Here is a 57,471-nt window from a genome sequence, read left to right on the forward strand (position 1 = left end):
CGATGCCGCTGGACTACTACTTCTGGGTCATCCGCAACGAGCAGCAGGTGATCGTGGTCGACACCTGTTTCCAACCGGCCACGGCGCACCGGCGCAATCGCCAGATGTATCGCCTGCCGGAAGAGTCCCTGCGGCAACTGGACATCGATCCGGCCCGGGTCGAGCATCTGATCCTGACCCATTTGCACTGGGATCATGCCGGTAACCTCGGGCTGTTCCCGAAGGCGAGCGTGCATCTGCAGGAAGCGGAACTGCGTTTCTGCACCGGGCCGAAAATGGCTCATCGCACGGTGAACAAAACCTACGAAGTCGAGGACGTGATGTCGGCGTTGCCGCCGCTGTTCGAAGGGCGGATGCGTTTGCACAATGGTGTTGTCGAGGTCGTTGCGGGCGTGACCTTGCACCCGGTGGGCGGACATACGCCGGGCAGTCAGGTGGTGCGGGTGAACACCGAGCGCGGCTGGATCGTGCTGGCCTCGGATGCCGCGCATTTGTGGGTCAACATTCGCGAGCGCAGTCCGTTTCCGATTCTCGATGACCTGGCGCAAACCCTCGAAGCCTTCACCGAAATCGACCGCCTGGCCGGCAGCGAAGACCACGTCATCCCCGGCCACGACCCGCTGATCGCCGAGCGTTTCCCGCACTGGAATGACGACCCGCATATCATTTGCCTGCACCAGAATCCGCTCTGAAGATCACCCGAAAACCTGTGGGAGCGGGCTTGCTCGCGAAGGCGGCAGCACATTCAACATTGATGTGACAGACACACCGCCATCGCGAGCAAGCTCGCTCCCACAGGATCGCGTTCAACCTTGATGTAGCAAGCGCCCCAAGGTCTGCACGGCCTCGTCAATCCGCGGCGAGAACGGCGCGCCACAGCCAATGCGCACAAAGTGATCGAAACGCCCGGCATTGGAAAAGATATCCCCAGGGGAAATCTGGATGCCGACCTTCAACGCATCATGAAAAAACGTCATCGATGAATACCGGCGAGGCAGTTCCACCCATAACAGCGTGCCGCCCTGGGGGTTGGTCACGTGGGTGCCGAGGGGGAAGTGGCGAATGATCGCCTCGCTCATCTGTTGACGTTGTTGGGTCAGGGCTTTCCTCAACCGCCGCAGGTAGCGCTCGTAGGACGGTGTGCGCATGAATTCGCTGGCCGCCAGTTGCGACAACGCCTCGCACCCTCGTGACTGCGCGTGCTTGAGCATCTCCACACGGTCGTGCCATTTGCCGGCACTGATCCAGCCCAGGCGCATGCCCGGTGCCAGGGTTTTGTTAAGCGAGGCGCAATGGATCACGTTATCGGTGCTATCCCAATGTTTGAGCGTGGACAGCGGCTGCTCGGTGTCCACCAGGTCGCCGTAAGTGTCGTCTTCGATCAGCACGGTGTCGTGCTCGGCGCACAGTTTCACCAGCCGCGCCTTGTTGGCGTCGGGCATGATGCTGCCCAACGGGTTTTGCAGGTTGGGAATGACGATCAGCGCCTTGATCCGCTCGGGGCCTTGCAGCAGCCGTTGCAGGGCCTGCAGATTGAGCCCGGTGTGGGCCGAGGCCGGGACTTCCAGCACGTGCAGGTTCAGGCTTTCGAGAATTTGCAGCAGACCGTAGAAGGTCGGTGACTCCACGGCCACGGTGTCGCCAGGGCGGGTGACCGCACGCAAGGCCAGGTTGATCGCTTCGGTGGCGCCGTTGGTGATCACGATCCGCTCGGGGGGCAGGTGAGTCTTGCTGGCCAGAGCACGCCGGGCCAGGATATTGCGCAGTGCGCTGTTGCCGCAGGCGCCGCCCGCGGTACCGAGCAGGCAGGCGTCGTGGCGCAGCGCCTTGATCATGTTGTCTTGCAAGGTCTTGAGTGGGTAAAGCTCAGGCGCGCAGTAGGCGCTGGCGAAGTTGACCTTGATCGTCGCGCGCTGACTGGCCTTGAGCACCGCGCAGACCTGTTCATGAATGCCGACATATGCGCGGATATCCAGCGCTGGCGCCAGGGCGATCGGGGCGGGCCTGGACAGGGTGTCGGGCTTGCGAATGTAGTTGCCGGAGCGCGGCCGGGCTTCCAGCACACCGCAGTCTTCCAGCTCCCGGCACACCTGCACGGCGGTCGACAGGCTGACGGCGTGTTTTTCCATCATCAAGCGGATCGAGGGCAGGCGTTCACCGGTTTTCAGGGTGCCGCTGCGGATAGCGTCCAGGTAGTGGTTGGCCAACTGGCGATACAAGGGGGGCGTGTTCATGATGACCTCGGCAGTTGCACCACTGAGGACTGGGCTGGAAAGTGAGTTGACGCTCCCCGCAGGCGGACCCGTGGTGCTCATGGGTGAAGGGAAGTGGTGTTCTGCGTCGATACTGGAAGAGTAATCGCGGTTTTGCCCGAATCACGGGCAATAAAAAGCCCCGCTCTGATGGCGGGGCTCTTGAGTCAGTCGCTGAAGACCTTGTGGCGAGGTCGCCTTACTGCGCGGCGATGGAGTAACCATCGAACGCGGTCTGCTGCTGCAGGGCAGTAATGATGTTCTTGCGGTTGACCGCTTGCTCGGCGCCGCTGTTGTCCAGGAACGTTTCGCTTTCCAGTTCCGCTTCGTCGCCTTCGCCAACGAAGGTGAAACCGAGGAATTCCAGGGCTTCACGGTCGACGTTCAGGCGCGAGCGCGGGGTGCGCAGCGGCAAGGTGACGCTCATGCCGTCCTTGCTGATGGTGAACACTTCGACTTCTTTCTTGGCCTTGGCGGCTTTGCTCTTGCCGCCGCTCGGGTTGCTGATGGCCTGGTGGGTCTGGTTCAGCACCTTCAGGGCCAGGCCGTAGACGATTTCCTGGAACGCCGGGTCGTCCTTGAAGCTGGACAGGATGCGGCTGATCGGGAATTTGCTGCTCAAGTCTTCGAGGGCGGCGATGTCCGCGGCCTCGGCGTCCTTGAGTTGCTTGAGCTGGCCCATCAGTTCGTAGGCTTTGTCATCGTCGAAGCTGTCGTGGGCCTGACGGATGGCGGCACGCAGTTCGCGGATCTGGTCGCTTTCGCGGGTGGACTGGAAAGCGTCCAGCACCATCTCGCTGATGGTTTTTGCCTGAGGCACGTGTTGTGAAAGATTGATGGAGTTTTCGTATTCCGCTTTGGACGACAGGGTGGCTACGGTTTCAGCGGTATTGGAATCGGACATTGAAATTTCACTACTTCTATAACTTGAATTGGGGCGAGAAAGCCCGGGGGCTTTTTCAGGTCGCCTAATCTATTGGACCGGGGCGGCGTTGTCACGGATCAACGGGCGGCTGGTCATTTATTTGCCTTTCTGCGGAAGCGTTACAGGGTGTCCTGCCAGGTCTGGCGGGACGATTGCAGTTGCGTCTTGACCCAGTTGCTGAAGGCCTGGACTACCGCGCGGTCCGCCTTTTGCGGGTCGGTGGCCAGGTAGTAACCACGGTGCAGATCAATGCTGATGTCGAACGGTCGCACCAGCAAACCCTTGGAAAGGGCATCGCCACTGATCAGGGTGTCGCCAATCGCGATGCCCTGGCCGGCAATGCAGGCGGACTGTGCGCAGTGGGCATCGGAGAACAGGATGCCGCTCAACGCATTGACCCCCGAAGCGCCGGCGGCGGTCAGCCAGATGCGCCAGTCCGAGTAGTCGGTCATGTGCAGCAAGGGGTAAGTGCTGAGCTCCTGCGGGTTTTTCAGTCCGCCCAGGGCGTTGATCAGGCGTGGGCTGCACACCGGGAAGAAGCGCAAAGCCACAATCTCTTCAACATTCATTTGCGGCCAGTCGCCGATCCCGTAGGCGATGAACAGATCGACGTTGGGGTTGTTGGTGTCGTCCGGCGTGCGCGGGGAAATCAGCTGCAACTGCACTTGCGGGTACTGCCGCAAAAACGCACCGATGTGGTGGCACAGCCAATAGGTGGCGAACCCCGGCGCGCAACTGACGCACAGCCGGCCGGAGATTTCCTGGTCGTCGATCAACTGCCCGGCATCGAGCAGGTTCAGCAGAATTGCGTGCACCTCCCGCGCATAACGCTCGCCCTGGTACGTCAGGCCAATGCCACGGCCGATCCGTTCGGTCAGGGCGAAGCCGACACACTCCTCCAGCTTGCTGATCTGGTGGCTGATGGCGCTGCGAGTCAGGTTCAGCTCACGGGCCGCGACCGACACGCTGCCTGTGCGGGCAACCGCATCCAGCGCACGAAGGGCTGTCATCGAAGGAAATCGCATAAATCATCCCGTTCAAAGGTGGAAGAAAGGCCTGCAGATACCGATCACTGGTGGCTTCCCTTATGGTGAGGTAAATCGAACAGTCAGGCCAAAAAAATCGATTGTTGTATCGGTTGATTCAACAATACTAGCGCTAATTGTCATCGGCCGGTCAGGCCCACCCTCAAACAGGGTGCTGCCCGCGACCTTTCCTGCTGACGAAAACAACAACAGTTTTTTCAGGTTCCCGACTCGCCTGGCGCCCGGTGGACCTTTCAATCTCCTGAACTCGAAGGTGGCTGACATGGCTGAGTCCGACAACTTTTCCTCTACCCATTCCACGCAGGGGACTTACGCCGACCTGATCCTCGCCAACGGGCGTATCTACACTCAGGACCCGGCCAACCCGTGGGCCGAGGCCGTGGCCATCCGCGACGGCAAGTTGATCGGTGTCGCCAGCCTCGGCCAGATCGAGATGTTCAAGGGCCCGAACACCCGCGTGCATGACCTGCAAGGCGCGTTCTGCATGCCCGGCCTGCACGACATGCACACCCACCCCGACCTCGCGTTGGCACCGCGCTACAGCGACGACCTCGACGTCGGCATCGAAGACCCGACCCCGGAGCAACTGCGCGAAAGCATCCTTGCCTACGCCGACAGCCATCCCGGCGACGGCTGGATCTACGGTCAGTACTGGGTGCGCTACACCTTCCGCGAAGCGGGTTTGACCCCGGGCCGCGCCTGGCTCGACAGTGTCATGCCGGACCGTCCGGTGGCGCTGCTCGATCGCATGTGGGGCACCATGATGGTCAACTCCAGTGGCCCTGGAACTGGCCGGCATCGATGGCAACACCAGCGATCCGCGCAACGGTTACTTCGAGCGTGACGAACTGACCGGCGAACCGACTGGCCTGATGATCGACGGAGCCTACGCGATGATCCACGCCGCGATGCCGCCGACCCCGGTCAGCGTGCTGCGCCGCGCCTATCGCGATGGCGTGCATTTCCAGAGCTCACGCGGCGTCACGGCGAGCAAATACGTGCACGTTTGCGAACAGCGTTTGCAGGCCCTCAAGGAACTGGACGACAGCGGCGAACTGACGGTGCGCATCGAAGCGGCGATCAGTTGGCAGGACGACATTTTCCCGGTGCGTCGTCGCTGGGAACTGCTGGCGGGCGAGCGTCACTACTACCGCAGCGCACGCCTGAGTGCCAACGCGGTGAAGTTCCACTTCGACGGCACGGTCGAGCCGAAGTCTTCGTACCTGCTGACCCCATGGCCGCAGGAATCGAGCTGGCGCGGCAAGCTCAACCTGACCCCGGAGCACATCACCGACATGGTGGTGGACATGGATCGCAAGGGCATCCGCGTGATTGCCCATTGCACCGGTGACGGTGCGTCGGACGTGTTCCTCGATGCCGTGGCCGAGGCCCGTCGTCGCAACGGTTTCAGCGGCGTGCGCCACCAGTGCGCCCACAGCACCTTGTTGCACCCCGGTAACCTGCCGCGCTTCAAGGAACTGAACGTCATCGCCGAATTCTCCCCGGCCGCCTGGTACCCGACACCATTCGCCAGCGGTGCACGTTCCGGCTACGGCCAGGAGCGACTCAAGCGCATCTACGATTTCAAAGGCGTGCTCGCCGCAGGCGGCACCGCGGTGATGGGCACTGACTGGCCGGTGGCGTCCATCGACCCGTGGCTGGCGCTGGAAACCATGATCACCCGGCAGAACCCGTGGAACGACGACCCGGCCTGCTTCGGCGACCCGATCAGTCTCGAACAGGCACTGACCGTGATCACCAGCAACGGCGCCGTGGCCATGGGCCTGGAACACAGCACCGGTAGCCTGCAAGTGGGCAAGGCGGCGGACCTGATCGTCATCGACCGCGACCTGTTCGCCGAGCCGGCGCGCAACTACATCCACAAGACCCGGGTGCTGCTGACCTTCGTTGAAGGGCAACTGGTCTACGACCGTCATTCGACGCTGCAAGCCTTGGGCCTCAAGGCGGTGTGGCAGGGCGAACCACCGGTGCTGGAGGGCAAGGCAGAATGACTTCCCCACGCATTGCCGTGACCGTCGTCTCGGGGTTTCTCGGCGCCGGTAAAACCACGCTACTCAACCGCATGGTGCGCCGTGCCGAAGGCAGTCGGCTGGCGGTGATCGTCAACGACTTCGGTGAGCTGAACATCGATGCGGCCATCGTCTCCGAAGTCTCCGACGCGGTGTACAGCCTGCAAAACGGCTGCATCTGCTGCACCGTGCAGGAGGACCTGCTGGCGCAACTGGGCAGCCTTGCTCAATTGGAACCACGGCTGGAGCGCATCGTCATCGAGTGCAGCGGCGTGTCCGATCCGCAGCGCATCGTGCAGACCCTGGCTTATCCACAGCTGCGCAGCCAGATGCAACTGGACATGGTGATTACTGTGGTCGATGCCACCCGTCATCTGCAACTCGATGGCGAGTACGCGCGGCTGGCCCGGGCGCAAGTGGCGGCCGCCGACCTGCTGTTGCTCAACAAGATCGACCTGGTCGACGAGCCGCAGTTGCGGGCGCTGCGCGAGGTGTTGGGCCTCAGGACTCGAGTGCACGAAAGCGTGCAGGCGCAGTTGCCCGATGCGCTGTGGCTCGACACCGATCTGGAGCTTGAGCCGCGCACAGTGAAACCGCTGGCACGGGTGTCCGATGGCGATCACGGCGATATGTTCAGCAGTTGGCTTTGGCAAAGCGACCAGGCGCTCGATGCCGAGGGGTTGCGGGGCTGGTTGCAGGCGCTGCCTGGCGATGTGTTTCGGGTCAAGGGGCTGGTGAAGCTTGCGCAGGGCAACAAGGCCCACTGGCTGCAACACGTCGGCACCCGCAGTCAGTTTCTGCCGGCCACGGATGAAGCCCAGGCAAAGACCACACGCCTGGTGTGTATTGCCCGCCGTGGTTTCGACGGCTGGGAAGCCTTGGGGCAGGGGCTTGAGGCCTGCACCGTGAAGGTGAGCGCATGACTGCGGCCGGGCTGGCCTCTTCGCGAGCAGGCGCCTCGGTCAGTCAGGCCTGCCTCGGTGTATTGAGGTTCATCGAGCGCACCGCCAATGCAGTCGCCGTTTCCTCATCGATCGGCAACGAAAACCGGAACGTCGCCCCGCGCCCCGGCACGTCGATCAACTGAATCTCGCGTCCGTGCAATTGCAGGATGCGATGCACGATCCGCAGCCCCAACCCGCCATCGCGCCGTGCGCCGCCGATATTGAACGGGCGCAGGAATAACCCTTCGCGCAGTTCCGGGGCGATGCCGGGGCCGGTATCGCTGACCGTGACTTCGATGAATGAGCCTTGCGGGCGCAGGTCCAACTCGACCTCACCACCGGCCGGGGTATGGCGCAGGGCGTTGTCGAACAGGTTGGTCAGCACCCGCTCGATCAAGCCGAGGTCCGCGCAGGCCGCCGAGGCATTCGGTGCGAAGGTGGCCTTGAGTTCGACTTTGCGCGCTTCGGCGCTGAGTTCGAATTTCTGGAAGATGTCCTGGGCCAGGTCAGTCAGGGAAAAGCGTTCCAGCACCGGTTGCACGAAGCCGTGTTCCAGCCGCACCAGTTCCAGCAGCGACTGCGCCAGACCGCCGACCTTGCGGCTCTGGTCCAGGGCGATGCCCAGATAGCGACGGCGGTCGGCAGGGGACAGCGTGGCGTCCTTGAGCGACAGGGTTTCCAGATAACCGTGCAACGAGGCCAGCGGCGTGCGCAAGTCGTGGGAGATGTTAGCCACCAGTTCGCGGCGTTCCTGATCCTGGCGGGTCAACGAACGCCATTGTTCGCCCAGGCGTGCCTGCATCTGCCGGAACGAGGCATCGAGAACGGCGATTTCATCGTGGCTGGCGGCTTTTTCCACCGTGACGGGCAGGGCCGGGGTGACCGGCACGCCATCGATGTCGAACTGGCTGACGGTTTCGGTCAGGCGGCGCAACGGCCGGGTAATCAGGGCAAACGCCGTGAGACCGGCAATCAGGCACAGCAGCGCCACCAGGCCGATAGACAACAGCGCTGTGTTGAGCGCCGCGCTGGTTGCACCGCGTTCGGACAGTCGATCATGGTCTTCACCGAGCAGCACCACGTAGAGATAACCGGCCGGTTTGCCATCGACCTTCAGCGGCGCAGCGCTGAACACCTTGCGCGCATCGACGCTGCGCGGGTCGTCGCCGAGAATCGGCAGGGCATCGCCGCGCAACAGGCGCTGGATCGGTGCCAGGTCGATCCGCTCACGACGGATCCGGCCCTCGGGCGCGGCGCTGCCGACAATCTTGCCCGTGGAATCGAGCAGATACACCTCGACGCTCGGGTTGACCTGCATCAGTTTGCTGAACAGGTCACGCACGGCATTGGGCATCAGGCCCTGGGTGTCCATCAGCACCGTGTCACTGGCGATGTGCTGCGCCAGGTCCCGGGACAAGCCTTGCACCACTTCCTGCTCATGCATCTGGTTGGAGCGCACCTGCAACCACGCCGACGTGCCGCAGCACACCAGCAGCAGTACGGCGAACACCAGGGACAGGCGTTGCGTCAGGGTCAGCCTCATGGCTGCGGCTCCTCGCCTGTGGCGAATTTGTAGCCGCGGCCCCAGACCGTGAGGATGCGCACCGGTTGCGCCGGGTCGGCCTCGATCTTGGCGCGCAGGCGGTTGATGTGGGTGTTGACCGTGTGCTCGTAGCCTTCGTGGCTGTAGCCCCACACGGCATTGAGCAGGTCCATGCGCGAAAACACCTTGCCGGGCTGGCGGGCGAAGAAATATAGCAAGTCGAACTCCCGGGGCGTGAGGTCCAGGCGCCGTCCGTCGAGGGACACATCGCGGGTGATCGGGTCGATGGCCAGGCCGTCGGTGAGCAGGCTGCCGGCGTCCATCTTCAGGTTGCGCGCCATGGCATCGACCCGGCGCAGCAGCGCTTTGACCCGGGCCACCAGTTCGAGCATGGAAAAGGGCTTGGCCAGATAGTCGTCGGCACCCAGTTCCAGGCCGAGAATCCGGTGCACTTCGCTGGAACGCGCGCTGGTGATGATGATCGGCGTGTAGCGGGCCATGGCCCGGGCGCGGCGGCAGATTTCCAGGCCGTCGACACCGGGCAGCATCAGGTCGAGGACCAGTGCGTCCCAGTTGCCCTGTTGCAGCAGGCGCATGCCTTCATCGCCATCGGCACTGTGCACCACCTCGAACTGTTCATCGCGAAGATGCAGGCAGATCAGGTCGGCGATGTGCATATCGTCCTCGACCACCAGGACGCGTTTGGTCTGTTCCATACAGCTCAATCCTTCAGTGCGATGCACGCATGATGCGCAATACCCCTACTGTTCGGGCAGAAGCATTGTGCGGGTTTTTCGGGGTCTGAGTTATCACGAATTGTTTAACTTCCCGTGAGGATTTGGCGATCACCCAAAGCCTAGGCTGTGTTCCATGAAACACCCCCGGATTTTTTGGAGACGAGCATGTTTTCACGACGGCAATTTCTTTTAGTGAGCGGCGGACTGGGGGTGGCAACCCTGGCAATCGGCCTGTTGCCGAAGTTTTCCACAGGCACTGCACTGATCAGTGAGGCCAGCGCGGCCGAGGCGTTCGAAGTGACCCACAGCGACAGCGAATGGCACGCGATCCTCAGTGACGAGCAGTACGACATCCTGCGCGAAGAGGGTACCGAACGGGCCTACAGCAGCCCGCTGAACAACGAGCACGGTGATGGCACCTTCGTCTGTGCCGGTTGCGAGTTGCCGCTGTTTTCCTCGGCGACCAAATTCGACAGCCGCACCGGTTGGCCGAGTTTCTGGGCACCCCTGGACAAGGCCGTGGCGACCCGCCAGGACCGAGCGTTCGGCATGGTCCGCGAAGAGGTTCATTGCCGGCGCTGCGGCGGGCATCTGGGGCATGTCTTTGACGATGGCCCGAAACCCACTGGCCTGCGTTACTGCATGAACGGCCTGGCGATGAAATTCGTGCCCAAGACGGTGTGATTCCCTACCACTCACTTTTTGCAGGTAATCGCCATGTGGCTGCTGGTCCTCGCTTATCTCGGTGGTGTGCTGACGATTGTCAGCCCGTGCATTCTGCCGGTGTTGCCGTTTGTCTTCGCCCGCACCGGGCAACCCTTCGTCAAAAGCGGGTTACCGCTGCTGGTGGGTATGGCGCTGACCTTCGCATTGGTCGCCACGTTGGCGGCGGTGGGCGGTGGCTGGGTGGTGCAGCTCAACCAGTACGGGCGCTGGCTGGCGCTGGTGTTCGTGGCGCTGTTCGGACTGACGTTGTTGCTGCCGCAATTGGCCGAGCGCCTGACCCGACCATTGGTGGCGGCGGGCAGTCGTTTGTCGGTGGCGGCGGGCGCCGATTCGCGGCCACGTCCTGGTGCTTCGTTGTTGATCGGCGTGGCCACCGGCTTGCTGTGGGCGCCCTGTGCCGGGCCGATCCTAGGTTTGCTGTTGACCGGTGCGGCGTTGCAAGGCGCGAGCATCCAAACCACCTTTTTGCTGCTGGCGTATGCCGCCGGCGCTGCCACATCCCTCGCGCTGGCCTTGTTGCTGGGCGGCAAAGTCTTCACCGCGATGAAGCGCTCGATTGGCACGGGCGAATGGCTGCGTCGCGGTCTTGGCGCGACGATGTTGGCTGGTGTGGCGGCGATTGCCCTGGGTCTGGATACGGGGGTTCTGGCGCGGATTTCCACGGCGTCGACCGGTGGTATCGAGCAAGCGTTGGTGGAGAAGCTGAGCGGCAAGTCGCCGCGTAACAGCGCGGCGCCGAATGCGATCGCCGAGGGTGCGGTGCAAGTGGCTGGCAAAACCCCGGGCACCTTGCCGGTCGAGGGCAACCTGCCGCCACTGGACGGCGCCGTGCAATGGCTCAACTCGCCACCCCTCGATGCCCAGGCCTTGAAAGGCAAGGTCGTGCTGGTGGATTTCTGGACCTACTCCTGCATCAACTGCCTGCGCTCGCTGCCCTATGTGAAGGCCTGGGCCGAGAAGTATCGTGATCAGGGCCTGGTGGTGATCGGCGTGCATGCGCCCGAGTTTGCCTTCGAGCGCGACGTCAGCAACGTCACCAAGGCCATGAAAGACCTGGGCATCAACTACCCGGTGGCCATCGACAACGAGTTCAAGATCTGGCGCGCCTTCAACAACGAGTACTGGCCGGCGCATTACTTTGCCGACGCCCAGGGACGCATTCGTTATCACCACTTCGGCGAAGGCGCGTACGCCGAATCGGAGCGGGTCATCCAGCAATTGCTGCGCGAGGCGGGGGCGGCCAAGGTTGCGGACGGGCTGATCAGTGCCCAGGCCGAGGGTGTGCAAATGGCCCCGGACAGCGACGCCGTGCAGTCGCCGGAAACCTATGTCGGCTACCAGCGCGCGGAACATTTCGTATCGCAACCCGCGCTGGTGCCGGACAAGGTCGCGGCCTACAACCCGCCGGCGCAATTGGCCCTCAACGACTGGAGCCTGGGCGGCCAGTGGCATGTCGGCCCGGAGCGGGCCACCGCCAGCGCCCCGGCCAGTCGCATCGTCTATCGCTTCCACGCCCGTGACTTGCATTTGGTGCTCGGCCCCGGCGCCGATGGCAAGCCGGTGCGCTTCAAGGTGCTGATCGACGGCAAGGCCCCCGGCGATGACCACGGCATGGACGTGGCCCCCGATGGCAGCGGCACCGTGACGGACCAGCGCTTGTATCAACTGGTGCGCCAGAGCGGCGGCGTGACCGACCGGACCTTCAGTATCGAGTTTCTTGACCCGGGTGCGTCGGCTTACGCCTTCACCTTCGGCTGATTACTTTCCTGCGCTTGAGGAGTTCGCCCCATGAAAACACTCATTACCTGGCGCCGTGCCCTGCTGGGGCTGGCAGCTGCCGGCATCATCAGCCAATGCTCGGCTTTCTCCTTCGGTGGTGCCGAAGAGGGGGTAGTCCTTCCACCGCCGGCCTTCGACGAAACCACCCAGGCCCGCAGCGAAACCGCGGTGTTTGCCGGCGGCTGCTTCTGGGGCGTCCAAGGGGTGTTCCAGCATGTCAAAGGCGTGAAGAACGCCGTCTCCGGCTACGCGGGCGGGGCGGCAAACACCGCGCAGTACGAGCGCGTCAGCAACGGCAATACCGGCCATGCGGAGTCGGTCGAAGTGACCTTTGATCCTGCTCAGGTCAGCTACGGCACCTTGCTGCAGATCTACTTTTCAGTGGCGCACAACCCGACCGAACTCAACCGCCAGGGACCGGACAGCGGCACCCAGTATCGCTCGGCGATCTTTACCAAAAGTGCCGAGCAGCAGCGGGTCGCACAGGCCTACATCGCCCAGCTCGACGCCGCCCATGCCTTCGACAAGCCGATCGTGACCAAGCTGGAAACCTTCAACGGTTTTTACCCGGCGGAGGAGGAACATCAGGACTTCCTGACCGAACATCCGACCTATCCATACATCGTGATCAACGACTTGCCGAAGGTCGCGCAGTTGAAGCAGCTGTACCCCAGTCGTTATCAGGAACAGCCGGTGCTGGTGAAGGCAGGGATGTAAATGCATGGCCTAGTCGGCGGACGGGTGCTTGCCCCATCGCTGTACGGCGAATTCGACGAAGCGCCGCAGCTTCGGCAAACGGTGGCGATCCTGGGCGTAGACCAGGTGCATCGGCCGGCTGGGCGGGCAGTAATCGGGCATCAGGGCCAGCAGCTTTCCGTCCTTGAGGTCCTGCTCGACCAGGGCGTCGGGCATCATCACGATGCCCATGCCGGTGCGCGCTGCCTGATGCAACCCCGCCGAACTGTTGATCAGCATTGGTCCGCCGACCCCGACGCTGACTTCGCCATCGGGACCGGCCAGGCGCCATTCCTTTTGCACCGATTGCCAGTCATCCCCGGCCGGATAGGCAAAGGACAGGCAGTCGTGATGCCGCAGGTCTTCAGGCGTTTGCGGTGTGCCGCGCCGGGCCAGGTACTGCGGTGACGCGCACATGGTCAGGGTGTAGTCGATCAGCGGGCGGGCGATCAGGTTGGAGGGCTCCAGCGCGCCGAGGCGAAACGCTACATCCAGACCGTTTTCCAGCAGATCCGGGCGCCGGTTGGTCAGGACCACGTCGAGTTTCACCCGCGGGTTTTGCCGGCTGAACTCACTCAGTGCCGGCGCCAGGCGTTCGGTACCGAAGGTCAGGGGCGCGGTGATGCGCAAGATGCCGCTCGGTTCGTCCAGCGCCTGCTCGGCCAGGCGCTCGGAGTCGGCCACCAACCCCAACACTTCCAGGCAGCGCTGGTAATACGCGGTGCCGAACTCGGTCAGCCGCTGGCGCCGAGTGGTGCGGTTGAGCAGGCGTACACCCAGCCGTTGCTCCAGGGCCTTGAGGTGATTGCCGACCATGGTCGTGGACATTTCACACTGCAAGGCGGCGGCGGTCATGCTGCCGGTCTCCACCACTTTCACGTAGACAGTCATTGCCTGGAACAGGTCCATTATCAAGCTCTGCTTTTAAATGATTGAAGTTTTTCGGTGTTTATCCAGTTCTGGTGGCTAACCATACTGCAAAAACACCGACCCTTGCTGGAGCTTGATGTCATGACCGCCGCCTGCCTGATGAGCACTTACCAACCCTTGGCCTTGAGTTTCAACAAGGGCCTGGGCACTCGCCTGTGGGATCAGGGCGGTCGCGAATACCTGGATGCGGTCGCTGGTGTGGCGGTGACCAATGTCGGCCACTCCCACCCGAAAATCGTTGCCGCCATTACCGAACAGGCCGGGTTGTTGCTGCACACCTCGAACCTCTACAGCATCGACTGGCAACAACGGCTGGCGCAGAACCTGACGCGGCTGGCGGGCATGGACCGGGCGTTCTTCAACAACTCCGGGGCCGAAGCCAACGAAACCGCACTGAAAATCGCCCGGCTGCATGGTTGGCACAAGGGTATCGAGCAGCCGCTGGTGGTGGTCATGGAGAACGCGTTCCATGGTCGCACCCTTGGCACCTTGTCGGCCAGCGACGGCCCGGCGGTACGCCTGGGGTTCAACAAGCTGCCGGGGGACTTCGTCAAAGTACCGTTCGGCGACCTCGACGCGCTGGACAAGGTGCAACAGGCTTTTGGCTCGCGGATCGTGGCGGTCCTGATGGAGCCGATCCAGGGCGAAAGCGGCGTGCAACTGGCGCCACCGGGCTATCTCAAAGCCGTGCGCGAACTGTGCAACCGGCGCTCATGGCTGATGATGCTCGATGAAATCCAGACCGGCATCGGCCGCACCGGCCAGTGGTTCGCGTTCCAGCACGAAGGCATCGTCCCGGACGTCATGACCCTGGCCAAAGGCCTGGGCAATGGCGTGCCCATCGGCGCGTGCCTGGCCCGTGGCAAGGCGGCCGAACTCTTCACGCCGGGCAGCCACGGCAGCACCTTTGGCGGTAATCCGTTGGCCTGCCGGGTCGGATGCACCGTGCTGGATATCGTTGAAGAACAAGGCCTGCTGGAAAACGCCCGGCTTCAGGGGGAACGCCTGCTCGAAAGATTGCGCACAGAACTGGCGGGCAACCCGAACGTCTCGCAGATCCGCGGCCAGGGCCTGATGATCGGCATCGAACTCAAGCAACCGATCCGCGACCTGAGCCTGATCGCCGCCCGGGATCACGGCTTGCTGATCAACGTCACGCGGGGCAAGACCATCCGCCTGCTACCGCCGCTGACCATTGATGAGCGGGAGGTGGAGATGATTGTCAGAGGGGTGAGTGGGGTGGTGAAAGCGGGCTGAAGTTCGGCTCAGTAATGGTATCTGCACATCACGACGCGTATTTCGCCGTCTTCAACGGCGTAGACCAGACGATGTTCAGCCGTAATCCGGCGTGACCAGAATCCGCTCAAGTTATGCTTGAGCGGTTCGGGTTTTCCCAGACCGTCGAAAGGCTCGCGCTGGATAGCTTTGATCAACAGGTTGATACGTTTGAGTCCTGCCTTATCGTTCTGCTGGAACCAGAGATAATCGTCCCAGGCTTCAGGGGTGAACTCGATATTCATTCTTCAATCAGTTGCCTGGTTTTGGTTTTGCCCGCTCGCAGGTTACCGATTGATTTGATCAGGCGTTCAGCGTTGGCTGGGGAGCGCAGCAGATAAGCTGTCTCTTCGAGAGCGTTGTATTCGGCCAATGACATCATCACTACCGGCTCGCCTTTCTGACGGGTTACCAGTAGCGGGGCGCGATCTTCATTCACCCGGTCCATGGTTTGCGCCAAGTGTGCCCGAGCGTTGGTGTAGTTGATGGTTTCCATGTGATTGTCCTCGCTTGATGCAGAGAACGTACAGAAATGAGTACATGTTAGCAAGGCGATACCTACGAGTGGTTGTTGCGTGGAAAGTGCATCCACGCTTGTGTCGAGTATCGCCGAATGTTCCTCAGGACGTTTCCGTGACTGATGTAATCCCATCCTGAGCTACACGCCATCCATCAGGATTGTCTGACCACAGCTGCAAAAATTTACGAGTGATGAACCAGCGCCGCGATTTCCTCCCGATCCCGCAGACGGATTTTCCCACCGCAAAACTCCTCGAACAGTCGCTGATGCGCCGCAAACCCACTTGACCCCTGCCGCTGGCGATAACTGCCCGCCCACTCCAGCAAGGCGATCAGCAACAGGTCCTGCTCATCGCGCCCAGCCTCGCGTTGTCGAATGTTGGCGACGCAATCCTCGTTCCCGACGCTCAGCCATATCAGCGCAGTTGCCCGTGGCAGGAGTTCGCAGGCGATCCAGCCATACACGCCTTCGATCACCCAGCGCTCTTGTTCGGCCGCGATCCGCGCCATGGTCAATGCTTCGGCGCGGGGGCGGGGGATGCTGTGTTCGTCGGACAGCCAGTGAATCCGGTCGAGATCGGTCCAGGGCACACGCAGTTGCTCGGCCAGCCGTTGCGCCAGCCAGCTCTTGCCCGAGCCGGAGTTGCCGATGATCAGCGTTCGGGTGAGGTTCATGAGAGACACCGATCAATAGTGGGGGCGAACCTGCTCGCGAAAGCAGTGCTTCAGTCAGCATTGATGCTGGATGTGCTGCTCTCATCGCGGGCAAGCCTACAGGTGCACCAGAATCCGCCGGCCTGTGCGCCTTGAGGTCCATCGGTAACTTGCCGCGCGTCACTGCTCATCATTACTGTAAGCCATTTTATAGTGTCAGTTTTTAGACATTGCCGTGATGTGGGAGGTTGTAGTGAGGGCGATCAGGTTGGCTCAGTTGTGAGTTGGGCTTACCTTTACTGCTGGGCTCAGGAAGTCTATGTGATAGCCAGAGGAACCGTCCCCAATTGCTATATGAACGCCATTAATCCCTTCGTTTAATTGAGAGTTGATTTTGTAGTCAATGCTATTTGCGATTGTGTCGTTTACTCCAATAGCAAACTCAGTCAGCTTGAGGCCTCTAGGCCCTGCTGCAAGATCCAATAGTTTTATGTGTTCATTGTCATTTATTTTCAGTGAGGTGATTGTGTTGTCTTCAATGGTCAATAGTGCACCTTCTTCAGATATGCGATCGCTCAACCATTTTAAAGAAGTATTTAAGCCTTCTGGTAAAGCTGGGTTGGCTCTTCTAAGAACTGTAAGTATCCCGGATATTTTTAAGGTTCCGTGAAAGGAAAACGGACTCGGCTCTTGTGGGTTCATGTGAGCATAATGAACTTCAAAAAACTCCGCCACGGACTGAATGAAATCGTTTTCTATATCCTCGGTAATCAAAGCATAAGGCTGAGCGTGAGGGGCTATCGTTATTTGCGCGTCAGCATCATTTTCGGTCAAGAAAAATGAGTTGTGTGAATTGAGCATGTTCAGTACACGTCTTTGTGTGCTTAGCGCTCGTTGAAAGTCGCTTATCAATAACAGGTTCAAACTATAAAGTGCTGCTTTTAAAGTAGGCTCGAATACTTGTGTTGCACAAAAGATACTTTTTTTGTGCTTGGTGTTTTTCGCGATTTCAAATGTCTTTTTCGCTGCGAAATTAGTGAATGAAAAAATGATGCTGTTTTTGGGGAGACTGTCGATGTCAGAGATGTTGAGCGTGTTGAATCCTAATTTAGAGCACTCTTGGAGGAACTCCTCAAAGTCCGAAATTATAGAAGGCTCTTCTTGACCAAAGAGCGTTGTTATCATCGTCCTGGATAACATTGGTACCTCCTTTTTTGTCGGAGGGCGGCAAGAGTGATCTCGACGCCCATTTTCATCGATTACTCTTCAGTATGAGCCCAAGCTAACGGCGCCCAGCCAAAATTTTCCGGGCCAGAAGTTATGCGGGTGAGCTTTTCTTTAACGACGTTTTTCTTTTTCATTTTATTGTCCTTTTTCGTTTTGTTGGTTTTGTGCTCCCTGGTGGTCTTGAAGGGGGCGAAATAATTAATACAGATTTTTTTGATGTATTAAATAGGTTTCTTGAGGTTTTTTTAGAATTAATGATGCTCGCGAGGTGTCTTATAAGAAGCTCTTGGTTATTTGTGTAAGTAGTAGCTGTAGTCCTCTTCTGAAAATTTAGTTTTTCACCGAATTTGGTTGTGATGGACGATCTGAAATCGTTAGGTTGGTCTATGGGGTTCTTTTTGCGGGGAGCCTACATTCAATTGTTAATAAGGGGTTGTGTAGTGCAGGAATCAAAGAAGTATCTGACAGAGACATCCGTACACCAAGCCTTGTTACTGGCTGATCTAACAGAACCCGCTGCACCCGATCACGCCATTCGACTATTACTCAAGGAGGTCCTTCAAGGGTTAACGGATAAAGGCTGGCCACAAGCGCAAGTGCAGACGGGGCCGAGAATTGTTTCCGCTGAAGAAAACTACGGATTGCTTGGTTATGACCCATCTGAGATTACGCTTGGAAGTGCACACACTCGATGGGTTGACGAGTGGTCTCTGTTACGGACGCAAACCACTAGCCAAATTCCCTCTGCGCTTCAGCGAGCGGCCAAGCTACGACAACCAGGGCAGTCAATATTATTGGCCGCGCCTGGCATCACTTTTCGTCGCGACAGCCGGGATCGTTGGCATTGTGCGGAGCCGCATCAGATGGATATCTGGGTGCTCGGCGATCCTGAATTGTCGACGCATGAGCATTTGCTCTGCTTGGTCGGCGATATCCTCAAATCTGCCGTGCCTGATATGCCTTGGATCTTCAGTGATAGTCCGCATCACTACACTGAGGGCGGGATCGAAGTAAATCTGTTGAATGACGGCGTCCCTGTAGAGGTTCTGGAGTGCGGTCGAATTGCCAAATCATTATTGGAGCGACTGAAGATCGATCCTCTGCGTCATGGAGGACTGGCGCTGGGAATGGGGTTGGATCGCTTGACCATGCTGCGCAAAGGCATCCCGGATATTCGTTTGCTGCGTGATCAGAACGAACGCGTACAGGCCCAGATGCATGATCTGAATCCGTGGAGTGCCGTCTCTCGGTTGCCTTCGATTACTCGTGATATTTCGTTGGCGGTGACGCCGGGGCTCAGCGAGGAAGTGTTGACTGAAAGGATGTTGCAGGCCGCTGGCGATTGTTCAGATTGGATCGAGGAAATGCAGATCAAAGGGCGCTGGGCGTTCACAGAACTGCCTCTGCAGGCCATCGATCGCCTCGGATTGCTGCCGGGGCAGGAGAATGTGCTACTACGTGTTGTACTGCGTGATTGTTCGCGATCAATCACCACTGCTGAGGCGAATGCCTTGTATTCGAAAATCCAGGTGGCACTCCATGAAGGTGCGCCGGGGGCAGGTTACAGAATGGATTCCCCCAATATTTAACTGGCCACTTCGCGAGCAGGCTCACAGGATCTGGAAATAGTACACGCCAGAAATCCAGTGTGTGCGAGCCTGCTCGCCGCACTGTCGCTCCCACAGTTTTTTGTGGTGTCTTCTCTACCTCAATCATCACCGTCCGGCGCAATCATCCGGGTCTTCGGCGAGCCGTTCGAGTTGTGCTGATAGATGGTCTGCGGCTGCCCCAGGTCATTGAAATACACCTGGCCGATCCCCGCCGAGTTCCATAGCCGCTCACCGGCTTCGGCGTGCTCGGGCACGTGGGGCACGATGCGCATGCGTCGACGCTTGGTCAGCCAGTTCAACGGTGAGCGTGGCGAGTACAGCCAGCGGTTGAGGCGGTCGAACCACTCGAGCAGGGTGGCGGGGAATTCATTCTTGATGCCGCTGCTGGTGACCTGCCAGATGCGCGGCCCGGCCTTGCGGTGGCGGATCAGCACTTCGTAGACGAAGGAATAGTGCACATCGCCCGACAGCACCACGTAGTTACCCGGGGTGCGCGAGTGGCGGAAAATATTCAGGATCACCTGTGCCGCGCCGCGATGGGCCATCCAGTTTTCCGCGTCCACCAGCAGTGGATAACCGCACCAGCTGAATACCCGCTGCACGGTTTCAATCAGCTTGACGCCGAAGATCGGTGCTGGCGAAACGATGATCGCACTCGGGTGGTCCAGCAGTTCCTGTTGCAGTTCACTGAGGGCTTCCCAGTCGAGCAAACCGGAAGGCTGCTTGAGGTTCATTTCGCTGCGCCAGCGTCGGGTGCGGGTGTCGATCACCACCATGGCCGGGGTGGTCGGCAGCACGTAATGCCAGTGCTGAAACTTCAGCAGATCACCGATCAAATCATCCTGAACCGTACTGTCGAGGTGACGGTCGTGTGTGCTGGTGCTCAACGCTCCGGCCTTTTCCAGCACCGCAGTGAACGCATCCGGATTGTTGCCCCAGCCCTGGCACAACATATATGCCAGCAGCGCGTTGCCGATGATGCGCCGGGAGAACGGATGGCCGTAGGCGGTTTCCTCCCATTGCGCGCTAAGGTTCCAGTCATCGGTGATGTCGTGGTCGTCGAAAATCATCAGCGTCGGCAGATGCGCCAGTGCCCGCGCGACGCTGCCAAGGCCCGCCTTGAAGGCATCGATGTGCGTCTGTTCAAGGCTGTAGCGCTTGAGCCGCTCCGGCGTCAGCGTCGGTGCCTGGGGCGCGATCAGGGTCCAGGGCACTGGCGACCAGACCAGCACATACATGGCCATGACTTCGGCGAAGGTCACCAGGTGATTGTCGGCACTGCTGCTGGTGAAAATCGGCTTGCGCGCGCCACCGAAAAATCGCTCGCGCAGGGTTTCATTGCTTTGCAGTGCCGGCAGCAGATCAGCACGGTGGTAGTAACTGGCCGGATGCTCGTAGAGCCTGGCGCTGTCGCTGACCACGGCGCCTTCGAGGTGTTCGCCGAACAGGCCCAAACGTTCGATCAAAGCGTGAATCGCCCGCAACATCGGCCCCGCGACATCGTCGGCGTAGACCTGATCGCCCGTCATCATCAGCAGTGCCGGGCGCTCCCCGGCGGCGTGTTCCTGCGCCAGTAACTGGTCGACGCACAGCAAGCCGTCTGTCGCCGGGTGATGAGGCTTGCGGCAAGAGCCGTGCAGCAACTGGTCGACCCGAGCGCGCAGGACGAAGTTCGGGCAACGGGCATCGCCATACAGCAGGTGCGGCGCCCAGTCGGCGATGCCTTGTTCTGTGCCATTGATCAACAGGTCATAGTCGACCGACTCGTCCCGGGGCAGGGCGCCGTCGAGTTGTACATCGATCAAGTGCACAAAGGCATGGGCACCCACTGCAATCACCGTGCATTGACCGGCATCCAGGCGGATATCGCCGACGCCCTGCAAGCGCAAGGTCAGCGCCAGCGCCCGGGAACCCACCAGCCACAGCACCAGCCGCGTGGGCTCCAGGCGCCGCAACAGCGGGCCGGCCAGGACTGGGGGCAAGGCATGATCATCAGGCAGTGGCAGCGTTTCGGACATCCGGGTTCAAGACTCTTGGGGCGTGGAAGCGGGCGATGATAGCGCAGGTGGTGGCGGGACTGGCCAGACGATCCCGTTTCTGTCTGTCACCAAATGAAAAGCCATTGTCGTCTGATGAGAAGCGTCCCGACAGGCCTCGTCCTACAGTCCAATCAGCGCAATTCGATGCAACACGCCCATATTGCAGATTGGAGAATAAGAAAAATGGCCAAAGCCGTACGCTTCTACGAAACCGGTGGTCCCGAAGTTCTACGTTATGAGGACGTCGAAGTCGGCGAACCCGGTCCGGGTCAGGTTCGCCTTCGCCATGTGGCGGTTGGCCTGAACTATGCCGACACCTACTTCCGCAACGGCACCTACCCGATTCCGATGCCCAACGGCATGGGCGTCGAGGCCTCTGGCGTAGTCCAGGCCGTTGGTGAAGGGGTTACCAACGTCGAAGTCGGTGATCGCGTCACCTACACCGGTTTCCTCAACACCCTCGGCGCCTACAGCACCGAGCGCCTGATCGCGGCCGCGCCGTTGATCAAGCTGCCGGAAACCATCAGCTTCGAGACTGCTGCCGCGATGACCATGCGTGGCCTGACGTCCTCGTACCTGATGCGCCGCATCTATGACTTCAAGCCGGGCGACAGCATCCTGTTGCACGCCGCCGCTGGCGGTGTCGGCCTGATCGTTTCGCAGTGGGCCAAGTTGCTGGGCCTGAACGTGATCGGCACGGTGTCGACCGAGCAAAAGGCGGAAATCGCCCGGGCTCACGGTTGCGACCATACGATCAACTACAGCCATGAAGACGTCGCCGCTCGCGTTCGCGAACTGACCGATGGCGTGGGCGTCAACGTGGTGTTCGACAGCGTTGGCAAGAACACCTTCATGGGTTCGCTGGATTCGTTGAAACCCCGTGGCCTGATGGTTTGCGTGGGTACTGCTTCCGGACCGATCCCGGCGTTCGACCCGGTGATGCTGGCGATGAAAGGTTCGCTGTACCTGACCCGTCCGGCCCTGGCCAACTACATCAGCGACCCGGCCGAAAAAGCCGCGCTGGCCGGTGAGTTGTTTGACCACGTCGGCAGCGGCCGGATCAAGATCGAGATCAACCAGCACTACGCCTTGCAGGATGCCGTGCAGGCCCATCGCGACCTTGAATCGCGCAAGACTACCGGCTCATCGATTTTCGTCGTTTAAGGAGCGGCCAGCCATGAAAGTCGAACAATTGACCTGCTCCATCGGCGCCGAACTGATCGGCGTCAATCTGGCCGACGCGGTACACGACGACGGTCTGTTTGCCGAGATCCGCGCCCAGTTGCTCAAGCACCGCGTGGTGTTCCTGCGCGATCAGGACATCACCCGCGCCGAGCACGTAGCTTTTGCCCGGCGCTTCGGCGAGCTTGAAGATCACCCCGTCGCGGGCAGTGATCCGGAGCATCCGGGTCTGGTGCAAATCTACAAGCGTCCGGACCAGCCGGCAGACCGCTACGAAAACTCCTGGCACAGCGACGCCACCTGGCGTGATGTCCCGCCGATGGGCTGCGTATTGCGTTGCCTGGAGTGCCCGCCGGTGGGCGGTGACACCATGTGGGCCAACATGGTCGAGGCCTACGCACGTTTGCCCGAAGACGTGAAGGTCAAGATCGCCGACCTGCGTGCGCGCCACAGCATCGAAGCGAGCTTCGGCGCCGCCATGCCGATTGAAAAACGCCTGGCACTCAGGGAGCGGTTCCCGGATGCCGAGCACCCGGTGGTACGCACCCATCCGGAAACCGGCGAGAAGGTGCTGTTCGTCAACGCTTTCACCACCCACTTCAGCAACTACCACACCCCTGAGCGGGTGCGCTTTGGCCAGGATGCCAACCCCGGCGCCGGCGAGTTGCTGCGTTACCTGATCAGCCAGGCGTACATCCCTGAGTATCAGGTGCGCTGGCGCTGGAAGCCCAACAGCATCGCCATCTGGGACAACCGCAGTACCCAGCATTACGCCGTCATGGATTACCCGCCTTGCCATCGCAAGATGGATCGCGCCGGGATCATCGGCGACAAGACTTACTGATCCACGCCTCTGCATTCGCTCTCGTAAACACGCCTGCCCGGCGCGACTCCGGGTGGGCGGGACAATCATAAGAACTGGAGTAACCCATGCAATTTTTCGACGATTCCCTGCACCCCGAAAACATGGAAAAGGTAGTCATCACCGTGGCCCCGTACGGCCCGGAATGGATGCCGGAAGATTTCCCGGAAGACATCCCGCTGACCATGGACGAGCAAGTCCAGAAAGCGGTCGAATGCTATGAAGCCGGCGCCACGGTTCTGCACTTGCACGTACGTGAACTGGACGGCAAGGGCTCCAAGCGCCTGTCGAAGTTCAACGAGCTGATCGCCGGTGTGCGTGAAGCCGTGCCAGACATGATCATCCAGGTCGGCGGCTCGATTTCCTTCGCTCCGGAAAGCGATGGCGAAGCGGCCAAGTGGCTGTCTGACGACACCCGTCACATGCTGGCCGAACTGACCCCTAAGCCGGATCAGGTCACCGTGGCGATCAACACCACCCAGATGAACATCATGGAGCTGTTGTACCCGGAGTACCTGAAAGGCACTTCCCTGGACAACCCGATGATCCACGCCGCCTACAGCGAAATGACCGTACCGGCGGGACCTGCCTGGGTTGCCGAACACCTCAAGCGCCTGATGGACAACGGCATCCAGCCACACTTCCAGTTGACCGGCATGCACGCCATGGAAACCCTCGAGCGCCTGGTGCGCCGTGGCGTTTACAAAGGCCCGCTGAACCTGACCTGGATCGGCATCGGCGGCGGTTTCGATGGCCCGAACCCGTTCAACTTCTTCAACTTCATCCACCGCGCGCCGGACGGTTGCACCCTGACCTCCGAGTCGCTGCTGAAAAACGTCATGCCGTTCAACACCATGTCGATGGCCATGGGCATGCACCCGCGTGTGGGCAACGAAGACACTATCATTGACCACAAGGGTGACCGTTTCGGCTCCGTTGCCCAGATCCGGCAAACCGTGCGCATTGCCCATGAACTGGGCCGTGAAATCGCCACCGGCAAAGAAGCCCGCGAGATCTACCGCATCGGCGTGCAGTACGAAACCATCGAAGAAACCCTGTTGGCCAACGGCATGGCCCCCAACCGCAAGGCTGGGCAGAAAGGTACTCCGCAACGCGGTTGACCGTGGGTCGGGACGAGAGGCCGTGACCTCTCGTCCGCCTGACCGTTACACGCTTGATAACAAAAATAAAACAAAGCTATTGAGGAGGCTGCATGGCCTTTCACCCAATCGCCGCTGACGATGACGACTCCAGCGGAGTCGGCGTTGCGCGCCAATATGCCTGGATCGTCTTTGCCTTGACGTTCGGTCTGTTGATTTCCGATTACATGTCGCGTCAGGTGCTGAACGCGGTATTCCCGCTGCTCAAGAGTGAGTGGGCATTGAGCGACGGACAGCTGGGTCTGCTCAGCGGCATCGTTGCCCTGATGGTCGGCCTGCTGACATTTCCCCTGTCGTTGATGGCCGACCGTTTCGGCCGGGTCAAGAGCCTGGCGCTGATGGCGTTCCTGTGGAGCGTGGCGACCCTGGGTTGCGCGCTGGCCCAGGACTACCAGCAGATGTTCATCGCGCGGTTCATGGTCGGCGTCGGCGAAGCGGCCTACGGCAGCGTGGGCATCGCGGTAGTGATTTCGGTGTTCCCCAAACACATGCGGGCCACCCTGGCCAGTGCCTTCATGGCCGGTGGGATGTTCGGTTCGGTGTTGGGCATGGCTTTGGGTGGTGCGATCGCCGCCAAGCTGGGCTGGCGCTGGTCGTTCGCCGGCATGTCGCTGTTTGGCCTGTTTCTGGCGGTGCTCTATCCGCTCATCGTCAAGGAAGCGCGCATTGCGCCCAAGCGTGCAGCTCAGTTGGCGAACAAGGTGGCAGCGGTCAAGCGTCCGTTGTCTACGTTGTGGTCCAGCCGTTCGGTGGTGGCGACCTACATCGGCAGCGGCTTGCAGTTGTTCGTCGGCGGTACGGTGATGGTGTGGATTCCCAGCTACCTCAACCGCTACTACGACATGCCCACCGACAAGGCCGGTGGCATGGCGGCGATCATCGTGTTGTGCAGCGGCGCGGGGATGATCCTGTGCGGCATGCTCAGCGACCGCCTGTGTCGCAACTCGCCGGAGCGCAAGGTCAGCCTGGCCATCGGCTTTTGCCTGGGCAGTTGCCTGCTGCTGTCGGCGGCCTTTGCCTTGCACGCAGGGCCGGTGCAACTGGCGCTGATCTGTCTGGGCATGGCGATTGCCACCGGCACCACCGGCCCCGCCGGCGCGATGGTTGCCAACCTGACCCATTACTCGGTCCACGGTACGGCGTTCGCCACGCTGACCCTGGCCAATAACCTGCTGGGTCTGGCACCCGGGCCGTTCCTGACTGGCCGTGTGTCCGACCTCATCGGCCTGCATGCCGCTTTCCAATTAGTGCCACTGGTCAGCCTCGCGGCGGCAGCGGTGTTCTTCTATGCCAAGTGTCATTACCAAAAAGATATCGCCCGGCTTGAGGGTCAGAGCTTGCCTGAGCCCGTCAGTGCCGCCGGGATAGAGGTGAAGTTGTGAGTCGTCGTTTACGTATTGATGTGTTTTTCGATTTTATCTGCCCCTGGTGCCTGATCGGCAAACGCCAACTGGAGCACGCGCAGGTGCAGTTTCGCAGTCGCCACCCGGATGTGCAGATCACTACGGTGTGGCACGGTGTGCAGTTGCTGCCGCAGATGCCGGTGGAAGGTGAACCCTTCGCCGATTTCTATCGCAAGCGCCTGGGCAATGCCGACGCAATGACCATGCGCCAAAACCAGGTACAGCAGGCTGCCAGTGCAGTCGGACTGGCCATCGATCTCAGCCGTATCGAGACGATGCCCAACACCGCCGACGCCCATCGCTTGTTCGAGCGTGCCAGCGCACTGGGTAATGCCAGCCAGCGTGAAATGTTGCTCGAACGACTGTTCGCCGCTTATTTCCTGAGGCGCGAAAACCTCGGTTGCCGTGAGACCTTGCTTGCCATCGCCCGCTCCTGCGGCGTGTCCCAGGACGGCTTGCTCGATTGCCTGAAGGGCGATGCCACGCCGTTTGAAGGCTCCCCTGGCGCGACCAGTGGTGTGCCGAGCTTCAAATTCGACAACCGCCTGACGGTGATCGGCGCACAGCCTGCCCAGGCGCTGCTCGGGGCCATGACCGAAGCCCTCAAGGAACATGATCGCGAGCGGCAACCGGCATGACCCGGCGCATTCCCGTGCCAGCCGGCAAGTACCCGCAGGCCGGTGGCCGGGCGCTGTTCGAATTCGAAGACAAAAGCCTGGCGCTGTTCAACGTCGACGGGCAGTTGTTTGCCATTGACGACAGCTGCCCGCACCAGGGTTCTTCGCTATGCGCAGGGCGTCTTGAGGGCCGGGTGATTCAATGCCTCGCCCATGGTTTGCGCTTCGATTTGCACAGCGGTTACCTGCTCAATTCCAGGCAGGTCAAAGTCACCAACTACCCGGTCGAGATCATCGACGGCCAGGCGTTTATCGTCATCGCAACCGAGGAGTCCGCGCCATGAGCGCCATTGCTCTCACCCGTATCCACACTCGCACGCGCGAACTGGCACCGGGGCTTATCGTCAGTCTGATTGTCGCGGCCGCCGCGTCGTTTCTGTCCGAGCACTACGGTGCGCCGGTCATGCTGTTTGCCTTGTTGCTGGGCATGGCCCTGAATTTTCTCGCCGATGACGGCCCCTGCAAGGCCGGTGTCGAGTTCACCGCCCGCACCGTGTTGCGCATTGGCGTGGCACTGCTGGGCATGCGCATCACACTGGAGCAAATGGCGGCGTTGGGCTGGAAGCCGATAGCGCTGGTGGTGATCCTGGTGGTGGTGACCATCAGCGTGTCGGTGATCGCCGCCAAGGCCCTGGGCTTCCAGCGCCTGTTCGGCATGCTCACCGGCGGCGCGACGGCCATCTGCGGTGCCTCGGCGGCCCTGGCACTGGCAGCGGCGCTGCCGAACCATCCGCAGAAAGAGCGCGCCACACTGTTCACGGTCATCGGCGTTTCGGCGCTGTCGACGCTGGCAATGATCGTCTACCCGATGATCGCCAACTGGCTGGAGTTGTCACCGCAGGTGGCGGGGGTGTTCCTCGGCGCCACGATCCACGACGTGGCCCAGGTGGTCGGTGCCGGCTACAGCATGTCGACCGAGACCGGCGACACGGCCACGGTGGTCAAGCTGATGCGCGTTGCCATGCTGCTGCCGGTGATCGTCACCGCGGCGATGATCACCCGCATGCAAGGCGCCGATCCGACGGGCAAGCGCCCGCCGCTGTTGCCGTGGTTCGCCGTCGGCTTTCTGATTCTGGCCTGCATCAACAGCACCGGCTGGATAGCGCCTGCGGTGCAGGGATCGGTCAACGAACTGTCGCGCTGGTGCCTGGTGATTTCCATCAGTGCCCTGGGCATGAAGACCCGGCTCAAGGAGCTGGCGGCGGTCGGGATCAAACCGATTCTGCTGATGGTCGGGGAGACGGTGTTCCTGGTCGTGCTGGTACTGTTTTTGCTGCGTTGGGGCCTCTAATTGGCAGGCTGACACAAAACCTGTGGGAGCGAGCTTGCTCGCGATAGCGGTTTCACATTCAACACTCATGGCGGCTGACACACCGCCATCGCGAGCAAGCTCGCTCCCACAGGGGTGGTGTTCCAACTTCGCGCATTCTGGGCATGAAGACCCGGCTCAGGGAGCTGGCGGCGGTGGGGATCAAACCGATTCTGCTGATGGTCGGGGAGACGGTGTTCCTGGTGCTGTTGTTGCTTCGCTGGGGGCTCTGAACGTCGGTTGATACAAAACCTGTGGGAGCGAGCTTGCTCGCGATAGCGGTTTCACATTCAACACTCATGGCGGCTGACACACCGCCATCGCGAGCAAGCTCGCTCCCACAGGGGTGGTGTTCCAACTTCGCGCATTCTGGGCATGAAGACCCGGCTCAGGGAGCTGGCAGCGGTGGGGATCAAGCCGATTCTGCTGATGGTCGGGGAGACGGTGTTCCTGGTGGTGCTGGTGCTGTTGTTGCTTCGCTGGGGGCTCTGAACGTCAGGTTGATACAAAACCTGTGGGAGCGAGCTTGCTCGCGATAGCGGTTTCACATTCAACACTCATGGCGGCTGACACACCGCCATCGCGAGCAAGCTCGCTCCCACAGGGATAGTGTTCCAACTTCGCGCATTCTGGGTATGAAGACCTGGCTCAAGGAGCTGGCGGCGGTCGGGATCAAGCCGATTCTGCTGATGGTCGGGGAGACGGTGTTCCTGGTGGTGCTGGTGCTGTTGTTGCTGCGTTGGGGCCTCTAATTGGCAGGCTGACACAAAACCTGTGGGAGCGAGCTTGCTCGCGATAGCGGTTTCACATTCAACACTCATGGCGGCTGACACACCGCCATCGCGAGCAAGCTCGCTCCCACAGGGATAGTGTTCCAACTTCGCGCATTCTGGGCATGAAGACCTGGCTCAAGGAGCTGGCGGCGGTCGGGATCAAGCCGATTCTGCTGATGGTCGGGGAGACGGTGTTCCTGGTGGTGCTGGTGCTGTTGTTGCTGCGTTGGGGCCTCTAATTGGCAGGCTGACACAAAACCTGTGGGAGCGAGCTTGCTCGCGATAGCGGTTTCACATTCAACACTCATGGCGGCTGACACACCGCCATCGCGAGCAAGCTCGCTCCCACAGGGAATGGTGTTCCAACCTCGCGCTTTCGCGGCGACTGTACCAGCAGTCGCCGTTTTTTTTGCCGGGCTGTCAGGACGGTTTCGTCCCCGTCTGTTTTTGCGCGCGCCACGTCGCCGGCGGCATGCCGAACTGGCTGATGAACCAGCGGGTAAACGAACTCGCCATGGAATAGCCGAGCATGTCGGCAATGCGGCTGAGGGAGTAGTTCGGGTTGTCCAGGTAACGCAGCACCAGATCGCGACGCACATCATTGATCACGTCATTGAACGCGCAGCCGTCGTCCTTGAGGCGGCGTTGCAGGGTGCGCACGTTCATGCCCTGGCTCTGGGCCACCTGCTCGATGGTGGCGCGCCCCATGGGCAGCAGCAGGTAGATGGCCTTGCGCACCTCGAACAGCATCGAGGCGCCTTCGTGGTTCTGCAGCGAGTCGAGGTAGCCCTGGGCATAGCGGGCCATGGCCGGGTCGGCGTTGGGGTTGGTCATGTCGAGGCTGATGTCTGGGCAGACGATGCCGTTGAACTCGCTGCCGAACTCCAGGTTGCAGCCGAACAGGCGGCGGTGCAGGTGCAGGTTGTCCGGTGGCTGGTGCATGAAGTTGACGCTGTAGGGATGCCAGTGTGTGCCCAGCAGGGCCGAGCACAGCCGGAACATCACGCCAATGGCCAGCTCCGTGGCCTGGCGGCTGGGCATCGGCGATTCGGTGACCACCTCTTCGCGAATGATCACCATCTTGCCGGCCTCCTCGATGAAGATGGCCAGAGAGTCATTCATCAGGTGCCGGTAATCCACCACCACCTGCAAGGCATCGCGCAGGGTGCGCTGGTGGCTGAGCAGCAGGCTGACCACGCCGAAGTCCGAGAGCTGGCGCGACTCGGCCATGCTCAGGCCGAAGGTCTGGCAGCCGCTGGCGGTGGCCGAGTCTTCCAGCAAGCGCACGGCGGCATCGATATGGATACGGTGTTCAGGGGCTTGCAGTTGGGCCCTGCTCAGGCCGACAGCGGCCAGCACGTCGCGCGGGTTGAAACCCAGGTACTGGGTGACCTCCAGGTAGTTGGTCAAGACGGCGGCGCGAACAAGCTTGGTCATGCAAAGTCTTCCCTGGGCCGATGGCGATTGGCGTGAGCGTGGCGACTATATCCAGCGTATCAACAGTTGAACAGTTGTCATGTCGTTGATGGAATTCATGCTGGCCGGTCACCAGTCTTCTACGCTGCATGGAGCCACCGGCGCTCATCCGTTGATTACAGTGACCTTGCGCCGACCTGCGGGATTTTTCGACCGGTGGTCGCGCTGTCAAAGTGTCCGACAATTTGTCATCAAAAGAAAAGTGCATGACGTCCAATGTAAAGCGCTTCGGGTGGGCGCTCTTTAATGTCGACCCTACAAAAAGCCCCTGGCGAATACAGCCAGTCGAGTTATCGAGAAAGCGAAGGTGTTGACCGTGGACAAACTGCAAACTGCCGCCACCGTTCTGATCGTCCCAGGCCTGCGCGAGCATGTGGCCGAACATTGGCAAACACTGCTGGCCGCCAGGCTGAGCAACGTACGCAGTGTGGCGCCGCTTACGACCGACAAGCTCGATTGCATGGCCCGTGTGCGGGCGATTCAACACGAACTCGAACAAATCGACGGCCCGGTGATTCTGGTGGCCCACAGCGCAGGTGTGCTGATGGTCGCGCACTGGGCTGCGCACTACAGCCGTCCGATCAAGGGCGCCTTGCTGGCCGCGCCACCGGACCTCGATGCGGTCTGGCCGTCAAACTATCCATCGTCCGAGACCCTGCGTAACCAGGGCTGGAATCCTCTGCCACAAGATCCGCTGCCATTTCGCAGCATCGTGGCCGGCAGCACCAACGATCACCTGGCCAGTCTTGCCGCGGTCACCCGCATGGCAGAAGGCTGGGGCGCCGAATTGCTCAATCTGGGCGAAGTCGGTCATCTCAATCCGGCCGCAGGATTTGGCCACTGGCAGCAAGCTGAAGCACTCATCCTGGAGCTGGATCGCTAGTACAAGGAGCTGGACTGGCAGTACGCCAACCGGCATTTGCCCTCATTCCTTAAACGCAAGCCCGAAGAGGTTTGTGCGAGGGCGGCTGCGCTTAAAACAAAGACAAAAAGGCGGAGACAACGCAATGCACAACAATAAGAGTCACGGCTTCACCGCGCCACGCTACACCTTGCTGGCCTCGGCCATTTTCGCGGCAACCGTACCGATGGCCCATGGGGTCGAGATCGAGACGGGGAATCCGGACTGGAACGTACGCGTGGATAACACCATCAAGTACAACTACGGCGTACGCACCGAAAGCGCCGACAAGCGCATGCTGGCAACGCCGAACAACAACGACGGCGACTACAACTTCCGCAAGGCCGGTACCAACATCACCAACCGTGTCGACCTGTTGACCGAAATGGACGTGGTCTACAAGAACGCCATGGGCTTTCGCGTCAGCGCCGCCAGCTGGTACGACAAGGCCTATGACAACACCGGTTCCAACTCCAACCCGTTCGTCAACGGCAACGATGCGCGATCGGGCCTGATCGCCAACGACCCGCGACTGGCCGGGGTCACCCATGACAACGTCGGCAACGGCAGCCCGCACCTGAGCAACTATGCCCAGCGCTACTACAGCGGTCCTTCGGGCGAAATCCTCGATGCCTTCGTGTTCTACAGCACCGAAGTGGGCGAGGAATCGATGTTCAGCGCCAAGGCCGGTCAGCACAACGTGTTCTGGGGCGAGACCATTCTCAACCCGGTGCACTCGGTCAGCTACGGCCAGTCCGGCCTCGACCTGGCCAAGCTCGCCGCTTCGCCGGGTACCGAAGCCAAGGAACTGTTCGTTCCGCGTAACCAGCTGTCGATGTCGTTCACCATCAATCCCGAGCTGACCGTGGGTGCCCAGTATTTCCTCAATTGGGATGCCGCGCGTCTGCCGGAAGCGGGCACCTACTACGGTGGTTCCGACCTGGTCGGCTTCGGCGCGCAATCGTTCCTGTTGGGCAACACCAACGGCGTGGTACCGGGCAGCCCGCTCGGTTGTGGCCTGGCGCCGTGCAACGCCTTGACCAATGTGCGTCGCGGCAAGGACCTGACCCCGCATGACAGCGGCGACTGGGGCGTCATGGCCAAATGGTCGCCGGCCTGGCTGGATGGCACCCTCGGCGTTTACTACCGCGAAACCTCGGAAATCCTGCCGCAAGCCTGGCTGGACGCCCGGGGCATTACCTCGGCCAACCCGAACGGCACCCGTCCGGCAGGGCAAGTGCCTGCGGTGATCAACACCCTCAACTCGCTGGACACCGCCACCTATCAACTGGCCTATGCCGACAACATCAAGATCCTTGGCCTGAGCCTGTCCAAGGACGTGGGTGGAATCAGCGTGGGTTCGGACCTGAACGTTCGTCACAACATGCCGCTGGCCAGTATCCCGGCGATCGTCAGTACCCGCAGCCCGCTGGGCCTGGGTCAAGGGCTTGGGCTGCTGCCTGCGCGTTCGGACGCCACCGGTGTGGTCTATGACACCCCGAGCCGTGGCGACAGCATGGCCGCCACCGGTGACACCCTGCACTGGACGCTCAACGGTCTGATGACCCTGCCGAAAACACCTGTGTTCGACCAGGCAACCGTGCTGGCCGAGCTGTACTACAGCAACCTGCTCAAGCTCGATAGCGAAAACGAGGCGCTCTACAAAGGCAAGAGCAGCTATCGCGGCATCGACGCGCCGACCCGTGACAACTGGGGTCTGGCCGTCAACTTCACACCGACCTGGTACCAGGTATTCCCGGGTGTCGATCTCAACGCGCCGATGTCGGTCAACGTCGGTCTCGACGGTGTGTCGCCGGTCTCCGGTGGCGGTGCCAAGGACACCGGCAACTATGCCGTGGGCGTGGGCGCCATTGTGTACAACAAATACTTTGTCGACCTGAAGTACGTGGACTCCTTTGGCGAAACCGACAAGTGCAACAAGAGCGGTGTAAGCACCGGCCCAACCGGTGGTGACGGCTCTACCCCGAACGCCTTTAGCGGCAACGAAAACTACGCCTGCTACGCCGGTGGCTACTCGTCCTTCTCCGGAGGTGGTGCCACGACTGAGGACCGTGGCGCCGTGTACCTGACGATGAAAACTACATTCTGATTCACCACTGATTTGCTTAACGCAAGCAGGAGAATAACAAGATGAAATTTGTAAAAACCGTGTTGGCCGCTTCGCTGGCCATGGTCTTCGCCGCTCAGGCACAGGCTGCTGTTTCACCTCAGGAAGCTGCCAGGCTGGGCACCAGCCTGACCCAGGTAGGGGCTGAAAAAGCCGGGAACGCTGATGGTTCCATTCCTGCCTACAACGGTGGCTTGACCACGCCGCCGGCCAGCTTCAAGGCCGGCGACAGCATGCGCCCGGATCCGTTTGCCAGTGAAAAGCCTGTGCTGGTGATCGACGGCAAGAACGTTGATCAGTACAAGGGCCTGCTCACCGCGACCACGGTAGAACTGGCCAAGCGTTTCCCGACGTTCCGTGTCGACGTGTTCCCGACGCACCGCACCGTTTCGCTGCCCCAGGCGATTCTGGACAACGGCGTGAAGAACGCCAGCGGCGCCAAGTCCCTGGAAGGTGGCCTGGCCATCGACAACGTCCTGCCGGGCATTCCATTCCCGATTCCGCAGTCGGGTAACGAAGCGATGTGGAACTTCCTGTTGCGCTACCAAGGCGTCAGCATCAGCTCCAAGTACGACTCCTGGAACGTTGACTCCGCGGGCGTTCCCAGCCTGGCGACCACCGGGCAAGCGAACATCTCCTACCCGATCTACGAAAACCTCTCGCAGCCGATCAGCAGTGCCGACGTGTACTACCAGATGAAGCTGGCGTACACCGGCCCTGCGCGCCGGGCCGGCGAGGCGATCATGCTCAAGGATGCCGCAAACCCGTTGCAGCAACCGCGTCGCGCCTGGCAGTACTTGCCGGGGCAGCGTCGAGTGAAACTGGCGCCGAGCCTGGCTTACGACACGCCAAACCCGGGGACCGCCGGTGCGGGCACCTACGATGACGTGTTCGTGTTCAACGGTGCGCTGGATCGCTACGACTGGAAACTGGTCGGCAAGCAGGAAATGATCGTGCCGTACAACACCTACAAACTGACCTACGTGCAGGATCCGAAGTCGCTGACCACCGCCAATCACCTGTCACCTGACTTCGTACGCTGGGAAAAACACCGCGTCTGGGTCGTTGAAGGCAACCTCAAGGCCGGTGCCCGTCACATCTACGCCAAGCGCCGCTTCTACCTCGACGAAGACAGCTGGACCGCTTTGGCCTCGGATCAATATGACGCCCGTGGTCAGCTCTATCGCGGTTCCTTCGCCTTCCTGAGCCAGAGCTACGACAAGCAGGTGCCGGATTCGACGCCCTTCATGATCTACGACCTGGTCGGCGGTTCCTACAACATCAACGGTGTAGTCGGCCCTTACGGCGGCATCAAGTACATCGAGCCGCTCTCCAAGGCCCAGTGGTCTTCGGAATCCCTGGCCGGCGCCGGTATTCGCTAAGCCAACCGCAAAAAAGCGCAAGTTCGGTCCACTGCCCACAAGGCAGTGAGACCGTGCGGCGGTCGGTGCGTGCCGATCGTCACGAACGCAAGGTTTGAACGTCAGGCACACCGATGATGTGTACCCCGACGCGGTTTTCCGAAGAGGACGCAGTATGTGTTCGTATAAAAATAATATGTTGCAGCTAGCGTTTGGCGTTGTGCTCGGCCTGTCGCAGGGCATCGCCCAGGCGGCCGATTACGTCGATGTGCTGGACCTGCCCGCCAGGGTCAGTGCCTTGGCCATCAACAGCCCGTTGTCCGGTATGACTCGCGCCGGCGAGCGCGTGATTACCGTCGGCCAGCGTGGCCATATTCTGTTTTCCGATGATTCGGGAAGCCACTGGCAACAGGCCGCCGTACCGGCCAGTGCCGACCTCACTGCGGTGAATTTTCCGACCGCCACCCAAGGCTGGGCGGTGGGCAATGACGGCGTGGTGCTGCACAGCAGCGACGCCGGCGCGACCTGGCAAAAGCAACTCGACGGGCGTCAGATCGGCGCCTTGCTGGTCAAGCATTACACGGCGCTGGCCAGCGCCGAACCGGGCAATGAGCAATGGCCGCTGCTGGTCGCCGAGGGCCAGAGGCTGGCCGATCAGGGCGCGGACAAACCGCTGCTCGGCGTCTGGTTCGCCAACGACAAGACCGGCTACGTGGTCGGCGTGTTCAACCTGATCCTGCGCACCGACGACGGTGGCCTGACCTGGACCCCGTTCCAGGACCGCACCGACAACCCCCAGGGTTTCCACCTCAACGCCATCGCCTCCACCGGCGACAGCCTGTACATCGCTGGCGAGCAGGGCCTGTTGCTCAAGTGGGACGACAGCGCCCAACGCTTCAATGCCGTGCCGACGCCTTATCAAGGCAGCTTCTTCGGTGTGCTCGGCAAGCCCGGTGAAGTGCTGATCTACGGCCTGCGCGGCAACGTGTTGCGCAGCACCGACGGCGGCCAGAGCTGGACCGCACTGGACACCGGCCTGCACGTCAGCATCACCGCGGGCCTGATCGATGCCCGTGGCAATTATCGCTTGTTCACCCAGGGCGGGCAGATGCTGGTCAGCCAAGGGACGGGCGCGCAGTTGCGTCTGAAGCAGCAACCGGCACCGACCCCGGTCGCCGGCGCCACCCAGTCCGCCGCCGGCGCCTTGGTGCTGGCCGGCAGCCGTGGTGCCCGGACGCTGTCCGCCGATCCAGCCCTCGAACCCTAAGAGCGAGAACCCAGACATGGGCAATATCAAACAAGACGCCATGCCGGTGATTCGCGATCTGCGTGATTTCGACCACCGCTCCGGCAACCTCCTCGAGCGGTTGGTGTTTAACTACCGCCCGCTGTTCATGCTGCTGATGGCGCTCGCCACCGTGGTGCTGGGCTTCATGGCCGTGACTCGCCTGGAGTTGCGCCCAAGCTTCGAAAAAATGATTCCCCAGAGCCAGCCCTACATCCAGAACTTCCTGGAAAACCGCGCTTCGCTGCGCGGCACTGGGCAACTCGGTGCGGGTGGTGGTCGAGAACACCCAGGGCGATATTTTCGACCCCGAATACCTCGACGTGCTCAAGCAGGTCAACGACCAGTTGTTCCTCACCGAAGGCGTCGACCGTGCGTGGATGAAGTCGCTGTGGAGCCCGGCGGTGCGCTGGACCGAAGTCACCGAGGACGGTTTCCAGGGTGGCCCGGTGATGCCCGACACCTATTCCGGGCAGCCTGAGCAGATCGAACAGTTGCGCCAGAACATCTCCCGCGCCGGTGTGGTGGGCAGCCTGGTGGCCAGCGACTTCAAGTCGACCATGCTGATCGTGCCGCTGATGGACAAAGCTGCCGCTGGTGGTCAACGCATCAACTACCACGCGTTCTCGCAGATGCTCGAAGAGCAGTTGCGCGACAAGATCGAATACGCCGGCGACAGCGCTGCGCGTAAATCCGGCGTCGAAGGCACCGGCCATTACAAGGTGCGGGTGATCGGCTTCGCCAAACTGATGGGCGACCTGATCGACGGCCTGATCCAGGTGATGATGTTCTTCGGCCTGGCCGTGGTCACGTCGCTGATCATCATCTACGGCTACACCCGTTGCGTGCGCAGCACCCTGCTGGTGGTCGGCTGTTCGCTGATCGCGGTGGTCTGGCAACTGGGCATCGTCGCCTGGCTCGGCTACGCCATCGATCCGTACTCGGTGCTGGTGCCGTTTTTGATCTTCGCCATCGGCGTGTCCCATGCCGCGCAAAAGATGAACGGCATCATGCAGGACATCGCCCGTGGCACCCATAAACTGATCGCTGCGCGCTACACCTTCCGCCGTCTGTTCATCGCCGGTGTCACCGCGCTGTTGGCCGACGCCGTGGGCTTCGCCGTGTTGATGCTGATCGACATTCCAGTGATCCAGGATCTGGCGATCACTGCCAGCATCGGCGTCGCGGTGCTGATCTTCACCTCGCTGTTGCTGATGCCGGTGGCACTGTCCTACGTTGGTGTTGGCGCGAAAGCCGCCGAGCGCGCGTTGAAGATCGACAACCGCGCAGAGAAGCACAAAGGCTTCGGCAGACTGTGGGACGCGCTCGATCGCTTCACCACGGCCAAATGGGCCACGGGTGCCGTTCTGGTCGCGGTGTTGATGGGCATTGGCGGTTTCGTGGTCAGCCTGGACCTGAAGATCGGCGACCTGGAAAGCGGGGCGCCGGAGTTGCGCGCCGACTCGCGCTACAACCGCGACAACGCCTACATCACCCAGCATTACGCGCTGTCCAGCGACCTGTTCGCGGTGATGATCAAGACGGCGCCGGAAGGCTGCCTGAACTACAAGACTTTGGTCCTGGCCGACCGCCTGGCCTGGGAGCTGCAACAGTATCCGGGCGTGCAGGCGACGTCTTCGCTGGTCAACGCGGTGCGCCAGATCACCGCCGGCACCTACGAAGGCAACCCCAAGCTCAACAGCATCCAGCGCAACCAGGACGTGCTCAACTACGCCGCCCAGCAAGCCTCGGTCAACTCCCCGGAGCTGTTCAACACCGACTGCTCGCTGATGCCGGTGATCACCTTCCTCAAGGATCACAAGGCCGAAACCCTGGATGCCGTGGTGGCGATTGCCGACAAGTTCGCCAAGGAAAACAGCACCGAAGATCGCCAGTTCCTGCTCGCCGCCGGGACTGCCGGTATTGAAGCTGCGACCAACATCGTGGTGCGTGAAGCCAACCGCACCATGCTGCTGTACGTGTATGCGGCGGTGACGCTGTTCTGCCTGATCACCTTCCGCAGCTGGCGCGCCACGCTGGTGGCGTTGTTGCCGCTGGTGCTGACTTCGATCCTCTGCGAAGCCTTGATGGTGGCCATGGGTATCGGCGTGAAAGTCGCGACCTTGCCGGTGATCGCCCTCGGCGTGGGCATCGGCGTCGACTACGCCTTGTACTTGCTCAGCGTGCAACTGCACTTCCAGCGCCAGGGCCTGCCGCTGTCCGAGGCCTACCGCAACGCCGTGTCCTTCACCGGGCGCGTGGTCGGGCTGGTGGGCATCACCCTCGCCGCGGGCGTGGTGTGCTGGGTCTGGTCGCCGATCAAGTTCCAGGCCGACATGGGCATCCTGCTGACCTTCATGTTCCTGTGGAACATGCTCGGCGCGCTGATCCTCATTCCTGCGCTTTCGTACTTCCTGCTGCGCGAACGGGCCCCTCAGCCCGGTTCTGTCGCGGCAACCGAAACCACTGAATCCACTGAACGTCCCGGCATGCCGCATGCCGTGACCACTTCCGAGTAAGCCAAGATGTCTGATTACAAAGCTCCCCTGCGCGACATGCGCTTCGTACTCAACGAGGTTTTCCAGGTGTCCCGGCTGTGGGCACAATTGCCCGGCCTGGCCGACGTGATCGATGAAGAGACCGCCGCCGCCATCCTCGAAGAGGCCGGCAAGATCAGCGGCGAAGTGATCGCGCCACTGAACCGCGCCAGCGACGAACAGGGCTGCACCTGGAACGACGGCGCGGTCACCGCCCCGGACGGTTTTGCCCAGGCCTATCAAGCCTTCGCCGAAGGCGGATGGGTGGGTGTCGGCGGTGATCCGCAGTACGGCGGCATGGGCATGCCCAAGGCGATTTCGGCGCAGGTCGAAGAGATGGTCAACTCGGCCAGCCTGTCGTTCGGCCTGTACCCGATGCTGACCGCCGGCGCCTGCCTGTCGATCAAGGCCCACGCCAGTGAAGAACTGAAAGCGGCTTACTTGCCGAACATGTACGCCGGCACCTGGACCGGTTCGATGTGCCTGACCGAAGCCCATTCCGGTACCGACCTGGGCCTGATCCGCACCAAGGCCGAACCCCAGGCCGACGGCAGCTACAAGGTCAGCGGCAGCAAGATTTTCATCACCGGCGGCGAGCACGACCTGACCGAGAACATTATCCATCTGGTGCTGGCGCGTCTGCCCGATGCACCGGCCGGACCGAAAGGCATCTCGCTGTTCCTGGTGCCGAAAGTGCTGGTCAACGCCGACGGCTCGCTGGGTGAAAACAACGCGCTGTCCTGCGGCTCCATCGAACACAAGATGGGCATCAAGGCCTCCGCCACCTGCGTGATGAACTTCGACGGCGCCACCGGCTGGATCGTCGACGCACCGAACAAAGGCCTGGCGGCCATGTTCACCATGATGAACTACGAGCGCCTGGGCGTGGGCATCCAGGGCCTGGCGCAGGGTGAGCGTTCTTACCAGAACGCCGTCGCCTACGCCCGTGACCGTCTGCAAAGCCGCGCACCGACCGGCGCGCAGCACAAGGACAAGGCGGCCGACCCGATCATCGTGCACCCGGACGTGCGCCGCATGCTGCTGACCATGAAAGCCTTGAACGAAGGCGGCCGTGCGTTCTCCAGCTACGTGGCCCTGCAACTGGACATCGCCAAGTACAGCGACGACGCACCGACACGCCAGCGCGCGCAGGACTTGGTATCGCTGCTGACCCCGGTGGCCAAGGCCTTTCTCACCGACATGGGCCTGGAGACCACCATTCACGGCCAGCAGGTCTTCGGCGGCCACGGCTACATTCGTGAGTGGGGCCAGGAGCAACTGGTGCGCGATGTGCGCATCACCCAGATCTACGAAGGCACCAACGGCATCCAGTCGCTGGACCTGGCCGGACGCAAGATCGTCGGCAGCGGCGGGGCGCTCTACCGTTTGTTCGCTTCGGAAATCCGCAACTTCACCGCCACTGCCGGCGCGGACCTCGGCGAGTTCACCCAGCCGTTGAACGCCGCCGTCGACACCCTCGACGAGCTGACCGCGTGGCTGCTCGACCGAGCACAAAACAACCCGAATGAAATCGGCGCGGCCTCGGTCGAGTACCTGCACGTGTTTGGCTACACCGCGTACGCCTACATGTGGGCGCGCATGGCCAAGGCCGTCATGAGCGGCGATGCCGAGGACGATTTCTACACCAGCAAACTGGCCACCGCGCGTTTCTACTTCGCCCGGTTGCTGCCGCGTATCCACTCGTTGAGCGCATCGGTCAAGGCCGGCAGCGACTGCCTCTACGAGCTGCAAGCCGATCAGTTCTGATCGAAAGGACAAGGAACCTTAAACATGATGGCGACAAAAATAATTCCACCCGCCGACGGCGCCTATGCCTATCCCTTGCTGATCAAGCAACTGCTGCTGTCCGGCGTGCGCTACCAGCCGGGCCGGGAAATCGTCTACGCCGACAAGCTGCGCTACAGCTACGAGACCCTCAACAAGCGCATCCGCCGCCTGGCCAATGCGCTGACGGCGGCCGGGGTCAAGGCCGGTGACACCGTGGCCCTGCTCGACTGGGACAGCCACCGCTACCTGGAATGCTTCTTCGCCGTGCCGATGATCGGCGCGGTGCTGCACACGGTGAACATTCGCCTGTCGCCGGAGCAGGTGCTGTTCACCATGAACCACGCCGAGGATGACCTGGTGCTGGTGCATGATGATTTCCTGCCCCTGGTCGAGCAGATCCACGGTCGGCTGGAAACCGTAAAAGGTTACCTGCAGCTCACCGATGACGAGGCGCCCACCACCTCGCTGCCGGTGCTGGGCGAGTACGAGCACCTGTTGTCCCTGGCCCCGGAGCAGTACGACTTCCCCGATTTCGACGAGAACTCGGTCGCCACGCTGTTCTACACCACCGGCACCACCGGCGACCCGAAGGGCGTGTACTTCACGCATCGCCAACTGGTGCTGCACACCCTGAATGCCGTCGGCACCCTGGGCGCCTATCAGGGCCAGCCGCTGTTGCGCTCCGACGACGTGTACATGCCGATCACACCGATGTTCCACGTGCATGCGTGGGGCGTGCCGTATGTCGCGACCCTGATGGGCATCAAGCAGGTCTACCCCGGCCGCTACGAACCCAACAGCCTGGTCAAGTTGTACCGCGAAGAGAAGGTGACCTTCTCCCACTGCGTGCCGACCATTTTGCAGATGATCCTCAACTGTGAAGAAGGCAAGGCGACCCGTTTCGACGGCTGGAAAATGCTCCTGGGCGGCAGCGCGCTGACCCTGGGCGTGGCCAGCGAAGCCCATGCCAAAGGCATGGTGGTGCACGCCGGCTACGGCATGTCCGAGACCTGCCCGTTGCTGTGCCTGACCTACCTGCGCGATGAAGACCTGCAGCTGTGCGCCGAAGCGCAACTGCCGATCCGCATCAAGACCGGCACCCCGGTGCCGATGGTCGACCTGAAGATCATCGACGCCGACGGCAACGATGTGGCCCATGACGGCGAGTCGCTGGGCGAGATCGTGGTGCGCGCACCGTGGCTGACCCAGGGCTATCTGAAAGCCCCGGACCAAGGCGCGCAGCTGTGGCACAACGGCTGGCTGCACACCGGCGACATGGCCTCGATCGACAAGCTGGGCGGCGTGGAAATCAAGGATCGCATCAAGGACGTGATCAAGACCGGCGGCGAGTGGATCAGCTCCCTGGAACTGGAGAGCCTGATCAGCGAACACCCGGCTGTCATGTCGGTCGCGGTGGTGGGTATCGTCGATGAGCAGTGGGGCGAACGCCCGATGGCCATGGTCGTTTGCGAACCGGGGCAATACCTCGACCGCAAGATCCTGGAGGTGCATTTGCAAGCCTTCGTCGACGGCGGGCGCATCAACAAATGGGCGATCCCCAAGCAGTTCAAGTTTGTGACCGAAATCCCCAAGACCAGCGTCGGCAAGATCAACAAGAAGCTGATTCGGGAAACTGAAGCGAACTGAGGGATACGCCTGCCACTGTCGTTGTAGGAGCGAGCCTGCTCGCGATGGACTGGAGAGCGCTGCGTTTAACCAGGAATACATGCGTTATCGTTAACGACCATCGCGAGCAGGCTCGCTCCTACATAAATCCACCGATAGCGGGCGGTTTCTGGATAGCCCGGTCGGCGTCATCTTTGTCATAGTCCTGGCCAAAGATAACGCCCCGTCGGTCGCGGTTTTCAGCGCTTGTGCCAAGCTGAACGGGGTATTGAACCGCCACGCATTCAAATGCCGGCCAGTCAGACCCAAGGAAGCCCACGACATGAACCTCGCCCGTGCATCAAACGTCCGCAAAGAGTTCTACAAAGCCGTCTGGTTCTATTTCAAAGTGGTGTGGCCGATCTTCTCGATACTGCTGTTAGTGATCGTTGCGTTTGGCCTCATCATTGCCCAGCTGGAAGGCTGGGGGCCTTTTGACGGCATCTACTTCGCCTTCGTGACGGGCCTGACCATCGGCTATGGAGAGCTGGTGCCCAAGCTGGGTGTGTCGCGAGTGCTGGCGATCCTGCTGGGTTTCAACGGCGTGCTGATGACCGCGACATTCGCGGCGATCAGTGTCCGGGCGATTGAAGTGACGGTGACGGCGTCGCGGCAGAAGGACGTCGAATAGGGCGGTGATGGCTACGGCCGGTTTAAATGGCCGCAGCCTCCGAGGCTCAGTGCGAGTGTCGGTGATGGATGTCGGGAAAGTGCGGGTGACTGTGGACGATCGGTGAGTGTTGGTGCACATGGTTATGGGGTTGCACACCATCCCACTCAAAGGCATGTTCATGCTGATGATGCTCATCGTGGACATGCTTGTGGTCGTGGATTTGCGGTTCGTGCTGATGCTCGTGTGAGTGACTCTCGGTCAGATGAATCCAGACCCCAAGCCCCATCAGGCCGGCAGCGATCCAAAACACCCACGTCACGCCTTCACCGAAAAACAGGATCGCTATCGCGGCTCCCAGGAACGGCGCCGTGGAAAAGTACGCCCCGGTCCGCGCCGTACCAAGCCCCCGCAACGCCAGGACGAACAGCACCAGACTGACGCCATACCCCAAAAAGCCCACCAGCAGGGTTGGCCCAAGAAGCGACCACTCTGGCAAGTGCATACCCAGCGCGATCCCCAGCGCGCAATTGACGGCCCCTGCCACCAGCCCTTTGGTGCCAGCAATAAACAACGCATCCGACGCAGACACCTTACGTGTGAGGTTGTTATCAATGGCCCAACAAAAACAGGCCACCGCCACCGCGACAGGCCCCAACCAGCCATGAACCTCTGCCGAAGTGCGAGGCCACGCCAACAACACGCCCCCGGCAACAATGGCCACCATCCCCGCAACAATGCGCCGGTCAGCGTTCTCCCTGAAGACCACCCACGCCATCAGTGCGGTCAACACGGCTTCCAGGTTCAGCAACAGTGATGCGGTGGTGCCGGAGGTGAGGGTGAGTCCAAACATCAATGAAACCGGGCCCAGTACGCCACCGAACACAATGGCCCCGATGAACCACGGCCATTCAGGGGCTGTCAGGCCTGTCGGCTGCCAGCCACGATCACGGATCAGGCGGGTTAGCGTCAGCCCGACGCCGCTGCCCAGGTAGAGCAGGCCGGCGAGGAGGATGGGGGATACGTTCAAGCCTAGCCACTTGGCCAAGGGCGTGCTGGCGCCGAACAAGGCAGCAGCGCCCAAGGCGTAGAGAATGCTTTTGGTCATTGTGGTTCCGGGGCTCAGGGGAGGCAGTTGTGAACAGGATACGCTTAGTGCCGCAAATGAGCGCCTGTGGCCTGTCCACTTATGCCTGGGTATTCATTAATACCAGCCACAACACAACCCCCCTGTGGGAGCGAGCCTGCTCGCGATGGCTGCGTAACATTCAGCATTTGTGCTGGCTGATACACCGCTATCGCGAGCAGGCTCGCTCCCACAGTTTTTTGCAGCCAGCAGGCTAAGCCTCCCAACCCGCCCCAGTCACCGCCGCCTGCACCAGCGGGTGCAAATCCGCCCCCTGGTGCTCCGTCTGCCAGGCCAGCAATTCCTTGCGCATGCTCGGCGCCCAGTACATCTGCATATGATTGCGCACGCTGAGCACCGCCTGTTGCTGGTCCGGCTGGCTGGCGAAGTACTCGGCGATCTGGTTAGCCATCTTGATCAGGTTGTCCGTGCTCATCGGCGTACCTCCGCTTTCGCGCCACGGGCCTGACGACGTTCATCGAGCAAACGTTGCTGTTCCTCGCTGAACTCCTGGAAGCGCTTCTGCCATTCCGAAGGGTGATAAACCCGGCTGACTTCCACGGCGGTGACCTTGTACTCCGGACAGTTGGTAGCCCAGTCCGAGTTGTCGGTGGTGATCACGTTGGCCCCCGATTCCGGGAAGTGGAAGGTGGTGTACACCACGCCCGGGGCAACCCGTTCGGTAATCCGCGCCCGCAGCACGGTCTGCCCGGCGCGGCTGCCGATGCCGACCCAGTCACCTTCGCTGATGCCACGGCTCTCGGCGTCGGTCGGGTGGATTTCCAGGCGATCTTCGTCATGCCAGGCGACGTTTTCGGTGCGCCGGGTCTGGGCGCCGACGTTGTACTGGCTGAGGATGCGCCCGGTGGTCAGCAGCAGCGGGTAGCGGCTGTTGACCTTTTCTTCGGTCGGCACGTAGCCGGTGAGCATGAAGCGTCCCTTGCCGCGCACGAACTCTTCGATGTGCATGGTCGGCGTGCCGTCCGGTGCCTCGGCGTTGCACGGCCATTGCAGGCTGCCGTGGCGCTCAAGTTCGGCGTAGCTGACGTTGGTGAAGGTCGGCGTCAGGCTGGCGATTTCATCCATGATTTGCGATGGATGCTGGTAATTCATCGGGTAGCCCAAGGCATTGGCCAGGGCCACCGTGCCTTCCCAGTCGGCCTTGCCGCCCAGCGGGTCCATGACCTTGCGCACCCGGGAGATGCGTCGCTCGGCGTTGGTGAAGGTGCCGTCTTTTTCCAGGAACGAGCAGCCCGGCAAGAACACATGGGCGAACTTGGCGGTTTCGTTGAGGAAAATGTCCTGCACCACTATGCATTCCATGGCCGACAGAGCCGCGGTGACGTGCTGGGTATTGGGGTCGCTCTGGGCGATGTCTTCGCCCTGGCAATACAGGCCCTTGAAGCTGCCGCCCAAGGCTGCCTCGAACATGTTGGGGATGCGCAGGCCCGGGTCGGGTTGCAGGGTGACGTTCCAGGCCTGTTCGAACTGCGCCCGCACCACCTCATTGGAGATGTGCCGGTAACCGGGCAACTCATGGGGGAAAGAGCCCATGTCACAGGAGCCCTGCACGTTGTTCTGCCCCCGCAGCGGGTTCACGCCCACGCCTTCGCGGCCGATGTTGCCGGTGGCCATGGCCAGGTTGGCAATGCCCATCACCGAAGTACTGCCCTGACTGTGCTCGGTGACGCCCAGGCCATAGTAGATCGCCGCATTGCCACCGGTGGCATACAGGCGCGCAGCGGCACGGATGTCGGCAGCGGGTACACCGCAGACAGGGCCAAGGGCTTCCGGCGAGTTTTCCGCACGGCTGACGAACTCACTCCAGACCGCGAAATCACTGCCCTCGCAACGGGCGTCGATAAAGGCCTGGTTGAGCAGTCCTTCAGTGACAATCACATGAGCCAGCGCATTGAGCATGGCGACGTTGGTACCGGGGCGCAGGGCCAGGTGATACTCGGCGCGGGCATGCACCGTATCCACCAGATCAATGCGTCGTGGGTCGATGACGATCAGCCGCGCCCCTTCACGCAGGCGACGTTTGAGTTGGGAAGCGAACACCGGGTGGGCATCGCTGGGGTTGGCGCCCATCACCAGGATCACATCGGCCTGCATCACCGAGTCGAAACTCTGGGTGCCGGCGGACTCGCCCAACGTCTGCTTCAAGCCATAGCCGGTTGGCGAGTGGCAGACCCGCGCACAGGTGTCGACGTTGTTGTTGCCGAAGGCGGCGCGCACCAGTTTTTGCACCAGGTAGGTTTCTTCGTTGGTGCAGCGGCTGGAAGTGATGCCACCAATAGAGTCGCGGCCATATTTTTGCTGCAACCGACGGAACTCGCTGGCGGCGTAAGTCACCGCTTCATCCCAGCTGACTTCCTGCCACGGATCGTTGATGTGCTTGCGGATCATCGGCTTGGTGATGCGATCCGGGTGGGTCGCATAGCCCCAGGCAAAGCGCCCTTTGACGCAGGAGTGGCCGTGGTTGGCCTGGCCGTTCTTGTCCGGCACCATGCGCACCAGTTGGTCGCCTTTCATCTCGGCGCGGAACGAGCAGCCCACACCGCAATAGGCACAAGTGGTGATCACGCTGCGTTCCGGTTGACCCAATTCCACCACGCTTTTTTCCATCAGCGTCGCGGTAGGGCAGGCCTGCACACAGGCACCGCAGGACACGCATTCCGAGTCGAGGAAGTTCTCGCCACCGGCAGCGGCCACGCGGGATTCAAAACCGCGCCCGGTAATGGTCAGGGCAAAGGTGCCCTGGGTTTCTTCACAGGCGCGCACGCAGCGATTGCAGACGATGCACTTGCTCGGGTCGTAATCGAAGTAGGGGTTGGAGGTGTCTTTCACGTCCTCCAGATGGTTCTCGCCTTCATAGCCGTAGCGCACTTCCCGCAGGCCGACCTGACCGGCCACGGTTTGCAGCTCGCAGTTGCCGTTGGCCGAGCAGGTCAGGCAGTCCAGCGGGTGATCGGAGATGTACAGCTCCATGACGTTGCGCCGCAGGGTCGCGAGCTTGGGCGTCTGAGTGTGCACGCTCATGCCTTCGCTGACCGGCGTGGTGCAGGACGCCGGATAACCGCGCATGCCGTCGATCTCCACCAGGCACATGCGGCAGGAGCCGAAGGCTTCCAGGCTGTCGGTGGCACAGAGTTTGGGAATGGTGGTGCCCAGCAACGCAGCGGCGCGCATCACCGAGGTGCCTTCGGGCACGCTGATGCTGCGGCCATCGATATTCAGGGTGACTTGCACCTGGCTGTCGCGGGCCGGTGTACCCAGGTCGATATCGGTTTTCGGATCGAAGAGAGTGATCATTGTTCGGCCTCCGAGGCTTGCAGACCGAAGTCAGCGGGGAAGTGCTTGAGGGCGCTGGCCACGGGATAAGACGTCATGCCGCCCAACGCGCACAGTGAACCGTATTGCAGGGTGTCGCACAGATCCTTGAGGATGATCACCTGCTCATCGCGACTGCTCTGGTCAGGCGCGGCCAACAGACGGTCGATCACCTCGACGCCACGGGTCGAGCCGATGCGGCAAGGCGTGCATTTGCCACAGGATTCCTCGGCGCAGAACTGCATGGCGAAGCGCGCCATGCGGGCCATGTCCAGGGTGTCGTCAGTCACCACCACACCACCGTGACCGAGCATCGCGCCGATGGCCATAAAGGCTTCGTAATCCAGCGGCGTGTCGAACTGCGAAGGCGGCACCCAGGCGCCAAGCGGGCCACCCACCTGTGCGGCTTTCAGCGGCCGGCCACTGGCGGTACCGCCGCCGTAGTCTTCCACCAGCTCCCGCAAGGTCAGGCCAAAAGCCCGTTCCACCAGCCCGCCGTGACGAATATTGCCCGCCAGTTGAAACGGCATAGTGCCCAGGGAGCGGCCCATGCCGTAGTCGCGATAGAACTGCGCGCCCTTGGCCAGAATCAGCGGCACCGAGGCCAACGTCAGCACGTTGTGCACCAGCGTCGGCAGGCCGAACAAGCCCTGCAACGCAGGAATCGGCGGCTTGGCGCGGACGATCCCGCGCTTGCCTTCGAGGGAGTCCAGCAGCGCGGTTTCTTCACCGCAGATATAAGCACCGGCCCCGACCCGCACTTCCATATCGAAGGCCAGGCCACTGCCGCCAACATCGGCGCCCAGGTAACCGGCCTCTCGGGCGATGTTCAACGCTGCACGCAGCATGGCCACGGCATCCGGGTATTCCGAGCGCACATAGATGTAGCCGTAAGTGGCGCCGACGGTAATGCCGGCAATCGCCATGCCTTCGATCAGCAGGAAGGGGTCGCCTTCCATCAACATGCGGTCGGCAAAGGTGCCGGAGTCGCCTTCGTCGGCGTTGCACACAATGTACTTCTGCGCAGCCTGAGTGCCGCGCACCGTGCGCCATTTGATCCCGGCCGGGAACGCCGCACCGCCACGGCCACGCAGGCCCGAATCGAACACCGCCGTCGCGGTCTGCTCGCCGCCAATGGCGATGGCCTGGGTCAAACCCTCGAAACCGCCGTGAGCCTGGTAATCCTCCAGCGACAGCGGCCGGGTAATGCCGGCGCGGGCGAACAGCAGGCGTTGTTGAGACTTGAGATATGGCAACTCCTCCACCAGGCCCAAGGCCAACGGATGAGCGGACGGCTCGCCTTGCAGCGCATCAAGCACCGACGGCACATCGGCCACCGTCAGCGGGCCGAAGCCGATCCGACCTTGCGGACTGTCCACTTCCAGCAGCGGTTCCAGCCAATACAGGCCGCGCGAACTGGTGCGCTGCAATTCCAGCGGCAAGTTACGTTCCCGGGCCTGAGTGATCAGAGCCACTGAAACCTCATCGGCACCCACGGCACGGGCAAGGGAATCACAAGGCAGATAAAGAGTCGGCATCACGCGTCCTCCCGGCAAGCGTCAAGCAACGCATCCAGCCGCTCGGCACTGAGCCGCGCATGCACCCGGCCATCCAGCTCCAGCGCCGGCGAACAGGCACAGGCGCCGAGGCAATACACCGGACGCAAACTGATGCTGCCATCGGCACTGCTGCCGTGATCGTCCAGTTGCAGACGCTCGCGCAACTGCGCGGCAAGCTGCTCGGCGCCACGGCTCTGGCACGACTCGGCCCGGCACAGCCGCAGGATATGCCGCGCGGGCGGCGCGGTACGGAAGTCATGGTAAAAACTGATCACCCCACGAACCTCGGCCTGGCTCAGGTTGAGGGCATGGGCAATCTCGGGGACGGCAACATCGGGGACGTAACCGATGCGCTCCTGAATATCATGAAGAATAGGCAACAGCGCACCCGGGGTGCCCTTATGGCGCTCCAGCAGACTGTTGACCACAGGCAGGTGCAACATCTCATCAGGCATTCAGCAATCCTCACGGTCACGGACAAACCAGGCGGTTGTCGGTTGTCCGAAAGTGTCGGCTGCGGCATTCACACCACGTCACGGTATCGTGGCATCTACAGACCGTCGGCCAGGGCACCCTGAGCGGGCATCTTGTTGCGCCCGGCACGGTCTTCGCCGCACCTCAATAGGGGCATAAAAGCCAGATTGCCACGCGGCCCTTGAATCGGCCGCACCAGAGCGACGTGTTTGGTTCTGTCTACGACCTTGTATTGAGTCTAGAAGAATGAGGGGTGAGGCGCCGTGCCAGAGGGGAGGTTGCTGGAGTTATGCACAGCGGATTGCCTGTGGAGAAGGCGACGATCAAGCCCACCGGAAGGACTCGAAGGCCGGAGAAATAAAAACCGATTCCCCAGCATCTACTTCGAATCGAACAATCAAAAAACCCCGAAACCCCCGAAACCCCCGAAACCCCCGAAACCCCCGGAGCTAATCCCAAATCTCGCTAAACACACAAAGCCCCCTGTGGGAGCGAGCTTGCTCGCGATAGCGCCAGCCCAACCAGCATCAATACTGAAGGTGTACCGAAATCACAAACCACTCACCCACTCAGGTCAAATAATGCCTGCCAGCTCACCGCAATCCCTGTAGGAGCGAGCCTGCTCGCGATAGCGCCAGCTCAGCCAAGATGCACCGCAATCACAACCCACTCACCCACTCAGGCCAAAATAGTGCCTGTCAGCTCACCGCAATCCCTGTGGGAGCGAGCTTGCTCGCGATAGCGCCAGCCCAGCCAACACAAATGCCGAATCAACCACCACCATCCCAAGCCACCCACACCCCACAGGCCTCAACCACTAACCCTCAGCCGTCGCCCCCGCCGGCTTGGCTACCGGCGCACAAGCCCGATCCCGAGTAAGCACCTTCACCGCATCATCCACCAACGCCTTGCTCATCGAAGTCAGATAATGCGCAGCCCAAGCATGCCGGTCAGTGTCTCTGGCATAAGCAGCATCTTCAGTGAGGGTCTTGGCCAGGAACAGAAAATCAGAGGCCATGGATAACGCATCGCCAAGAGGAACCCCGCGAGTGACATGAAACAGCGCTTGATCCGCACAGTAGATGGCCGGTGTCAGGCCGATGGTTTTGAGTTCAGTTTGTTCAGTCATTGGCCACCTCCGAGGATGGAATGGCAATGGGGGAGGGGGTTACGCGATTGGGAATTGCGTAGAGGGGAAAGCCGAATTTCAAACGGATTCATACTGCGCATAGTGAAGCTCCTTAATTTGAAGAGCTGCCGCATTCGTTACCAAGCGAATGGGTGGCAGCTGTGCGCAGGTTGGTAAACCGGGAAATCAAGGAAACCGGCACGTCCGAAGACGTCCCACGCACAGCCGCCATAACGCAGATCGCAGGCGAAAAAAAAGCGCCTGCGAACGTATGGCACTGTTGCGCAGTGATTTACCTCGGGTTACCAAGCCCGGCCGCTGAATTTGCAGCGACGGTGGGGAGGGTATCGTGCAGGTCGTTTTGCTGCAACCTGCGAGAGCGCTGGGTGATTATGTGGTCAGTCTTTGGGATATCCGCGTGATGACGACGCTGCGGTGTTCTGGAAAACGGGCAATGTCATCTGTCCGCGGGTTACATATTTGCGCTTCGGGTCGTTGCGCATTTACCTCATAATCGCACGCTCCTACCGTTCTGCTTATCGACTAATCTGTAGTCGCTGCCACCAGACCTCAAACAGCCAAGGAGAAAGGCAATGCCAGATAGCTGGAATCAGCGTCAATCGAGTGCATCCACCAAGCATGCCCTCGAACGCCTGCCGGCCACATCTGATTTGCCTGCGACCCTATGAGTCAAGCTGCCTACGTCAATCCAAGCCTGCTCACCTGGTCTAGGGAGCGCGCAGGTCTCTCCACTGAGCAGGTTGCTAAAAAGCTGCCAGTGAAACCTGATCGAGTTCAGGAGTGGGAGGCTGGCGAGGCCAAGCCAACATTCCTTCAGGCTCAAAAGTGGGCGAGTGTCGCTCACATCCCTTTCGGATTCCTGTTTCTACAGCAGCCTCCCGTCGAACAACTGCCTTTACCTGATCTGCGGACAGTGGGAGGGATTGCTCCTCAACGTCCCACTTTGGAACTGTTGGATACCGTAAGGGATGCCATACGTAAGCAGGACTGGTACTTGGAGTATCTGCAACACCAGGAGCATCAACCGCTGACATTTGTAGGTCGCTTCAGTAGTCGATCTCAAGTCAGGGAGGTAGTGGACGATATCCGCCGGGTCCTCGGCGTGAACCCCGACATTGCTCGATTGGATTACGAAAAATACAGCCGTGCCTTGATCGAAGCTGCTGAAGCGGCTGGCGTTTTGGTTATGCGCAGTGGAATTGCTTTAGGGAACACTCACCGCAAACTGGAAGTGAGCGAATTTCGGGGTTTTGCCATCAGCAATGCCTACGCCCCCGTCGTCTTTATCAACAGCTCCGACGCTCCCACCGCCAGGCTGTTCACCTTGCTTCACGAGCTGGCCCATATCTGGATTGGTAGCAGTGGCGTGTCTGACGGAAATACCGCCAATGGTCGAGACGAGGAGCGTTTCTGCAATGCAGTTGCAGGTGAGTTTCTGGCTCCCGAAGCCCAATTTCGCGCCCTGTGGAACCCTGATGTTAACTGGGAAGACAATTTAGCTCCTCTAGCCACTCGGTTTCACATCAGTAAATTGGCGATCGGTCGCCGCGCATTGGATCTCGGACATATAAGCCAAGCGCAATACAGCGCTTACTATCGAATGATCCTCAAGGCTTTCCAGGATGAAAAAGGTGGAGCGGGTGACTATTACCGTAACGCTACCGCGAAAAACAGCCCTCGCCTAAGCAAGGCCGTGCTGACTGAAGCAATGAGTGGCCGGATGCTGCTGCGCGAGGCGGGGCACTTGCTCGGCGTGCAACCTGCCAAATTAAGGACTCTCGCCAGCAAGATTACGGAATGAATCATTTACTCGACGCTAACACACTGATCGAAGCGAAGAACCGTTACTACGGGATGGCTATCTGTCCTGGATTTTGGCAATGGTTATTGCTGAAAAATAAGGCATTGGATTTAGCCAGTATCGCACCTGTAATGGATGAGTTAACAAAAGGGCATGACGATCTGGCGGGTTGGGCGAAGGACAATTCTGATTTCTTTCACTCCACCACCGATCAGGATACGCAACTGGCATTCGCGCAGGTTGCGGGGCTTGTGGCAGATCAAGCGCCGAAGATGAAAACAGGCGCTATGGAAGAATTTTTAGCGGGTGCTGACCCTTGGTTAATTGCGAAAGCGATGACTACAGGGGCTACAGTCGTTACTCATGAAGTGCTGAATGTCGAGGCTAAACGAAAATTCATCATTCCCAATGTTTGTAAGGAGCTGAACGTTCCTTTTTTGAATACATTTGAATTGTTGCATAGGCTTGAAGCAAGGTTTGTGTTGCCTGCTTGAGATCGGTTGCTTGCTAAAATCTCGGGCCGATAAAGGGGCCGGATTTCTTACGCCAGTGAAAATAAACCTATCCCTGTTCTGCTCTCTCTGTTGCCACTTTTTTTGTCAGCTCTTTCTTATATTTAAATTGGCTGTCCAAGGTGTCGGTAGATTGGCAAGTGAAGCTAAAGGTTTGAGCTTGATGCTCTCATACATAGGGAGTGGAAATACGATTTCCGAGCCAGTGGCAGTGTTTCGTTCGCCTGGAATGTATGTAAAGTCTTTGCCTGGTATTTTGGTTTGGTAATTTTTTACGTGGACTTCGAATATAGTGGGTGGTTTTCCCGCGATATATGATGTATTGGCTATGGCAGGATCGTAAGAAAAGTCTTCGTAGGGGAAGAGTGGTTGTTTTATTCCTTTGTATTCACGCTCAATCGAGGTTTTGGCATAATTTCCTGCGAAGTCAATATCCAGTGTTGTATAAAAACCTTCTCCGTGCTTTTGTCCGTTAGCGGACCCAGCGTGCTTTATATCGAGTCCTTTTTCGAAGCTTGCTATATGCTTGCTTGAAGATCCATGAAATCCCGCCAGTGTGTATCCATCGGGAGTTGAGTTCGCAGTGTTTATACTCATATGCGTTGACGGGAGGATGTGTGGGCGGGGTATTTTTAATCTTGGTTTGTGTTTTATAAGTGCATCTACAATAGACTGCATCAGCAGTGGCTTATGGCCTGTTGGGTCTCTACTATTGATTGGGTCACCCAATACATAAGCGTAAGAATTCAAACCGCCTCTGCCAAATGGACTAAAACTATCCGGGCTGTTAAAGCGCATCAACACTGGATTAAACGCTCGATATCCGTTCCCCAACAAATAATGCCCAGTCAGCGGATCCGGTCGCTCGCCATTAAAGCCAAGCAGGCTGAGTAGCCCACTTGTAGAGGGGCTGTGACCGTAGGGCGAATAGGCGATAGATTGTGGGTGATGATTGGTCTTGGTTGTCTGCAATATCGAGCGCTGTTGATCGTTGGCCGGAAGTGTGGTGTGGTGCACATCACCGTCAGTTTGCTGTTGCGCCAACAACTGGTCGCCGTGTTGGACGATGGAATAGCTTATCTTCCCCTGTATCTCTGTGCTCAGGCGGTTTTTGCAGTAGAAACGCTGGTGCTCTTGCTCGCCTGGCATCATGTTACCGACCAGCCGGTCGAGAGCATCATAATGATAATGGCACAGCAGAGTTCCTTATTGGGCTGTCATGGGATGAACACCTCGGAAATCCTAAGTGAAGGAGTTCAGTATTGAATGACTAGCGAGATTGGGGTACTAGCAGAACTGATAGATCTACTGCGCAAGTAGCAGGTTAGGCAACTGCAATTCGAGATGTCTCGACAGCGGATGATGGTCATCTCATTGGATATCTTTCAGATAATCCTTGAGCGCAACGAGCGGGGCATCAAGCAGTTCAATCGTCTGGCTACTGGAAAATTCAGCTGCGAGTCTCTGCAACTCCCGCCCCAACGGCTTATCCACACCCCCAATGGCCTCCAGCGCTAACCCCACACACTCATCCACCTTCAACTGAATCGTCTCAACATCCCCCCGCCGCACCAGCAGCTCAAACACATCCCGCTGATAGTCACCCATGACCAGATCGTCACGCAAAATCGGGCTTGAATCTTCCGATTCATAAGCCAGTTTGAGGGAGAAAAGGGCGACGGTTTCAAGGTGCAATTCCATGGGGGGAATCCTTGTGAAATGTTCTTCCGGCGAGGAGGGCAGAAGAGAAGCGAGATCAAAAGATCGCAGCCTTCGGCAGCTCCTACAGGTCGGCGCGTTTGTCGGTGGGGTGTCAGGTGCTTTTCTGCAGACGAAAAAAAAGGCCTTGCAAAGCAAGACCTTTCTTAATTTTGGTGCCCCGAGGGAGACTCGAACTCCCACTCCTTTCGAAAACGGATTTTGAATCCGCCGCGTCTACCAATTCCGCCATCAGGGCTCAATGGCGGCGAAGTATAGAGATGAGATAACCGCTGGTCAATCAGGTACATGGAGAATTTTTGATATTTCCGCTAGACTTCCCGGCCCTGCTAGACGACACCCCATCATGCGCGTTGCTGACTTTACTTTCGAGCTCCCTGATTCGCTGATCGCCCGCCATCCGCTGGCCGAGCGGCGCAATAGTCGCCTGTTGACCCTGGATGGGGTCAGCGGCGCCCTGGCACACCGTCAATTCACTGATTTGCTGGAGCATTTGCGCCCCGGCGATTTGATGGTGTTCAACAATACCCGGGTGATTCCGGCGCGGCTGTTTGGCCAGAAGGCTTCCGGCGGCAAGCTGGAAATCCTGGTGGAGCGGGTGCTCGACAGTCATCGCGTGCTGGCCCATGTGCGGTCCAGCAAGTCGCCCAAGCCGGGGTCGAAGATCCTCATCGACGGCGGTGGCGAGGCCGAGATGCTGGCGCGTCATGACGCGCTTTTCGAGCTGGGGTTCGCTGAAGAGGTGTTGCCGCTGCTCGACCGCGTCGGGCACATGCCGCTGCCTCCTTATATAGACCGCCCGGATGAAGGCGCCGACCGTGAGCGTTACCAGACCGTCTACGCCGAGCGTTTGGGCGCGGTGGCGGCGCCGACGGCGGGGCTGCATTTCGATCAGGTGCTGATGGAGGCGATTGCCGCCAAGGGTGTCGAGACCGCGTTCGTGACCCTGCACGTTGGCGCTGGTACGTTCCAGCCGGTGCGGGTCGAGAAGCTTGAAGACCACCACATGCACAGCGAATGGCTGGAAGTCGGCCAGGACGTGGTCGATGCCGTGGCCGCCTGCCGCGCTCGCGGTGGTCGTGTGGTGGCGGTGGGGACCACCAGTGTGCGTTCCCTGGAGAGCGCCGCCCGCGATGGCGTGCTCAAGCCGTTCAGCGGCGATACAGACATTTTCATTTACCCTGGCCGGCCGTTTCATGTGGTCGATGCCTTGGTCACCAATTTCCATTTGCCCGAATCCACGTTGTTGATGCTGGTTTCGGCGTTCGCCGGTTATCCCGAAACCATGGCCGCCTACAAGGCCGCCGTGGACAACGGTTACCGCTTTTTCAGCTACGGTGATGCGATGTTCATCACGCGTAATCCTGCGCCGACTGCCCCTAAAGAATCGGGCCCAGAGGAAACAGTATGAGTCGCACCTGTCGTATGTCTTTCGAGCTGCTGGCCACTGATGGCAAGGCTCGTCGCGGTCGTTTGACCTTCCCGCGCGGTACCGTCGAGACCCCGGCCTTCATGCCGGTGGGCACCTACGGCACGGTCAAGGGCATGCTGCCACGGGATATCGAGGCGACTGGCGCTGAAATCATTCTGGGCAACACCTTCCACCTGTGGCTGCGCCCGGGCACGGAAGTGATCAAGAAGCACGGCGACCTGCACGATTTCATGCAGTGGAAAGGCCCGATCCTGACTGACTCCGGCGGTTTCCAGGTGTTCAGCCTGGGCGCCATGCGCAAGATCAAGGAGGAGGGCGTGACCTTCGCTTCCCCGGTCGACGGCGCCAAGGTGTTCATGGGCCCGGAAGAGTCGATGCAGGTCCAGCGTGACCTGGGCTCCGACATCGTGATGATTTTCGACGAATGCACGCCGTACCCGGCGGACGAAGACGTCGCCCGTATCTCCATGGAATTGTCCCTGCGTTGGGCCAAGCGTTCCAAAGAAGCCCATGGCGACAACACGGCGGCGCTGTTCGGCATCGTGCAGGGCGGCATGCACCAGGACCTGCGCATGCGCTCCCTGGAAGGCCTCGACAAGATCGGCTTCGACGGCCTGGCCATTGGCGGCCTGTCGGTGGGCGAGCCGAAGCACGAGATGATCAAGGTGCTGGATTACCTGCCGGGCATGATGCCGGCTGACAAACCTCGTTACCTTATGGGCGTTGGCAAACCGGAAGACTTGGTTGAGGGTGTGCGCCGCGGTGTGGACATGTTCGATTGCGTGATGCCAACCCGTAATGCCCGCAATGGGCATCTGTTCATTGATACCGGCGTGCTGAAGATCCGTAACGCGTTCCATCGCCATGATGATTCGCCGCTCGATCCGACCTGCGATTGCTATACCTGCCAGAACTTCTCCCGCGCTTATCTGCATCACCTGGACAAGTGCGGCGAAATGCTGGGAAGCATGCTCAATACCATCCATAACTTGCGTCATTATCAAGTGCTTATGGCTGGTTTGCGCGAGGCTATTCAACAGGGTACATTGGCCGCCTTTGTCGATGCCTTCTACGCCAAACGCGGGTTACCTGTTCCGCCTTTGGACTGAGTTTTCTGACCCCAAGATTCAACATTTGCAACTGGAGTGCTAAATGAGCTTTTTTATCTCTAATGCCATGGCTGACGCCGCTGCACCTGCTGCTGCCGGCCCAATGGGCGGCGGTTTCGAGTGGATTTTCCTGGTCGGTTTCCTGGTCATCTTCTACCTGATGATCTGGCGTCCACAGGCCAAGCGCGCCAAAGAGCAGAAGAATCTGCTGAGCAGCCTGCAGAAAGGCGACGAAGTTGTGACCACCGGCGGCATCGCCGGCAAGATCACTAAAGTTGCAGACGATTTCGTTGTTCTGGAAGTTTCCGACACCGTCGAAATGAAATTCCAGAAAGGCGCCATCGCTGCCACGCTGCCAAAAGGCACGCTCAAAGCGATCTAAGTTTCAACTTCATATTCAATCGACGGGGCGCGCAAGGCGCCCCGCGTCATAAACGGGCGGCGTGATGCTGAACAAATATCCTCTGTGGAAATACATTCTGATCCTGGCGGTGCTGGCGGTCGGTCTGATTTATTCCGCTCCCAATCTTTATCCTGATGACCCGGCCATTCAGGTCAGCGGTGCAAGCACTGCACTGCAAGTCAATCAGGCTGATCTGGATCGTGTGAGCGCTGCGCTCAAGGAATCCGGGATCAACGTCAAGGCTGCCACCCTGGCTGCCAACGGCAAGGGCGGCCTGATTCGCCTGACCAAGGCTGAAGACCAACTGCCGGCCAAGGACGTTGTCCGCAAGGCGTTGGGTGATGACTACGTCGTTGCATTGAACCTGGCACAAACCACACCGCAATGGCTGCGCAGCCTCGCCGCGCACCCGATGAAGCTGGGTCTGGACTTGTCCGGTGGTGTGCACTTCCTGCTGGAAGTGGACATGGACAAAGCCCTCGACGCACGCCTGAAAGTCTACGAAGGCGACGTCAAGAGCCTGCTGCGCAAAGAAAAACTGCGTTATCGCAGCCTGCCGCAACTCGATGGTGCCATTCAGCTGGGCTTCTCTGATGAAGCGACCCGCGAACAGGCCCGTTCGATCATTCGCAAGAACTTCAACGATTTCGACATTGTTCCGGCCGACCTCAATGGCCAACCGGTGCTGCGTCTGGCGATGACCCCGGCCAAGCTGGCGGAAATCCGCGAATACTCCATCAAGCAGAACTTGACCACGGTACGTAA

At 60.4% G+C, this 57,471-nt stretch carries 47 protein-coding genes, 1 tRNA gene and 5 pseudogenes (2 of these 53 only partly in view); 32 read left to right on the forward strand and 21 right to left on the reverse strand.

Features of this window, described 5'->3' with window-relative positions; translation table 11 throughout:
- Positions 1-692, forward strand: the 3' portion of a protein-coding gene (locus AB4O40_RS22215) for an N-acyl homoserine lactonase family protein (RefSeq protein WP_460160111.1). Its footprint begins 109 nt before the window's first position; the window shows 692 of its 801 coding nt (coding positions 110-801); its start codon lies off the left edge, out of view; the stop codon is at positions 690-692.
- 114 nt (positions 693-806) lie between these two features.
- Here the strand turns inward: AB4O40_RS22215 and AB4O40_RS22220 are convergent, their stop codons facing one another.
- From AB4O40_RS22220 to AB4O40_RS22230, 3 genes are all read right to left on the reverse strand, one after another.
- Positions 807-2,234, reverse strand: a complete 1,428-nt coding sequence (locus AB4O40_RS22220; protein ID WP_460053370.1) for an aminotransferase-like domain-containing protein — start codon at positions 2,232-2,234, stop codon at positions 807-809.
- A 217-nt stretch (positions 2,235-2,451) separates the two neighbouring features.
- Positions 2,452-3,156, reverse strand: a complete 705-nt coding sequence (locus AB4O40_RS22225) for a hypothetical protein (RefSeq protein WP_056728513.1) — start codon at positions 3,154-3,156, stop codon at positions 2,452-2,454.
- Between the two features lie 140 nt (positions 3,157-3,296).
- Complete coding sequence (locus AB4O40_RS22230) at positions 3,297-4,202, reverse strand: LysR substrate-binding domain-containing protein (protein WP_056728515.1); 906 nt, start codon at positions 4,200-4,202, stop codon at positions 3,297-3,299.
- A gap of 283 nt (positions 4,203-4,485) precedes the next feature.
- On the opposite strand from AB4O40_RS22230, the pseudogene AB4O40_RS22235 reads away from it, so the two are divergent.
- Positions 4,486-6,235: pseudogene (locus AB4O40_RS22235) on the forward strand (amidohydrolase).
- The gene (locus AB4O40_RS22240) at positions 6,232-7,176 is read left to right on the forward strand and encodes a CobW family GTP-binding protein (RefSeq protein ID WP_460053365.1); all 945 of its coding nucleotides are present in this window, start codon (positions 6,232-6,234) and stop codon (positions 7,174-7,176) included. Before AB4O40_RS22235 ends, AB4O40_RS22240 begins: the two are co-directional and overlap by 4 nt.
- Before the next feature lie 43 nt (positions 7,177-7,219).
- On the opposite strand, the gene AB4O40_RS22245 is transcribed toward AB4O40_RS22240, so the two are convergent.
- Positions 7,220-8,740, reverse strand: a complete 1,521-nt coding sequence (locus AB4O40_RS22245; RefSeq protein ID WP_460053362.1) for a sensor histidine kinase — start codon at positions 8,738-8,740, stop codon at positions 7,220-7,222.
- A complete protein-coding gene (locus tag AB4O40_RS22250) occupies positions 8,737-9,456 on the reverse strand; it encodes a response regulator transcription factor (RefSeq protein WP_056728524.1) in 720 nt (239 codons plus the stop codon). The genes AB4O40_RS22245 and AB4O40_RS22250 overlap by 4 nt, the downstream gene beginning before the upstream one ends.
- A gap of 186 nt (positions 9,457-9,642) precedes the next feature.
- On the opposite strand from AB4O40_RS22250, the gene msrB reads away from it, so the two are divergent.
- From msrB to msrA, 3 genes are read left to right on the forward strand one after another with little or no spacing between them, the layout of a single operon-like run.
- Positions 9,643-10,161: a peptide-methionine (R)-S-oxide reductase MsrB gene (msrB, locus tag AB4O40_RS22255; protein ID WP_223542460.1), complete on the forward strand. Its 519-nt coding sequence runs from the start codon at positions 9,643-9,645 to the stop codon at positions 10,159-10,161.
- Between the two features lie 33 nt (positions 10,162-10,194).
- A complete protein-coding gene (locus AB4O40_RS22260) occupies positions 10,195-11,961 on the forward strand; it encodes a cytochrome c biogenesis protein DipZ (protein WP_223542459.1) in 1,767 nt (588 codons plus the stop codon).
- Positions 11,962-11,991: 30 nt separating this feature from the next.
- Complete coding sequence (gene msrA / locus AB4O40_RS22265; RefSeq protein WP_460053358.1) at positions 11,992-12,699, forward strand: peptide-methionine (S)-S-oxide reductase MsrA; 708 nt, start codon at positions 11,992-11,994, stop codon at positions 12,697-12,699.
- Positions 12,700-12,708: 9 nt separating this feature from the next.
- Here the strand turns inward: msrA and AB4O40_RS22270 are convergent, their stop codons facing one another.
- Complete coding sequence (locus AB4O40_RS22270) at positions 12,709-13,626, reverse strand: LysR family transcriptional regulator (protein ID WP_056728531.1); 918 nt, start codon at positions 13,624-13,626, stop codon at positions 12,709-12,711.
- Between the two features lie 102 nt (positions 13,627-13,728).
- Here AB4O40_RS22270 and AB4O40_RS22275 point away from each other — a divergent pair, with 102 nt between their 5' ends.
- A complete protein-coding gene (locus AB4O40_RS22275; protein WP_460053356.1) occupies positions 13,729-14,904 on the forward strand; it encodes an acetylornithine/succinylornithine family transaminase in 1,176 nt (391 codons plus the stop codon).
- A gap of 8 nt (positions 14,905-14,912) precedes the next feature.
- On the opposite strand, the gene AB4O40_RS22280 is transcribed toward AB4O40_RS22275, so the two are convergent.
- From AB4O40_RS22280 to AB4O40_RS22295, 4 genes are all read right to left on the reverse strand, one after another.
- Positions 14,913-15,167: a Txe/YoeB family addiction module toxin gene (locus AB4O40_RS22280; protein ID WP_015093589.1), complete on the reverse strand. Its 255-nt coding sequence runs from the start codon at positions 15,165-15,167 to the stop codon at positions 14,913-14,915.
- Complete coding sequence (locus AB4O40_RS22285; protein WP_056728535.1) at positions 15,164-15,418, reverse strand: type II toxin-antitoxin system prevent-host-death family antitoxin; 255 nt, start codon at positions 15,416-15,418, stop codon at positions 15,164-15,166. Before AB4O40_RS22285 ends, AB4O40_RS22280 begins: the two co-directional genes overlap by 4 nt.
- 206 nt (positions 15,419-15,624) lie before the next feature.
- Positions 15,625-16,116: a P-loop NTPase family protein gene (locus tag AB4O40_RS22290; RefSeq protein ID WP_460053353.1), complete on the reverse strand. Its 492-nt coding sequence runs from the start codon at positions 16,114-16,116 to the stop codon at positions 15,625-15,627.
- A gap of 252 nt (positions 16,117-16,368) precedes the next feature.
- Positions 16,369-17,295 carry a hypothetical protein gene (locus AB4O40_RS22295; RefSeq protein WP_460053351.1) on the reverse strand — a complete coding sequence of 309 codons (927 nt, stop codon included), beginning with the start codon at positions 17,293-17,295 and terminating at the stop codon, positions 16,369-16,371.
- Between the two features lie 467 nt (positions 17,296-17,762).
- Here AB4O40_RS22295 and srmL point away from each other — a divergent pair, with 467 nt between their 5' ends.
- Positions 17,763-18,911, forward strand: a complete 1,149-nt coding sequence (srmL, locus tag AB4O40_RS22300) for a PheS-related mystery ligase SrmL (protein WP_056728539.1) — start codon at positions 17,763-17,765, stop codon at positions 18,909-18,911.
- A 119-nt stretch (positions 18,912-19,030) separates the two neighbouring features.
- Here the strand turns inward: srmL and AB4O40_RS22305 are convergent, their stop codons facing one another.
- Positions 19,031-20,950 carry an alkaline phosphatase D family protein gene (locus tag AB4O40_RS22305; protein WP_460053348.1) on the reverse strand — a complete coding sequence of 640 codons (1,920 nt, stop codon included), beginning with the start codon at positions 20,948-20,950 and terminating at the stop codon, positions 19,031-19,033.
- Between the two features lie 204 nt (positions 20,951-21,154).
- Here AB4O40_RS22305 and AB4O40_RS22310 point away from each other — a divergent pair, with 204 nt between their 5' ends.
- The 10 genes and pseudogenes from AB4O40_RS22310 to AB4O40_RS22355 form a co-directional block, all read left to right on the forward strand.
- Complete coding sequence (locus AB4O40_RS22310) at positions 21,155-22,135, forward strand: quinone oxidoreductase family protein (RefSeq protein WP_056728543.1); 981 nt, start codon at positions 21,155-21,157, stop codon at positions 22,133-22,135.
- 13 nt (positions 22,136-22,148) lie between these two features.
- The gene (locus tag AB4O40_RS22315) at positions 22,149-22,997 is read left to right on the forward strand and encodes a TauD/TfdA dioxygenase family protein (RefSeq protein WP_460053346.1); all 849 of its coding nucleotides are present in this window, start codon (positions 22,149-22,151) and stop codon (positions 22,995-22,997) included.
- A gap of 86 nt (positions 22,998-23,083) precedes the next feature.
- Positions 23,084-24,136 (forward strand): beta-keto acid cleavage family enzyme, encoded by a 1,053-nt coding sequence (locus tag AB4O40_RS22320; protein ID WP_056728547.1) that lies wholly within the window; start codon positions 23,084-23,086, stop codon positions 24,134-24,136.
- A gap of 92 nt (positions 24,137-24,228) precedes the next feature.
- Complete coding sequence (locus AB4O40_RS22325; RefSeq protein ID WP_056728549.1) at positions 24,229-25,557, forward strand: MFS transporter; 1,329 nt, start codon at positions 24,229-24,231, stop codon at positions 25,555-25,557.
- Positions 25,554-26,216 carry a DsbA family oxidoreductase gene (locus AB4O40_RS22330; RefSeq protein ID WP_460053343.1) on the forward strand — a complete coding sequence of 221 codons (663 nt, stop codon included), beginning with the start codon at positions 25,554-25,556 and terminating at the stop codon, positions 26,214-26,216. The genes AB4O40_RS22325 and AB4O40_RS22330 overlap by 4 nt, the downstream gene beginning before the upstream one ends.
- The gene (locus AB4O40_RS22335; protein ID WP_056728553.1) at positions 26,213-26,539 is read left to right on the forward strand and encodes a Rieske (2Fe-2S) protein; all 327 of its coding nucleotides are present in this window, start codon (positions 26,213-26,215) and stop codon (positions 26,537-26,539) included. Before AB4O40_RS22330 ends, AB4O40_RS22335 begins: the two co-directional genes overlap by 4 nt.
- Positions 26,536-27,546, forward strand: a complete 1,011-nt coding sequence (locus AB4O40_RS22340) for a YeiH family protein (RefSeq protein WP_460053337.1) — start codon at positions 26,536-26,538, stop codon at positions 27,544-27,546. Before AB4O40_RS22335 ends, AB4O40_RS22340 begins: the two co-directional genes overlap by 4 nt.
- A 387-nt stretch (positions 27,547-27,933) precedes the next feature.
- Positions 27,934-28,056 (forward strand): annotated as a pseudogene (locus AB4O40_RS22345) (putative sulfate exporter family transporter); the annotation flags it as partial.
- Between the two features lie 137 nt (positions 28,057-28,193).
- Positions 28,194-28,316 (forward strand): annotated as a pseudogene (locus AB4O40_RS22350) (putative sulfate exporter family transporter); the annotation flags it as partial.
- Positions 28,317-28,453: 137 nt separating this feature from the next.
- Positions 28,454-28,576, forward strand: a pseudogene (locus AB4O40_RS22355) (putative sulfate exporter family transporter); the annotation flags it as partial.
- 181 nt (positions 28,577-28,757) lie between these two features.
- On the opposite strand, the gene AB4O40_RS22360 reads toward AB4O40_RS22355, so the two are convergent.
- On the reverse strand, positions 28,758-29,774 hold the full coding sequence (locus AB4O40_RS22360; protein WP_056728557.1) for an AraC family transcriptional regulator: 1,017 nt from the start codon (positions 29,772-29,774) through the stop codon (positions 28,758-28,760).
- A gap of 355 nt (positions 29,775-30,129) precedes the next feature.
- Here AB4O40_RS22360 and AB4O40_RS22365 point away from each other — a divergent pair, with 355 nt between their 5' ends.
- From AB4O40_RS22365 to AB4O40_RS22400, 8 genes and pseudogenes are all read left to right on the forward strand, one after another.
- Positions 30,130-30,696 (forward strand): RBBP9/YdeN family alpha/beta hydrolase, encoded by a 567-nt coding sequence (locus tag AB4O40_RS22365; protein ID WP_460053334.1) that lies wholly within the window; start codon positions 30,130-30,132, stop codon positions 30,694-30,696.
- Positions 30,697-30,820: 124 nt separating this feature from the next.
- Positions 30,821-32,824: a DUF1302 domain-containing protein gene (locus AB4O40_RS22370; RefSeq protein ID WP_056728559.1), complete on the forward strand. Its 2,004-nt coding sequence runs from the start codon at positions 30,821-30,823 to the stop codon at positions 32,822-32,824.
- A 41-nt stretch (positions 32,825-32,865) separates the two neighbouring features.
- The gene (locus tag AB4O40_RS22375; protein WP_056728560.1) at positions 32,866-34,224 is read left to right on the forward strand and encodes a DUF1329 domain-containing protein; all 1,359 of its coding nucleotides are present in this window, start codon (positions 32,866-32,868) and stop codon (positions 34,222-34,224) included.
- A gap of 154 nt (positions 34,225-34,378) precedes the next feature.
- A complete protein-coding gene (locus tag AB4O40_RS22380; RefSeq protein ID WP_056728562.1) occupies positions 34,379-35,470 on the forward strand; it encodes a WD40/YVTN/BNR-like repeat-containing protein in 1,092 nt (363 codons plus the stop codon).
- A 16-nt stretch (positions 35,471-35,486) separates the two neighbouring features.
- Positions 35,487-38,007 (forward strand): annotated as a pseudogene (locus tag AB4O40_RS22385) (efflux RND transporter permease subunit).
- Between the two features lie 6 nt (positions 38,008-38,013).
- The gene (locus AB4O40_RS22390; RefSeq protein ID WP_409078272.1) at positions 38,014-39,792 is read left to right on the forward strand and encodes an acyl-CoA dehydrogenase C-terminal domain-containing protein; all 1,779 of its coding nucleotides are present in this window, start codon (positions 38,014-38,016) and stop codon (positions 39,790-39,792) included.
- Positions 39,793-39,816: 24 nt separating this feature from the next.
- Positions 39,817-41,460, forward strand: a complete 1,644-nt coding sequence (locus AB4O40_RS22395; RefSeq protein ID WP_223542297.1) for a fatty acid--CoA ligase — start codon at positions 39,817-39,819, stop codon at positions 41,458-41,460.
- 301 nt (positions 41,461-41,761) lie between these two features.
- Positions 41,762-42,109 (forward strand): potassium channel family protein, encoded by a 348-nt coding sequence (locus AB4O40_RS22400; protein WP_056728571.1) that lies wholly within the window; start codon positions 41,762-41,764, stop codon positions 42,107-42,109.
- Positions 42,110-42,155: 46 nt separating this feature from the next.
- Here the strand turns inward: AB4O40_RS22400 and AB4O40_RS22405 are convergent, their stop codons facing one another.
- The 6 genes from AB4O40_RS22405 to AB4O40_RS22430 all read right to left on the reverse strand — a co-directional run bounded on the left by AB4O40_RS22405 (position 42,156) and on the right by AB4O40_RS22430 (position 49,709).
- Positions 42,156-43,196, reverse strand: coding sequence for a DMT family transporter (locus tag AB4O40_RS22405; protein WP_460058006.1), 1,041 nt, complete (start codon positions 43,194-43,196; stop codon positions 42,156-42,158).
- 232 nt (positions 43,197-43,428) lie between these two features.
- The gene (locus tag AB4O40_RS22410; protein WP_460058003.1) at positions 43,429-43,650 is read right to left on the reverse strand and encodes a formate dehydrogenase subunit delta; all 222 of its coding nucleotides are present in this window, start codon (positions 43,648-43,650) and stop codon (positions 43,429-43,431) included.
- A complete protein-coding gene (gene fdhF, locus AB4O40_RS22415) occupies positions 43,647-46,529 on the reverse strand; it encodes a formate dehydrogenase subunit alpha (RefSeq protein WP_056728577.1) in 2,883 nt (960 codons plus the stop codon). Before fdhF ends, AB4O40_RS22410 begins: the two co-directional genes overlap by 4 nt.
- The gene (locus AB4O40_RS22420; RefSeq protein WP_460057999.1) at positions 46,526-48,085 is read right to left on the reverse strand and encodes a formate dehydrogenase beta subunit; all 1,560 of its coding nucleotides are present in this window, start codon (positions 48,083-48,085) and stop codon (positions 46,526-46,528) included. Before AB4O40_RS22420 ends, fdhF begins: the two co-directional genes overlap by 4 nt.
- Positions 48,085-48,561 carry a formate dehydrogenase subunit gamma gene (locus AB4O40_RS22425; protein ID WP_223531430.1) on the reverse strand — a complete coding sequence of 159 codons (477 nt, stop codon included), beginning with the start codon at positions 48,559-48,561 and terminating at the stop codon, positions 48,085-48,087. Before AB4O40_RS22425 ends, AB4O40_RS22420 begins: the two co-directional genes overlap by 1 nt.
- A gap of 836 nt (positions 48,562-49,397) precedes the next feature.
- Positions 49,398-49,709 (reverse strand): DUF3077 domain-containing protein, encoded by a 312-nt coding sequence (locus tag AB4O40_RS22430; RefSeq protein ID WP_056728580.1) that lies wholly within the window; start codon positions 49,707-49,709, stop codon positions 49,398-49,400.
- Positions 49,710-50,394: 685 nt separating this feature from the next.
- Between AB4O40_RS22430 and AB4O40_RS22435 the strand changes: the two genes are divergently transcribed.
- Complete coding sequence (locus AB4O40_RS22435) at positions 50,395-51,531, forward strand: ImmA/IrrE family metallo-endopeptidase (RefSeq protein ID WP_056728582.1); 1,137 nt, start codon at positions 50,395-50,397, stop codon at positions 51,529-51,531.
- Positions 51,528-52,025: a DUF4411 family protein gene (locus tag AB4O40_RS22440; RefSeq protein ID WP_056728584.1), complete on the forward strand. Its 498-nt coding sequence runs from the start codon at positions 51,528-51,530 to the stop codon at positions 52,023-52,025. Before AB4O40_RS22435 ends, AB4O40_RS22440 begins: the two co-directional genes overlap by 4 nt.
- Positions 52,026-52,130: 105 nt before the next feature.
- On the opposite strand, the gene AB4O40_RS22445 is transcribed toward AB4O40_RS22440, so the two are convergent.
- The 3 genes from AB4O40_RS22445 to AB4O40_RS22455 all read right to left on the reverse strand — a co-directional run bounded on the left by AB4O40_RS22445 (position 52,131) and on the right by AB4O40_RS22455 (position 54,000).
- Entirely contained in the window at positions 52,131-53,195 is a 1,065-nt protein-coding gene (locus AB4O40_RS22445) for an RHS repeat-associated core domain-containing protein (RefSeq protein ID WP_223542226.1), read from the reverse strand.
- Positions 53,196-53,414: 219 nt separating this feature from the next.
- Positions 53,415-53,744: a hypothetical protein gene (locus AB4O40_RS22450; protein WP_056721284.1), complete on the reverse strand. Its 330-nt coding sequence runs from the start codon at positions 53,742-53,744 to the stop codon at positions 53,415-53,417.
- Positions 53,745-53,915: 171 nt separating this feature from the next.
- Positions 53,916-54,000 (reverse strand) — tRNA-Leu (locus tag AB4O40_RS22455).
- Positions 54,001-54,108: 108 nt separating this feature from the next.
- Here AB4O40_RS22455 and queA point away from each other — a divergent pair.
- From queA to secD, 4 genes are all read left to right on the forward strand, one after another.
- Positions 54,109-55,173, forward strand: coding sequence for a tRNA preQ1(34) S-adenosylmethionine ribosyltransferase-isomerase QueA (queA, locus tag AB4O40_RS22460; RefSeq protein WP_056721282.1), 1,065 nt, complete (start codon positions 54,109-54,111; stop codon positions 55,171-55,173).
- A gap of 14 nt (positions 55,174-55,187) precedes the next feature.
- Complete coding sequence (tgt, locus tag AB4O40_RS22465) at positions 55,188-56,303, forward strand: tRNA guanosine(34) transglycosylase Tgt (protein ID WP_162130301.1); 1,116 nt, start codon at positions 55,188-55,190, stop codon at positions 56,301-56,303.
- A 43-nt stretch (positions 56,304-56,346) separates the two neighbouring features.
- The gene (gene yajC / locus AB4O40_RS22470; RefSeq protein ID WP_007916913.1) at positions 56,347-56,685 is read left to right on the forward strand and encodes a preprotein translocase subunit YajC; all 339 of its coding nucleotides are present in this window, start codon (positions 56,347-56,349) and stop codon (positions 56,683-56,685) included.
- A gap of 64 nt (positions 56,686-56,749) precedes the next feature.
- On the forward strand, positions 56,750-57,471 hold the 5' portion of the coding sequence (gene secD / locus AB4O40_RS22475) for a protein translocase subunit SecD (protein ID WP_056721279.1). 1,147 nt of this gene lie beyond the right edge of the window; only the first 722 of its 1,869 coding nucleotides appear in the window; its start codon is at positions 56,750-56,752; the stop codon falls past the right edge of the window.

It is taken from the genome of Pseudomonas sp. S2_F07 (assembly GCF_054668325.1).

Excerpts from the sequence above, each read along its gene's own strand:
- AB4O40_RS22220 (WP_460053370.1), bottom strand. The coding sequence starts at position 2,234 with ATGAACACGCCCCCCTTGTATCGCCAGTTGGCCAACCACTACCTGGAC.
- AB4O40_RS22225 (WP_056728513.1), bottom strand. The coding sequence starts at position 3,156 with ATGTCCGATTCCAATACCGCTGAAACCGTAGCCACCCTGTCGTCCAAA.
- AB4O40_RS22230 (WP_056728515.1), bottom strand. The coding sequence starts at position 4,202 with ATGCGATTTCCTTCGATGACAGCCCTTCGTGCGCTGGATGCGGTTGCC.
- AB4O40_RS22240 (WP_460053365.1), top strand. The coding sequence starts at position 6,232 with ATGACTTCCCCACGCATTGCCGTGACCGTCGTCTCGGGGTTTCTCGGC.
- AB4O40_RS22245 (WP_460053362.1), bottom strand. The coding sequence starts at position 8,740 with ATGAGGCTGACCCTGACGCAACGCCTGTCCCTGGTGTTCGCCGTACTG.
- AB4O40_RS22250 (WP_056728524.1), bottom strand. The coding sequence starts at position 9,456 with ATGGAACAGACCAAACGCGTCCTGGTGGTCGAGGACGATATGCACATC.
- msrB (WP_223542460.1), top strand. The coding sequence starts at position 9,643 with ATGTTTTCACGACGGCAATTTCTTTTAGTGAGCGGCGGACTGGGGGTG.
- AB4O40_RS22260 (WP_223542459.1), top strand. The coding sequence starts at position 10,195 with ATGTGGCTGCTGGTCCTCGCTTATCTCGGTGGTGTGCTGACGATTGTC.
- msrA (WP_460053358.1), top strand. The coding sequence starts at position 11,992 with ATGAAAACACTCATTACCTGGCGCCGTGCCCTGCTGGGGCTGGCAGCT.
- AB4O40_RS22270 (WP_056728531.1), bottom strand. The coding sequence starts at position 13,626 with ATGGACCTGTTCCAGGCAATGACTGTCTACGTGAAAGTGGTGGAGACC.
- AB4O40_RS22275 (WP_460053356.1), top strand. The coding sequence starts at position 13,729 with ATGACCGCCGCCTGCCTGATGAGCACTTACCAACCCTTGGCCTTGAGT.
- AB4O40_RS22280 (WP_015093589.1), bottom strand. The coding sequence starts at position 15,167 with ATGAATATCGAGTTCACCCCTGAAGCCTGGGACGATTATCTCTGGTTC.
- AB4O40_RS22285 (WP_056728535.1), bottom strand. The coding sequence starts at position 15,418 with ATGGAAACCATCAACTACACCAACGCTCGGGCACACTTGGCGCAAACC.
- AB4O40_RS22290 (WP_460053353.1), bottom strand. The coding sequence starts at position 16,116 with ATGAACCTCACCCGAACGCTGATCATCGGCAACTCCGGCTCGGGCAAG.
- AB4O40_RS22295 (WP_460053351.1), bottom strand. The coding sequence starts at position 17,295 with ATGTTATCCAGGACGATGATAACAACGCTCTTTGGTCAAGAAGAGCCT.
- AB4O40_RS22305 (WP_460053348.1), bottom strand. The coding sequence starts at position 20,950 with ATGTCCGAAACGCTGCCACTGCCTGATGATCATGCCTTGCCCCCAGTC.
- AB4O40_RS22310 (WP_056728543.1), top strand. The coding sequence starts at position 21,155 with ATGGCCAAAGCCGTACGCTTCTACGAAACCGGTGGTCCCGAAGTTCTA.
- AB4O40_RS22315 (WP_460053346.1), top strand. The coding sequence starts at position 22,149 with ATGAAAGTCGAACAATTGACCTGCTCCATCGGCGCCGAACTGATCGGC.
- AB4O40_RS22320 (WP_056728547.1), top strand. The coding sequence starts at position 23,084 with ATGCAATTTTTCGACGATTCCCTGCACCCCGAAAACATGGAAAAGGTA.
- AB4O40_RS22325 (WP_056728549.1), top strand. The coding sequence starts at position 24,229 with ATGGCCTTTCACCCAATCGCCGCTGACGATGACGACTCCAGCGGAGTC.
- AB4O40_RS22335 (WP_056728553.1), top strand. The coding sequence starts at position 26,213 with ATGACCCGGCGCATTCCCGTGCCAGCCGGCAAGTACCCGCAGGCCGGT.
- AB4O40_RS22340 (WP_460053337.1), top strand. The coding sequence starts at position 26,536 with ATGAGCGCCATTGCTCTCACCCGTATCCACACTCGCACGCGCGAACTG.
- AB4O40_RS22360 (WP_056728557.1), bottom strand. The coding sequence starts at position 29,774 with ATGACCAAGCTTGTTCGCGCCGCCGTCTTGACCAACTACCTGGAGGTC.
- AB4O40_RS22370 (WP_056728559.1), top strand. The coding sequence starts at position 30,821 with ATGCACAACAATAAGAGTCACGGCTTCACCGCGCCACGCTACACCTTG.
- AB4O40_RS22375 (WP_056728560.1), top strand. The coding sequence starts at position 32,866 with ATGAAATTTGTAAAAACCGTGTTGGCCGCTTCGCTGGCCATGGTCTTC.
- AB4O40_RS22380 (WP_056728562.1), top strand. The coding sequence starts at position 34,379 with ATGTGTTCGTATAAAAATAATATGTTGCAGCTAGCGTTTGGCGTTGTG.
- AB4O40_RS22390 (WP_409078272.1), top strand. The coding sequence starts at position 38,014 with ATGTCTGATTACAAAGCTCCCCTGCGCGACATGCGCTTCGTACTCAAC.
- AB4O40_RS22395 (WP_223542297.1), top strand. The coding sequence starts at position 39,817 with ATGATGGCGACAAAAATAATTCCACCCGCCGACGGCGCCTATGCCTAT.
- AB4O40_RS22400 (WP_056728571.1), top strand. The coding sequence starts at position 41,762 with ATGAACCTCGCCCGTGCATCAAACGTCCGCAAAGAGTTCTACAAAGCC.
- AB4O40_RS22405 (WP_460058006.1), bottom strand. The coding sequence starts at position 43,196 with ATGACCAAAAGCATTCTCTACGCCTTGGGCGCTGCTGCCTTGTTCGGC.
- AB4O40_RS22410 (WP_460058003.1), bottom strand. The coding sequence starts at position 43,650 with ATGAGCACGGACAACCTGATCAAGATGGCTAACCAGATCGCCGAGTAC.
- fdhF (WP_056728577.1), bottom strand. The coding sequence starts at position 46,529 with ATGATCACTCTCTTCGATCCGAAAACCGATATCGACCTGGGTACACCG.
- AB4O40_RS22420 (WP_460057999.1), bottom strand. The coding sequence starts at position 48,085 with ATGCCGACTCTTTATCTGCCTTGTGATTCCCTTGCCCGTGCCGTGGGT.
- AB4O40_RS22425 (WP_223531430.1), bottom strand. The coding sequence starts at position 48,561 with ATGCCTGATGAGATGTTGCACCTGCCTGTGGTCAACAGTCTGCTGGAG.
- AB4O40_RS22430 (WP_056728580.1), bottom strand. The coding sequence starts at position 49,709 with ATGACTGAACAAACTGAACTCAAAACCATCGGCCTGACACCGGCCATC.
- AB4O40_RS22435 (WP_056728582.1), top strand. The coding sequence starts at position 50,395 with ATGAGTCAAGCTGCCTACGTCAATCCAAGCCTGCTCACCTGGTCTAGG.
- AB4O40_RS22440 (WP_056728584.1), top strand. The coding sequence starts at position 51,528 with ATGAATCATTTACTCGACGCTAACACACTGATCGAAGCGAAGAACCGT.
- AB4O40_RS22445 (WP_223542226.1), bottom strand. The coding sequence starts at position 53,195 with ATGATGCCAGGCGAGCAAGAGCACCAGCGTTTCTACTGCAAAAACCGC.
- AB4O40_RS22450 (WP_056721284.1), bottom strand. The coding sequence starts at position 53,744 with ATGGAATTGCACCTTGAAACCGTCGCCCTTTTCTCCCTCAAACTGGCT.
- queA (WP_056721282.1), top strand. The coding sequence starts at position 54,109 with ATGCGCGTTGCTGACTTTACTTTCGAGCTCCCTGATTCGCTGATCGCC.
- tgt (WP_162130301.1), top strand. The coding sequence starts at position 55,188 with ATGTCTTTCGAGCTGCTGGCCACTGATGGCAAGGCTCGTCGCGGTCGT.
- yajC (WP_007916913.1), top strand. The coding sequence starts at position 56,347 with ATGAGCTTTTTTATCTCTAATGCCATGGCTGACGCCGCTGCACCTGCT.